Below are 57,671 nucleotides of genomic sequence, written 5' to 3' on the forward strand. Positions count from 1 at the left end.
TTCGTCGGAGGCCGCGGGTTGGCCGAACTCCTCGCGCAGATGGGCCTCCATCACCTCGGACATCAGGCCATTGACCGCGCCACGGATGGCGGCGATCTGCTGCAGCACCGGCCCGCAGTCGGCACCGGCTTCCAGGGCGCGGTCCAGCGCATCGCACTGGCCGCGGATGCGGCGCACACGGGCCAGGACCTTCTTCTTCTCTTCGGGGGAGTGCGGCATGGCGGGGCCACCTCGGAACTATACTGGGGGATAGTATACACACAGGGGCGAATGAAGCCATCTGGTGCTGCCGAGGCATGCCCCAGGGACAGATCAGCCCAGAATATGAATGAACAATAAATGGATTCATTTGTTACTTTTTCATGACGTAGGGTGCCTGCCTTCCGCCCGCGTTTACCCCCGAGTCACATTGGCGTGACCAGGGAGAAATCATGTACCGACCGTTGTTCGCCCGCAGTCGCTTGTCTGTCGCGCTGGGTTCGGCATTGGTGCTGGTGGCCGCCGCACCGGCCATGGCGCAGCAGGCCGCCACGCAGGAACAGAAGGCCGAGCCCGCCAGCAGCAAGACCCCCGTGCAGCTGGACCGGATGACCGTCACCGGCTCGCGCATCTACCGCGCCGGTTTCGACACGCTCGAGCCCGCCGCGGTGGTCAGCCGTGAATCGATCGAGAACTATGGCGACACCAACCTCATCGATGCCCTGACCCGGATTCCCGGGGTCAGTGCCGGCGTCAGTTCGCGCGGCGACCAGGCCGGCTTCGGTGCAGGCGTAAACTTCGCCAGCAAGTTCGGGCTGGGCAGCAATCGCCTGCTGACCCTGGTCAATGGACGCCGCTTCGTCACCTCTACGCCGCCCACCATCTTCGGAGCCGGCGGCGGCTCGGGCATCCAGGTCGACATGAACGCAATTCCCAGCGTCATGGTGCAACGCATTGAAAGCCTGAGCGTTGGCGGTGCCCCCACCTATGGCTCGGATGCGATCTCCGGCGTCAACAACATCATCCTGCGCGACCGGTTCGAGGGTGCCGAAGTCGAACTGGGCTACGGCAGGACCAGCAAGAACGACAACGAGCGCTACTCCTGGTCGGCCATCTTCGGTACCGACTTCGCTGATGGCCGTGGCCACATCGTGGTGGCGGCGGAACTGGACAATGCCGATGGGGTGAACGCGCTGCAACGCGATTTCTACCGCCAGGGCTACAGCCTGCAGGCCAATCCCACGGCGGCCAATGCCACTGCCCAGCCCCTGCGCCGGCCGACCAATGATGGCCGCATCGACGGCAGCATTCCGTTCAACACCGGGCCCCGCGATGGTATCCCCGACCAGGTCTGGATCCGCAACCGGCGCATTGCCAGCATGACCTTCGGTGGCCTGGTGATGCCGGCCACCGGCAGCTACACGCGCAACGGCCTGGGCGACATCCTTGGCTTCGGCCCGAACAAAGACAAACTGTGGCAGTTCAACAACGAGGGCAAGCTGGTCGAGTTCAATCCCGGCACCAGCTACGCGGGCGGCAACGCCTCCGGCGGTGACGGCCTGAACCTGTTCGAGACGGTGCCGCTGATCGCCGACCTCGAACGACGCTCGGTATTCTCCACCGGCAGCTTCGACTTCACCGACAACGTGCGCGGCTTCTTCGAACTTTCGCGATACGAAGCGACCGCCCGCGAAACCCTCGACCAGAACGTCTACAACGCGGTGTCCTTCGGCAATGCGCGCCTGGATGGCGGCGGTACCGCCAGCGGTGCACTGACCTTCAGCGCCAGCAATCCGTTCCTCAGTGCGGAAACCCGCAAGATCCTCGCCGACAACGGCATCACCTCGTTCCGCCTGTCGCGATCTTCGCGCGACCTGTCGATGAACAACGCCAGCACCGAGACCCGCCTGACCCGTGCGGTGCTCGGCCTGAACGGCTTCTTCGAGGTCGGAAAACGCAGCTTCAACTGGGAAGCCAGCGTCACCCACGGCCGCGGTGACTTCGACTACCTCGGCACCGGCCTGATCCAGCAGAACTTCATCAATGCGATCAACGTCACCACCGACGCCAGCGGGCGCATCATCTGTGATGCCACCCGCCCGGGCACCACGGCCGATGCGAACTGCCGCCCGCTGAATCTGTTCGGCGAGAACCAGGCGTCGCGCGAAGCCCTGGACTATGTCTCCACCCGGACCGTGGCCAAGGCGCAGACCCGCCAGACCGTCATCAATGCGTCGGTATCCGGCGGCCTGTTCGATCTTCCCGGCGGCGAGCTGTCCGCAGCGGCCGGCTTCGAACACCGCCGCGAAGAAGGCTCCTTCACCCCCAGCGAGTACCAGCGCCTAGGCCAGGGCCGTTCGGTGCCGACCCAGGCGGCCGAGGGCAAGTACCACACCAACGAAGTGTTCGCCGAAGTGCTGGCACCGCTGTTCAATCCCGACTGGGATATCCCGGGCCTGCATCGCCTGGATCTGACCGCCAAGTTCCGCCGCGTCGACAACTCCGTCGCCGGCGCGTTCAATGCGTTCACCTACGGCATCCAGTACGAACCGATCGCCGGCCTGCAGCTGCGCGGCAACAAGACCCAGTCACTGCGCGCGCCCTCCATCGCCGAGCTCTACACCACCCAGCAGCCGGCCTACTACAACATCCCGGAAGTGTGCTCGCTGGACAACATCAGCGGCGGCTCAAATCCGGCGGTGCGTCGCCGCAACTGCGAGGCGTTCTTCGCCGCCTACCCGGGTGCCGATCCGAACACCTTCCGCCAGCAGCCGACCAATACGCTGGGTTCGACCAACGGCAGCACCCGCCTGCAGAACGAAACGGCGAAGTCGTGGACGGCCGGCATCGTGTTCGCGCCGGAATGGATCCCGGGCCTGCGCGTCGCCGCCGACTGGTATGACATCAAGATCAACAACGTGATCACGTCGCTGAGCGCCAACGACATCATCACCGGTTGCTTCGACACTGCCGACTTCAACGCCGCCAACGTCCCCAACGCCAACCGCTTCTGCAGCCTGGTGACGCGTGATCCGAACACCGGCGTGGCTACCAGCATCAAGACCGAGTATGGCAACGGCCCGGTGCTGATGTTCCGTGGCTGGACCGCCGAAGTCGGCTACCGTTGGGACCTGTCGCGCTTCGGCGTACTGGACCTGGACTTCTACGGCTACATGCCGAAGAACCGTGGCCAGGCCGCGAACCGGGACGTGCCGTTCGTCGAACAGGCGGGCAGCTTCAACGAGCCCAAGCGCCAGTTCCGTTGGACGGCCCAGCATCGCATCGGCAACTGGAACTACGGCGTGGCCTCCAACTACACCAGCCGCGCCCAGTACACGATGACCGATACCCCGGAAAGCCGTCAGTACTTCTACCGCGACAGCTGGACCACCTGGGACGCCAACGTCACCTACCGCATCACCGACGCCGCGCGCGTGACGTTGTCGGTGATCAACGTGGGCGATGACATCGGGCCGTTCCCGTATGTACTGGATGCACTGGGCCGTCGCTACATGGCCAGCCTGCGCTACAACTTCAAGTAGGCCTGGCGCAGCGTTTCCACAGGCGGGGCCCGGTGTACGGGCCCCGCTCAATCAAACAGACCTTGTTCCGCCAACCGGGTCAGCTCATCCACCACGTAGCGCACCTTCGGCCGCAGGTGGCGCGTCGGTGGCCACAGCGCATGGATGTCGATGTGCCGCTGCATGTGTTCGTCCAGCACCGATTGCAGCACGCCGGAATCCAGATGGCGGCGCACCAGTGAAATGGGCATCTGGCAGATGCCGAGGCCGGCGATGGCCGCTTCGATCACCGCGTCGCCATCATTGAGTTGATAGGGCGCACTGGGAATGAACGTTCCCTCGTCCTCCTCGCTGCCGATCCGCCACCAGATCGGTTGCCCGTGGCGGAAGCCGACGATGCTGCGGTGCTGCGCCAGTTCCTGCACCGTGCGCGGCACGCCATGCGCCTGCAGGTACGCCGGCGATGCGCAGGTGACCAGGCGCTGGCGCCCCAGCCGGCGCGCGACCAGGTGCTCGGCCTGGTGCAGCCCACCGAAACGGATCAGCAGATCGATGCCCTCTTCGACCGGATCGACGAAGTGATCGGTGAAGGTCATCGTCAACTGCAGGTCCGGATACTGCCGGCACAACCGCAGCAGCACCGGCAGCACCACCAGCCGCCCGAACGAGGACGGCATGTCGATGCGCAGCCGCCCGCTGGGCAGGCCCGCCGAACCCAGACAGGCCTCGGCCGCGGAGATTTCTTCCAGCGCCGCCGCACAGGAGGCGTAGTACGCCTCGCCATCAGTGGTCAGTGCGATGCGCCGCGTAGTGCGATGGAACAGGCGCACCCCCAGCCGCGCTTCCAGACGGGCGATGGCCTTGCCCACCGCCGAGCGCGAGATGCCCAGCGCGTCTGCCGCCTCGGTGAAGCTGCCCGAGCGTGCGGTCGTGACGAACGTGACCAGGCCATTCAAGGATTCCAGCGGCAGCATCGTTCGCACCCCATTGGGGACAAATAGTCCCCCACCAAGGGAGATCGAAGCGCTTTATGCGCCCGCATGTCAACTCCATCCTGTGTGCATCGCGCCGCTGGCGCTCTTCCCCGCACCGAGATGACCAACATGACCACCGCCCTCTTTCGCCCGTTCGACCTGACAGGCATCGCCCTGCGCAACCGCATCGCGATGGCCCCGATGACCCGTGCCCGCAACCCCGGCTCGGTCGCCAATGAGCTCACCGCGCAGTACTACCGGCAGCGTGCCAGCGCCGGCCTGATCATCAGCGAAGGCACGCCGGTCTCGCCGCAGGGCCAGGGCTACATCGACGTGCCGGGTATCTGGTCGGCCGAGCAGGTGGCCGGGTGGAAGCTCGTCACCGAGGCGGTGCATGCCGCGCAGGGCACGATCTTCGCCCAGCTCTGGCACGTCGGCCGCATGTCGCATTCCTCGCTGCAGCCTGAGGGCGGACAACCGGTCAGCGCCGGTACCCGCCCGGTGGCCAGCGCACCGAAGAACACCTCGTTCGTCTATCTGGACGACGGCAGCCGCGGCCATGCCGATCCCACCCCGGCACGTGCACTGGAGACTGCGGAGATCCCCGGCATCATCGACGACTTCGTACGCGGGGCGGACAACGCCATTGCCGCCGGCTTCGACGGCATCGAACTGCATGCCGCCAACGGCTACCTGTTCGAGCAGTTCCTCAACCCGCTCATCAACGAACGCGAGGACCGCTACGGCGGCTCATTGCCGAACCGTGCGCGGTTGATCCTGGAGACGGTGGATGCGATGGCCCAGCGCATCGGCGCCCACCGCATCGGCGTGCGCCTGGCACCGAACAACCTCACCTTCGACATGCCGTACTACCCCGACAACGAGGCCACCTATCTGTACCTGGCCGAGGAACTGGGCAAGCGCGGGCTGGCCTATGTGCATCTCAACGACAACCTGCAGGCGGGGCAGTCGGTGCTGGGCGAGGCGTTCCTGCAGCAGTTCAAGCAGGTCTACGGTGGCACGTTGATCCTGGCCGGTGGCATGACCCGCGAACGCGCCCTGCAGCTGGTCGAGGCCGGCACCATCGACCTGGCCGCATTCGGCCAGCCGTTCATCGCCAACCCGGATCTGGTCGAACGCCTGCAGCACAACGTCGCGCTGGCCACGCCCGACCGCAATACCTATTACGGTGGCGGCGAGGCCGGCTACCTCGATTACCCGCGCGCGCAGTAGAGCCACGCGATGCGTGGATGCGGGCGTACACTGCCCACCCGCATCCACCGGATCTGGCCATGGATACGCCCACCGCATCGTTCATCGTCAACCTCGATGTCCCCGATCTTGCCGCTGCCGAGGACTTCTACATCCGAGTCTTCGGCCTGCGCATCGGGCGCCGTCTAGGCCCAGGCGCCGTGGAGCTGCTCGGTGGGCCAACGCCGCTGTACCTGCTGCAGAACGAGGCCGGCAGCGCCGCCACCGAAGACGGCGACGTGCGCGACTACGAGCGCCATTGGACGCCGCTGCACCTGGACTGGGTGGTGGATGACATCGAAGCCGCACTGGTCCGTGCGGTTGCGGCCGGGGCGACGCTTGAGCAGCCTGTGCGCGAGCGCCGCTGGGGCCGCATCGCCGTGCTGGCCGATCCGTTCGGGCATGGCTTCTGCCTGATCCAGTTCAGCGGCGAAGGCTACAACGCGCTGGTCGAATGACCGGTGCGCCGTTCACCACGGCAACGGCACTGCTTCACCGTTGGCGCGCTCACCGTAGTACAGCGACGGCAGCAGGCGCGAGAGGAAACTGAACTCCGTGTAGCAGTGCTTGAGCAGGCCCAGGCCGACCGCATCGCCGGCATCGCAGTGCGGATCGGTGCTGTTCAGGCCGAGCACGAAGCGGCTGCGCAGCACGCAGCCAAACGGCGTATCGCGCGCGACATGCAGCATCTGCCCGTCGCAGGGATCACCGTTTGCATCCAGGCGTACGTGATCTCCGAAGCCGATGCGCGCGGCGATCACCGCCGACACATCGCCTGCATCCTGTGCCACCTGCAGGCGCTCGGGCACCAGCAACGTGCGCGGGTCATGGAACTTCAAACGCGCCGCCACCGGCGGGATGTCGGCCAGCGATTCCACCGCGTGGATGCTGGCACCGTGGTAGCTGCGTCCGCGCTGCCAGGCCGCGTCCCAGCCGCGATGCTCGACATGATCGACCGGATGCCACCAGCGGATGTGCTGTGTGGTCTCAAAGAACGTAAACCACCAGTCCAGCATGCGGCCCTTGCAACCGTGCAGATCGGTACGCACCGCCACCAGCAGGGTGCCATCTTCGCGGCGCTGGATGCCGGTTTCCAAGCGCATCGGTGCGGGGTCGAGCAGATCGTGGTGGTCCAGCCAGGCGCGGGCGTTCACAGCGGTATCCATCGGGGTCTCCTGCATGTCGGGAGACCTGACAATACGGAAACGTTCTTCGTTTCGCAATTATCCGAATGCGGTAAGATGGGCGCAATGAACAGCACCACCCTGCCCGAGCCACCCTCACCAATCCGCCGCCGCGGCCGCCCTGCGCGGCCGGAAGCCGAAGTCCGCCACGCCGTGCTGCAGGCCACGCTGGAGCTGCTGCTGGCACAGGGTTACGAGGCCACTACCATCGAAGCGGTGGCGGCGCACGCCGGGGTAGCGAAGAAGACCGTGTACCGCCACGCCAGCAACCGCGAAGAACTGGTCGGGTTGGCCGTGCGCGAGTGGACCGACGGCTTCGCGCCGCAGTTGCAGCGCGATGCGCACGACGCCGACGAGGTGATGCCGTTGCTGCAGGCCATCCTGCACGCGGTGTGCGCGCAGGCACTGTCGGCGCAGGCAGTGCAGGTATTCCGCCTGCTGGCCACCGACTTTCCTGGTAAGGACGCGCTGCTGCAGGCCTATCTGGACAATGGCATCGAACGCGGCCGTGCGCTGCTGGCCGACTGGCTGGCGCGTCAGCAGCAGCGCGGGCTGCTGCGCGAGGGAGATGCCGCGTGCATGGCGCGGCTGATCCTGGCGATGGCCGTGGCCGAGCCGCTGCGCGAACGCGTGATCGGTGTGGTGGCCGAGGATGCGCCGGTAGAGGTGCATCTGCGTGATTGCCTGGAATTGTTGGCACCCGTACTGCAGGTGCCGTAGCCGGCCGCATCCACGCATGGCGAGGTTCTACCGGCAGCGCTTCGGATCAGGTCACGCCTGCACGTAGGGCATTTCGCTGTCGATACCGTCGAACGCGATCAGCTGCAGCAGCGGCTGCACGTCCTCGTCACTGATCTCACCCGCAGTGATGTCATCCACGCGTGCATACAACGCCTCCAGCGCCGCTACCTGGTCCCCTCGCAGCCAGCCACGATGGGTACCGAGCCAAGCCTGCAGATTGGTTCCGATATCGCCCTCCGAAAGCAGCGAATCCTCTTCCTCCAGCTCCACCACCGCTTCGGCCATCTTGCGGAACAGGAAGTCCTGGAAGTTCGCGGCCAGCAGATCGGCGCGATCATCGTCATGCCAGACCAGCAGCACCGGCGACTCGCTGGAACCCGGTGCATTGGTCCAGAAACAGTAGTGATCACCCGCGCCGGTGCGCGCGAACGGCAGCAGTTTCAGATCATCGCGCAGCGGGTTGTAATGATCTTCGGCAGTCAGATCTTCCCACGCTGCGCGCAGTTCGCTCGGCTCGATCGGTTCATAGTCGTTGGCATACAGCAGTACCGGCGGCTGCGGCTGCACCTGCGGGAACACCGTGCGGTACCAGTTCGGGCCCTGCTCGCCCCAGCTGAAACGGTTGCCTTCCACCAGCTGGCGGAACAACGGCGGGAAGGTCTGGCCGGAAGCCTGTTCGAGATCGGCGAGCATGCTCAATGGCGTCCTTTTGTTGAGAAGACTCACTCTAGCGGGTGAACGCCATCCACGCATGGCGTGGATCTACCCGGAAAGCTCTCGTTGGAGCCGGTCATTGGACGGCACTGCGCCATCCACCGCGATTCACTCGCGCAGCATATCCACGAACGCACGCAGCGCACCGGGCATCTGCCGCTGCTTCGGGTAGTACAGCGCGAAGCCGGCGAACGGTTCGCTCCAGTCTTCCAGCACCGCCACCATCTGCCCCGATTCGATGTAGGGCCGCGCGGTGTCTTCCAGCACGTAGGCCAGGCCGATGCCATCGAGTACCGCGCCGACCACGGTGCCCTGCTCGCCCAGCGTCAGCCGTCCGGGCACGTCGATCTCCAGCGCCTGCCCACCGCGCTCGAACTGCCACTTGTACAGATGCCCGCTGGCGAAGCGGAAGCGGATGCATTCGTGTGCAGCGAGATCGCGCGGATGCTGTGGCGCGGGATGCCGCCGCAGGTAGTCCGGCGATCCGACAATCAGCCCGCGCAGTGGTGGCCCCATCGGCACTGCCACCATGTCCTCGGGTACGAACTCGTGCAGGCGCACGCCGGCGTCGTAGCCCTCGGCGACGATGTCGACCAGGCCGTCGTTCTCGGTCAGCTCCACCCGCACGTCGGGATGGGCGTGCAGGAAGCGCGCCAGCCGTGGTCCCAGCTGTGTCGCCACCGCAGCACGGGTGGCGTTGATGCGCAGCAGGCCAGCCGGTGCGGCGCGGAACTGGTTCATCTCCTCCAACGCATCGTGCACCTGCCCCAAGGCCGGCTGCAGGCGCTCCAGGAGACGCTGCCCGGCCTCGGTCAGGGCCACGCTGCGGGTGGTGCGATGGAACAGGCCCACGCCCAACCGTTCTTCCAGCGCGCGGATCGCATAACTCACCGCCGAGGTCGACAGCGCCAGCTCGGCGCCGGCACGGCGGAAGCTGCGATGGCGGGCGACTGCGGCGAACGCGGCTAGGTGGGAGAGATTGTCAGTGGCCATGATTGTGCAGTTTCACTTGATGAATCATGCCGATATCCGGGCTTTCTGCCGCTGGGTACGGGGCGTATTGTAAAGCGCCTTTCGACAAACCCTGCCAAGGATTCCCCATGTCCCTCGCCCGTGGTTACGCCGCCCATTCACATACCGACCCGCTGATCCCCTACGAGTTCGAACGCCGCGCGGTCGGCCCGGACGATGTACGTATCGAGATCCTCTACAGCGGCATCTGCCACTCCGACCTGCACCAGGCCCGCGACGACTGGGGTGGCTCGATCTACCCGATGGTGCCGGGCCACGAGATCATTGGCCGCGTCACCGAGGTCGGCAGCAACGTCACCCGCTTCAAGGTGGGCGACCACGCCGGCGTGGGCTGCATGGTCGACTCATGCCGCCACTGCGACGCCTGCGAGCACGACCTGGAGCAGTACTGCGCCGAAGGCGCGACCTGGACCTACAACGGCCGTGAACGCGAAAGCGGCGCGCCGACCTACGGCGGCTATTCCGACCACGTGGTGGTCGAACAGCGATTCGTGGTGAAGGTGTCCGAAACGCTGGACCTGAAGGCCGCCGCCCCGCTGCTGTGCGCCGGCATCACCACCTGGTCGCCGCTGCGCCACTGGAAGGTCGGCCCGGGCCAGAAGGTCGGCGTGATCGGCCTCGGTGGCCTCGGCCACATGGGCGTGAAGTTCGCCAAGGCCCTCGGCGCGCACGTGGTGATGATCACCACCACGCCGGAAAAGGGTGCCGATGCCAAGCGCCTGGGCGCCGATGAAGTGCTGGTCTCGCGCGATGCCGCGCAGATGAAGGCGCACGCCGGCAGCTTCGACTTCCTGCTCAACACTATTCCGGTTGGCCATGACACCAACCCGTACATGGGCCTGCTCAAGCGCGAGGCCACCATGTGCCTGGTCGGCGTGCTGACCGAACTGGATCCGCCGCTGACCGGCGGCAGCGTGATCTTCGGCCGCAAGCACCTGACCGGCTCTGCGATCGGCGGCATGGCCGAAACCCAGGAAATGATGGATTTCTGCGCCGAGCACGGCATCGTCAGCGATGTCGAGATGATCGACATCAAGAACGTCAACGAAGCCTGGGAGCGCATGGCGAAGAACGATGTGCGCTACCGCTTCGTGATCGACATGGCGACGATGAAGAACGCCGCCTGATCGATCGGCGACTGTGAACGAAGAACCCCGGCACTGCCGGGGTTTCTTGTTTGCGTTGCACGGCCCGTCCGCCGGGCATGGCCCGGCGAGCGAAGCGGTTGCCTCCCTCCTTGGGCATGACGAAGATCAAGGACCCGGCCACCAGCCGGGCGCAGACTCGCTGCATGGCCCGCCTGCCCTCCCCTGCGATGCTGATGCGCGCGCCGCACCGGCTGCTGTTCTTCATCGGCGCCAGCAACCTGCTGCTGGCAATGCTGTGGTGGGCGTTGTGGCTGGGCGCATTGCGCGGGTTGTGGACGCCACAGCCACCATCGCTGCCACCAGCCTGGCTGCACGCGCTGCTGATGCAGTACATGGTGCTGCCCAGTTTCATCTTCGGCTTCCTGCTTACCGTGTTTCCGCGCTGGATGGCACAGCCGGAGCTGCCACGCAGCCGTTACGCGCCGGTCGGCATCGGGCTGTTTGGCGAGCAGGCGCTGCTGATTGCCGCCGCCTGCGGGTGGACACCCGGGCTGTGGCCCGGCCTGCTGCTGGCACTGGCCGGCTGGAGCGCCGGACTGATCGTGCTGGGACGCGTGCTCAAGGCCGCCGGTCCCAACCGCAACTGGCATGCACGCTCCTGCTATGCCGCACTGCTGCTGGGCTGGCTGGGGCTGCTGCTGTTCATGGCGGTGGGGCGCGGCCACGCCACGCTGATGCCGGTCACGGTGGCACTCGGCACCTTCGGCCTGCTGCTGCCGGTCTACCTCACCGTCGCGCACCGGATGATCCCGTTCTTCGCCAACAACGTGGTGGATGGCTATGTGGCGTGGCGCCCGCTGCGCTGGTTGGCTGCGATGTGGGCGCTGCTGATGCTGCGCCTGCTGTTGAGCGCGTTGCAGATCGACCACCTGCTGTGGCTGGCCGATGGGCCGCTGCTGATGTTGTCGCTGCAGGCGCTATGGCACTGGTGGCCACGCGGGCCGATGCCGGGCCTGCTTGCCGCCCTGTTCCTGGCACTGGCGTGGCTGCCGATCAGCTTCGCGTTGTATCTGCTGCAGGACATCGGCCAGATGCTGGGCCATCCGCAACTGCTCGGCCGCGCGCCGCTGCATGCCCTCGCCGTGGGCCTGTTCGGCAGCCTGCTGGTGGCGATTAAACGGGCAGCTATAGTGCTGCACTTTTACTCAACCTATGGTTGCGCAAGGGCTGAAAACCTTTGGTTGTAAGAGCCCACGGATAGGGCGGGCGTCACCGCTCACTGGCCCTAGCCATCGACCAATGGCAGAGAGCAGCGTCCTGATGCCGGTCCAAACTCGCCGATTCTTAGCAAACGAGCAGACCTCTTGAAGGGACGGAGGAGGAGGACGGCCCTGGAATGCGGACGAAGCATCCAGTTAGTCCTAGCGACTCAGGAGCAGCAGTGGCCGCGATCGCCAGAGTAACGTTCGCATTGTCTCTCAAGCTGCCGGCCAGCGGCAGACGGCCAGCACTACCGCGTAGTTGTTCAGAGCATCCCTGAGTCGGTAGATCCTGGTAACAAACAGCTGTTGCAAATTGCAAAAAGTGAAAGTAGTGTGCAGAACAGGCATAAGGAATGTGACTAAAGCTAATTGACATGCGTAAATTTAGAAAATCGCGGACTCAAGGAAGAATCACTGGTCACTCGGACGCAGTCATCCGCGGACTCCTCAGCCACGCACAGCCACTAGCGACCAAGCCCGCTGCGCGGCCTATTATCACCAATTCCGTGTACCGGGGACGCGTTGCCTGCCGGCGCGAACCCTCGTTTACAAATTGCTTTTCGGGTTCCAGCCCGAGCCTCGGCGCTAGGACTGCGCCAAATTAAAGAAGGAGTTTTAAATGTTCGAACTCGGAACAGCAATGCTGAAGCACGTTGCTGGTGGTCAACAAGCGCCATCGACCTCTACTTCAGGGAACACCACCACTCTCACCTGTCCCGCGGGAACCACTCCGATGGTGGTTGTGTTTGGGCCGACAGGCGACTCAGGCGGTGGAGTTACTGTGACCTGCATTCCTGATAGTCGTAGCCATTCCTAGTTGTCACTGGGGCTTTCATCTACGCGGGGAAGAGCCTGCCAATAAGGTGCCTTTTCTTGCGGGCATACATATCTATCAACAAACACAAACAAACGGAATCGACATGCGCACGATCAAATCAAGTGAAATGGAATTCATCAGCGGCGCTGCACAGGCACCAAATTGCGTGGTAGTTACCGCCAACATTACCGGCTCCAACGGCGTCTCCAGCCAGCAGGTCGCTGTCGTCTGCTCCTGCCCGGAGGGCACGACGATGTCAACCACGACCTCGGGCGGCACCACCACCGCCACATGTAATTGATGGAACCAGGGGACCTCCTGTGAGGTCCCCTGAACGAAGCGAACAGGAGTGAAAGTGGTGATCAACCGCTATTTCTGCCCTCTGGTTCTGTCTGGAATCATCCTGTCGACCTGCCCTAAGCAGGCTACAGCTGAACCAGTTTCCGAAATCAATATATCGTCAGCGTCATCAGCTTGGAACTCATGCCAAGTCTTGAAAAAGGGGGTGGTCTATGTCCAAGGGAGTAACGCTCTATGCGTAAAGGGATATATCGACTACGACCTAGCAGACCAGTTTATGACGCGAGTGAAGAATGCCGAGAGCATTGGACTCTCCATCGATCTTGTTTTAATTGAAAGCCAAGGTGGCGAGCTTCGTCCAGCCATACGGATTGCGAAGAAAATTGAAGAACTCCATGCCAGCGTGGCTGTTGGCGGGATGTGTGCTTCCTCCTGCGCGCAGTTCGTATTCATGGCAGGGAGACAGAAGCTCCTGTTGAGGCAAAGCCATCTGCTTTTCCATGGCGGCCCTGTTTCCGAGCAGCAGATCAAGAGAATGAACCTTTCCGCCTCCGCAGTCTCCAGCCTGAATCGCCAAAATCTGGAAATGACTGAGTTTTATCAGGAGCGCAACCTCGACTTGCGGATGCTCACGGAACCACCGGCCAAAGTGCAGGCGCGAATTGACGCCGGAGAGATTGTCATGTGGTCTTGGAGCAAGGCCGAACTTGAGTCCTTTGGCGTTACGGGACTGGCTCTTGAAGAGTGAATACAATTTTCTTGAATTGATTCCATCTCTGATCGCCTCAGATAAAGCCAAATATTGACGCCAAGACGTGTCCGCATTGGAGCCGAGTTCTACTGGCACTCGCGGTACCAGAGAGCCGTTCGGCATATCACCACAGGCCACCTCAAACAGTGCATTCTGCACGAATCGATTCACCCGTTTCATCGAAACCTGGATCAAGCTACATGGATGTCGTTCTCCAATCTGAAGCGGCTGAGTGCGGAATCGCTTGCTTGGCGATGATCGCCTCGCATCATGGTAATGCCATCGGCCTGCGCGAGATTCGTCGCCGGCACTCATTTTCACTTAAAGGCACCTCTCTCCCTCAGTTAATCGCTGTCGCAGGCAAGCTTGGCCTACAGTCGCGTGCGCTCCGGTTGGAGCTTGACGAGCTGGATCAACTGAAACTTCCCTGCATAGCTCACTGGGATCTCAATCACTTCGTGGTGGTACGCAAAGTTGAGCGGAACACGGTCACCGTCGTGGATCCGGCATTGGGAACGCGCAAGCTCGCAATGAGCGAGTTCTCGAAGCACTTCACCGGGGTTTCCCTTGAGCTACAGCCTGGGGGCGATTTCCGCCGAATCCGTCGCCCGGAACCAACGCCGTTACCTTGGCTTACCGGAAGAATTAGAGGCCTTGGCAGATCGTTGGCCCTGCTGATCGTCCTCTCTCTTTCTCTGCAGATCTTCGTGCTTTCGGCTCCATTTTTTATGCAATGGGTGGTCGACCAGGCACTCGTTGCATCCGATCACAACCTTCTCTCTGTGCTGGCCGCTGGCTTCGGCTTGGCGCTTCTCATTCAAGTTGGTATCGGTCAGATCCGCGGCAGGTCGGTCATCTATTTGTCCAGCCGTCTGGGCTCACAATGGTCGGCAAACGTATTTAGCCACTTGATCAAACTACGTCTGGATTTTTTCGAGAAGCGACATCTTGGCGATATAGTTTCGCGGATGGGCAGCGTCCAGGCAATCCAGAGGATCATTACAACCAGCTTCGTTGAAGCGATCATCGATGGGATGATGGCGATCGCGACCGTAATGATGATGATCCTGTACAGCTGGAAGCTCGCTATGATTTCACTAGCCTCAATCAGTGTGTATGCCGTCGCCCGCATGCTTTCTTTCAACGCCTTGAAGCTGGGGACCGAGCAGCAGCTTATTGCCTCCGCGCGCCAGCAATCTCACCTGCTTGAATCCATTAGGGGCATCCAGTCAATTAAGGTTGCAGGACGGGAGTCAACTAGAAGATCACGCTACCTCAACCTGATCAACGACACCGTCAATCAAGACGTCAAGCTCTCCACCTTTGCACTGACGTTCAATGGTTCCGGCCAACTGATCTTTGGAATTGAGCGCATTGTCGTAATCTGGATAGGTGCCACTTTGGCAATGCAAAGTGTCTTTTCGGTTGGGATGCTGATCGCTTATCTTGCATATAAGGAACAATTTTCCCAAAGAGTCGGATCACTCGTAGACAAATGGATCGAGTTCCGCATGCTTAGGCTTCACGGCGAGCGCCTATCGGAAATTGTTTTAGCTGAAACGGAGCCGGAACCTACCAGCAGGGGCCGACGGCTGGATCCATCGGCTCCTCTTAGAATCGATGTCAAAGACCTCGGTTTCCGCTACTCGGAATCCGAGCAATGGGTGATACGAAACTGCAGCTTCTCCATTGGTGAAGGTGAGTCAGTTGCTATCGTGGGAGGCTCCGGGTGTGGAAAGACAACCCTTCTGAAAATCCTGCTCGGTCTTCTTCAACCAAACGAGGGTGAGGTCGTAGTTGGCGGCGTGCCGCTGCGGAACCTAGCATCGGACGATTACAAGAGACTGGTGGGCGCTGTAATGCAGGATGATCAGCTATTTGCCGGAACCATTCGAGAGAACATCTCATTTGAAGACGAGATTGCTGACGATTCATGGATCCAGGAGGCTGCAAAACTGGCCGCAGTTCATGACGACATCATGGCGATGCCCATGGCGTATGAAAGCCTCATAGGAGACATGGGGACCTCACTTTCTGGCGGGCAAAAACAACGGATCGTACTTGCACGCGCTTTGTATCGGAAGCCTGGAATTCTATTTTTGGACGAAGCAACAAGCCATCTTGACGTCGAAAATGAGCGAGCGGTCAGCGAGGCCATCAACTCCATGGACTTAACAAGAGTCATTATCGCTCACCGCCCGGAAACCATCGCCAGCGCGGACCGAGTAATTCTGCTTCGCGACGGCAAGGTTATCAACGAGCTCGCGACACAGCAGCATAGCGCATTCGCCCAAGAAGTTCTTTCATGACACTACTCTTCCGCCAGGAAGCCGTTGATGCCAAGCGCGGCAACCAACTGGGTAGCATCTCATTGGTGCAGCCGGTCCGCGCATGGCTGCTCGCTGCATTCTGTCTACTATCAGCCTCCGCACTTGTTTGCTATCTGGTGATGGGTGAGTACACCCGTCGATCCCGCGTGTCTGGAGAGCTCGTTCCCGATCTGGGATTGTCCACGGTAATGGCTCCGTCAGCCGGGGTCATAGCCAGTCTGGCGACGGAGGAAGGCGATCACGCAAACAGGGGCGATGGTCTAGTCCTAGTTAATGTCCCTCGCATAACCGGGAGCGGGGATGATGCCTCGCAGGCGCTACTGAATGCTCAGCAGAGTCGAATAGCCAGCTCCGCCCGATTGATTGACTCCCAAAACCGTCAGATGGCGACGCAGTTAGTGGGAATCACCGAGCAGAGAAATACTTTGCTTCAAGAAATTTCCCAGATCGAGCTGGAGATAAGGACGCGGGGCGATCAGGTCCGCCTGGGGCGTGAAACCTTGCAGCGCTACCAACGGGTCGCCGATCAACGCTATGTGAGTCTTGTACAAGTAAATCAGCAGGAGCAATCATTGTTGGAGATGGTGAATGCCAGACAATTGCTTCAGCGACAGGCCACAACGCTACGCCGTAGCTTGGCTGAGCTTGATCAGCGCATAGCCGAGATCCCTCGACAGCGCGAAGCAGGTATCGCTGCATTTGCCCGTGATACTGCGGCGCTCGAGCAGGAGCGAATCAGAATGGAGACAGATGGCGCAATAATGCTGCGTGCGCCGGTGTCGGGAGTCATTGCAAACCGGATGGTGGAGCCTGGTCAGGCCGTCGAGGCTGGCCAGGCCGTCCTCAGCATTGTTCCGGACGGGTCGCTCCTGAGGGCGCAACTTTTGGCACCTAGCTCAGCCATAGGCTTCATTAAGGCTGGCGACCGCGTACTACTCCGCTACCAGGCATATCCATACCAGAAGTTCGGTACACACGAGGGAACGATACTCCGTGTATCTCGCAGTGCTTTGATTTCAGGAAGTACCAGCACGGATTCCACTGACTCTGTTTATCGCGTTCTCGTAGCACTGGACCAGCAAGCCGTTCTAGCATATGGCAGATCCGAGCCCCTCAGGCCAGGCATGAAACTTGAAGCCGACATTCTCGGTGAGAGGCGAAAATTGTACGAATGGCTTTTGGAGCCACTCTATTCACTAACTGGGAGCATCAGTGTGGCAGGTGTTTCTTCGCAAAGATCCGTCGAGGGCAACTGATTACTGCGGTCCACTCATGCAATGATGGGCAGCATCACCTTTGACTAAACCCGCATGCATTCGTAGCTTTATTGTGGTGTTATGAAGATGCATTTCCAAGGGAAATCCCAGCTTGACCGCATCTCACATCCGTAACTAGATTCGCCAAGTATCATCGGCGAATTCAATCTCCAATCTAAGGATGCTCTGAACAACTACTGCGGTAGTGCAGGCCGTCTGCCGTTGGCCTGCAGCTCTCGAGACAATGATGGCACACGCTGAGGAGCCGTCCATACAGTTGACCTTTGGTGATGCCGAGGGACTGGGCAAGCGCAAGCAACCCCGGCGCGAGCTATTCCTTGCCGAGATGAAGCGGGAGGTGCCGTGGGAAGCGCAGCTGGCACAGATCGAGCCGCACTAACCGCGCTCGGGCCGCGTGGGTCGGCCACCTGGTGCCTTGGGCACCGAGCGACGGCGAGATCCCCTCAGGGGCCCGGACTGGCCAAGCAGGGGAAGAGGGATGGAACGAGGTTCGGAGTGGCGTAGGTGGGACCGCATGTCCACATGCCGGGCTCCTCAACGATCAGTTCGGTTCAGGATCGTGGGATGGCTACTTGGATGCATTGGAGCCCCCCCCTCCGCTATTGACGCCCTGGGCATTACAAATTACTACTTGCTGGACACCTACGAGTCTGTCATTGCCGCAAAGGCGTAGGGAACGCTCGCCAATATCCCCTCGTCTTTCCGAACGTTGAAGTTCGGCTGGAAGCGCACGCCAAGTCAGGCTACGTCAACGCCCACCTTTTGATCAGCCCTACTGATCCAAACCATGTTCACGAAGCTTATCGATTTTTAGAGCAGCTCACTTTTTCTGCTTATGGCGAACGCTTTAGCTGCAACCGGCAGGATTTGATCCGCTTGGGCAGAAAGGCTGACCCAGGCGTACTGGATGACCTCACTGTGTTGCGCCACGGCGCCGCCCAGTTCCGGGTTAGCTTCCTTAAGCGGCAAGAAGTGCGTCCCAACGAGCCCAATCAGGCACCCCGTGTCACCCAGGGCCATTCCGGCCGACCGCTGGTGATGCCGGCAGTGGCCTGGTTTGCGTTCGTCGCGCTGCAGGCGGTGGCGATCATGCGCATCGCTGCCGAACTGATGCCCGACGCCTATGCGTGGCATTTCGCCGCAGCCATCGGCTGGTTGCTGGCCTTGGCACCGTGGGTGGCGCGGCTGGGCTGGATCTACCTGAGCCCACGGCGCGACGGCAAGCCGGGCTGACATCGACGCCGGGCATGGCACCATGGTGGGCATGTCCGATATCCCGTTCGATCCCACCGCAATCACCACCTTCGCCGATGGCGACCCTGAGGAGAATCCCTGGGTTCTCGGCGCGCCGCAGCCGGAAGCGCTGCAGGTGGTGCCCTGGTCCACGCTGTGGGCCGACCAGTTCGAGCAGCAGCGCACGCAGCTGCAGGCGACACTCGGCAACACCGCGCTGGGCATTGAACATGTCGGCTCCACCGCGGTGCCGGGCCTGCCGGTCAAACCGGTACTGGACATCGACCTGCTGGTTGCCGATCCCGCCGACGAAGCGGCCTGGCTGCCAGCGCTGCAGGCACTGGGCTACGTGCTTACCATCCGCGAACCCTCGTGGTACCAGCACCGCATGCTGCGACTGCACGTGCCGCGCGTGAACCTGCACGTGTTCGCACCTGGTTGCGCCGAGCACCTCCGCCACTGCTTGTTCCGCGATTGGCTGCGCAGCCATGAAGATGACCGCAGGCGCTATGCACAGGCCAAGCAGGCAGCACTGCAGGGCAATGCCAACGTGCAGGCCTACAACCGCAGCAAGCAGGATGTGGTTCGCGGCATCTACGCGCGCCTGTTCGCAGCGCGCGGGTGGTGACGCAACGGCAGGTGCCGGCCCCGGTTGGCACCCGCCGGAACAGTGTCAGTACGCGAACTCGCGGAACACCGGATCGACGTCGCCGTGCCAGCGGCCATGGAACAGCGCCAGCTTGCGTTCGGCCGGGGTCAGGCCGGACTCGACGATCTCCTGCAGCACGTCCAGGAACTTGCTCTCGTCCTGGCCGTCGGCATTGCGCGCCGCGCGGCGCTTGAGGCCTTCGACGGAAATCTTCACCGCTTCACGGGCCAGGTCGCGCACGCTGCCAGTGCGGAACGGCAGGTTCATCGCATGCTTCGGCACGCCGTCACGCAGTGCATGGCGCTCGGCCAGGGTGAAATCACGTACCAGGTCCCAGGCCGCATCCAGCGCGGTGTCGTCGTACAACAGGCCCACCCAGAATGCCGGCAGCGCACACAGGCGGCTCCACGGGCCACCGTCGGCACCGCGCATTTCCAGATACTTCTTCAGGCGCACTTCCGGGAACGCGGTGGTCATGTGGTCCGACCAGTCGCGCAGCGTCGGCAGCGCGCCCGGCAGCACCGGCAGCTTGGCCTGCATGAAATCGCGGAAGCTCTGCCCGCTGGCGTCGTGGTAGATGCCATCGCGGTAGGAGAAATACATCGGCACGTCGAGCAGGTAATCGACATAGCGCTCGTAACCGAAGCCATCCTCGAACACGAAGTCGAGCATGCCGGTGCGGTCGGCGTCGGTGTCGGTCCAGATGTGCGAGCGGTAGCTCAGGTAGCCGTTGGGCTTGCCTTCGGTGAACGGCGAATCGGCGAACAGCGCGGTGGCGATCGGCTGCAGCGCCAGCGACACGCGGAACTTCTTCACCATGTCCGCTTCGGTGGCGTAGTCCAGGTTCACCTGCACCGTGCAGGTGCGGGTCATCATGTCCAGGCCCAGCGAGCCGACCTTGGGCATGTAGGCGCGCATGATCTTGTAGCGGCCCTTCGGCATCCACGGCATTTCATCGCGCTTCCATTTCGGCTGGAAGCCCATGCCGAGGAAGCCGAGCTGCAGCTCACCGGCCACCTGTGCCACTTCGTTGAGATGGGTGCCGGTCTCCACGCAGGTCTGGTGGATGGTCTCCAGCGCCGCGCCGGACAGTTCCAACTGACCGGCAGGTTCCAGCGTCACCGAGGCGCCATCGCGCAGCAGGGCGATGGTGTTGCCGTTCTCCTGCACCGGCTCCCAGCCGAAGCGGACCAGGCCGTTGAGCAGTGCCTCAATGCCGCGCTCGCCCTCGAAGGTCGGCGGGCGCAGGTCATCCAGGCGGAACCCGAACTTCTCGTGCTCGGTGCCGATGCGCCACTGCGCGCGGGGTTTCTCGCCGGAGGCGATCACCTCCACCAGCTGCGAGCGGTCGGTAATGGGTGTATCGGCGACGTGGCTGGGGCTCGACAAGGGGAAGGCTCGCTGGACAGTGGCGGGGGATGTGGGGCCCGGGGCCTTCCATCGCAAGGGCGCACTATAGCGTGGCGACCCGTTGCGTCATGCGACGGAGACGGTTTTCAGCATCCTACCGACGCCCTCTTGACCCTCGTACACTCGGGGCCATGAGCCGCCATTCACGACACCCCGAACTGCACCGCTCCGAGCGCGTCGGCTGGCTGCGTGCCGCCGTGCTGGGGGCCAACGATGGCATCGTCTCGGTGGCCGGCCTGGTGGTCGGCGTGGCCGCCAGCGGCGCCTCCGCGGCGACCATTCTGGCCACCGGCGTGGCTGGCACCGTGGCCGGCGCGATGTCGATGGCTGCTGGAGAGTATGTCTCCGTGCAGACCCAGGCCGACACCGAAGACGCCGACCTGGCGATGGAAAAGCGCGAACTGCACGAAGACCCGCACAGCGAGCTGGAAGAGCTGGCCGCGATCTACCGCCACCGCGGCCTGGAGCCGGCGCTGGCGCGGCAGGTGGCCGAGCAGCTCACCGCCCACGACGCACTGGGCGCCCACGCCCGCGACGAGCTGGGCATCACCGATACCCTGCGCGCGCGCCCGCTGCAGGCAGCGCTGGCCTCGGCCGGCGCCTTCACCTGTGGTGCGGCACTGCCGGTGCTGACCGCGCTGCTCGCGCCGGTCGACAAGGTCGCGATGATGACCACCGCCAGCACCCTGCTCGGCCTGTGCCTGACCGGCGCGATGGCGGCCCAGGCCGGCGGCGCACCGCCGGTACGCGGCGCGATCCGGGTGATGTTCTGGGGCGCGTTGGCGATGGCCGCGGCCGCCGGCGTCGGTCGCCTGCTCGGCGCACACGTGACATGACCGCCATGCTGCCCCCGGCCACCGCACTGCTGGCCGAGATGGCCAGTCTGGCGGGCTGTGAGCGCGCCGAAGGCTATGCCTGCATCACCGCCCGTCGCGAGCATGGCGCCAGCTCGGTGGAGATTCCGCAACCGCAGTTCGCGATCCTGCTGGAAGGCCGCAAGCAGGTGCGCACCGCGCACCAGTCGCTGGAATTCATCCCCGGCGACATCCTGCTGCTGACCCAGCGCTGCCGGATCGATGTGGTCAACACGCCCGACCCGGGGACCGGCCGCTACCTCAGTGCCATCGTGCCGCTGTGTGCCGAAGTGCTGGCGGCCGCACGCACGCTGTGGAGCGAGGACCTTCCCGCGCCGGGCCAGGCGATGGCACGTCTGCCGTTGATCGACCATGGCACAGTGCTGCGCCAGTGGCGGCAATCGCTGCAGGACGGCCGCTACAGCGAGGCACGATTGGCGCTGGCCTCGCTGGTGCTGACCCTGTGCCGGCAGGGCCACGGCAACCTCTTGCTGCCACAGGCACCGAGCCTGGGCGAACAGATCCGCGACCGCATCGCCGCCGAACCGGCACGCGACTGGCAATCGCGTGATGTGGAAGAACAGTTCGCGCTGAGCGGTGCGACCCTGCGTCGTCGTCTCGCCGCCGAGGACACCAGCCTGCGCCAGCTGCTCACCGAGGCCCGGCTGGCGCATGGCATGCAGCTGCTCTACACCACGGACCTGCCATTGAAGACCGTCGCAGCACGCGCGGGCTACCGGTCTGCGGCGAGTTTCAGCAAGCGCTTCGCCGAGCAATACGGACTGGCTCCCACAGACATTTGAAGGGGTTCGGCAGGGCTGCGCCCTGCACCCGCAGAGGCAACGGCAACGGCAACGGCAACGGCAACGGCCGAGGCAACAGCAACGGCGGGCTATCCGTGGGATGGCGGGGCGGTGTCGGAGTGCGGGGACGCCGTGAACCCATCCATGAAGTGACCCCCGAGACTTGGACGGGGTCAGGCGGCCGATTGGGCCTGCTCCCGGTACTTTACCGGGCTCAGACCTTTCAGTTTCAGTTTGATGCGTTCTTCGTTGTAGTACTGGATGTATTCCACCAGCCCAGCCTCCAGACTCTCGAGGCTGTCAAAGCTGTTCAGGTAGAAGAATTCCGACTTCAGCGTTCCAAAGAAGCTCTCCATCGCCGCATTGTCCAGGCAGTTGCCGCGCCGGGACATGCTTTGCTTCAACGAGTGCTTTTCCAGCATGTGCCGGTAGTTTTCATGCTGGTACTGCCAGCCCTGGTCGGAGTGGATCATGGGGCGCTCATCCGGGGAAAGCTTCTTGATGGCCTCCTCCAGCATTTGACCCACCAGATCAAATACGGGCCGACGCTTGATCTGATAAGCCACGATTTCGCCGTTGTAGAGGTCCATGATCGGCGACAGGTATAGCTTCATGCCCTGCACCTTGAACTCGGTCACGTCAGTCACCCACTTCTGGTTGGGCCGCTCGGCATGGAACTGGCGATTGAGGTCATTGCCAACCACAACATTGGCCGCCCCCTTGAAGGCCTGGTAGCGCTTCACACGCACCCGCGATTTCAGCCCCATCTCCCCCATCAGGCGCTGAACCCGCTTGTGATTGGTCCGATGACCCTGATTGGCTAATTCCAGCGTCACCGTGCGATAGCCATAGCGCCCTTGGCTTTGATCGTAGATTGCACGGATGCGCTCGCACAGGGCTGCCTCATCCTGATCCGGATGGGCCAGGACATGGTTCTGGTAATAGAACGTACTGCGTGACAGCTCAGCTGCTTCGAGCAGAAGCGACAGCGTATGAACCTGCCTCAATCCTTGGACGGCTTGCGCTTTGCGTCCTGCGCCGCCTGCTCTTCCCGGATCAAGGCATCGAGTTTTTTTAGGTAGTCGGTCTCCGCACGCAGATAGGCGACTTCCTTGAGCAGCTCATCGCGGCTCATATCTTCAGGCGGCTTGGACGAACGGGTCTTCTTCATCGGCTTTCGGGGCGGCGGCGGAGGGGGTGCCAACGCTTGGGCACCGCCTTGAGCATACAGGCGCCGCCATCGCCCCACCGCGCCGGCATCGCCAATTTGAAAGTAGGTGGTGGCCTCGCGCCCGGACAGGCCGTCCTGGCTCATCTTCTCCAGGACAGCCAGCTTGAACGGGAGGTCATAGGACCGGGCCTGGCGATGAAATCCCCGCCAACCATGCAGCCGATAGGTCGCCACCCAGCGCCTGACCGTGGAGAACTCCAGGCCGTGGCGACGGGCAATGGCTTTGACCGATGTGGAGGTCTTGCAGGCCTCTTTGGCGACCTGCAGTTTGAAACGCGCGTCGTATTTGTTCATGTATCCCTCGGGGTTGGATCTAGCGTCCAACTCCCGGGGGTCACTTCACCATGGGGGCTTGGCAGCCGCATCCATGCGGCTGACACCCCGCACTCCGACACCGCCCCACCTCTGACAGATCTCCGCGGCTGTTGGTAGGTGTCGACCTTGGTCGACACATCTGTCAGATATCGAATGAATCATCCACGCATTGCGTGGATCTACTGTGTCGACCAAGGTCGACCCCCACCAGGGCAATACGTCGTTCCAACAGATCGCAGAAAACTGTCGAAGGCGGGGTGGGTCCGGTTGCGGGGGCGTGAGCCGCATGGGCCCGAGGCATGCCTCGGGCGGGTTGGGCAGGACGCCCAACCCCGGTCTTGCCGTGTGCGCAGGACTGCGCACACGAGCAAGCGGCGACCGAGCTTACATGGGTGAGGGCGCTTTGCTTGCGAAGCATTGCTTCGCAAGCGCCCGAACGCACAGCCGCCAGCGGCTGGGCCGGGCCCCGGAGGGGGACTTGCAGCGGCCCCCGCAACCGGACCCACCCCGCCATCCCACGGATAACCCGCTGTTGCTGTTGCTTCGGCCGTTGCTGTTGCCTCTGCGGGTGCAGGGCGCAGCCCTGCAGACAACACCCCTTCCCTGAGCATTCCGCGTAGTGGTTTGAGCGCCGCACACACGTCGACCACGGCACGCTATACGGCAACGGAACCGCCCGTCGTCCACCGAGAACCACCATGACCCTGCGTCCCCTGCCGCTGCACCGCGCCCTGCTGTTGGCCCTGTCATCCCTGCCACTGGCCGCGCTGGCCGAAACCACGTCGCCTGCCCCCACCCAGCAGGTCCCGGGCGTCTACCACCAGCGCGTCGGTGCGCTGCAGGTCACCGCTCTGTTCGATGGCGTGGTCGCGCTGGGCCGGCAGGAAGTCGTGGACGTGCCGCCGACGCTGGTCAGCCGCCTGCTGGAAGGCCGTTACGTGCCCGAAGACAAGAAGGGCCTGCAGACCGCGATCAACGCTTTCCTGGTGCGCCAGGGCAACCACCTGACCCTGGTCGATACCGGTACCGCGCAGTGCTTCGGCCCCGGCCTGGGCCAGGTGCTGGGCAACCTGCGCGCCTCCGGCGTGGACCCGGCCGAGGTGGATGAGGTGCTGCTGACCCACGCCCATCCGGACCATCTGTGCGGCGTGCTCGACGCGCAGGGCAAGCTGGCCTACCCGAATGCCACGGTGTGGCTGTCCAAGGCCGATGCCGACTACTGGCTCAACCCGGCCAGCGAGGCCACCGCGCCGAAGGGCGTGCGCTTTGCCTTCCCGCTGGCGCGCAACGCGGTAGCGCCCTATCAGGCCAGCGGCCACCTGCGCACCTTCAGTCCCGGCGATGCCCTGCCCGGTGGCGCGGTGGCGATGGACACCCATGGCCATACGCCCGGCCATGTCTCTTACCGGTTCGACAGCCAGGGCCAGTCACTGCTGGTGTGGGGCGATGTGCTGCACTTCCATGCGGTGCAGTTCGCCCACCCGGAAGCCGCGTTCGAGGCCGATTCGGACCGCAAGGCGGCCACCGCCAGCCGTCGCAGCCTGCTGCAGCAGGCCACCGCCCACGGTTGGTGGGTGGCCGGTGCACACCTGCCGTTCCCCGGCCTGGGCCATGTGCGCAGCGAAGGCCAGGCCTATGCCTGGGTGCCGGCGGAATATTCGCCGTTGTGAGGGTGTGCCGACCAAGGTCGGCACCCACCCGATCCGGTAGCGCCCGGCTGCCAGCCGGGCGACGGGGGAGCGCTTACTCCAACCCCAGCCAGCCGCCGATCACGCCGCGGGCTTCGTCCACGCCGGTGCGGTCTTCGCCGGAGAACACCTGCACGCTGACGCTGTCGCCGTAGGCCGAGTGCAGTTCCTTGCGCACTTTCTGCAGGGTCTGCATCTGCTGGCTGCGGCTCAGCTTGTCGGCCTTGGTCAGCAACGCATGCGCCGGCAGGCCACGCTGCACGGCATAGGCCAGCATCTGCCGGTCGTAGTCCTTCAGCGGGTGGCGGATATCCATCACCACCACCAGGCCCCTCAGCGCATTGCGGGTGCGGAAGTAGCGGTCGATGAAGGCCTGCCAGTGCGCCTGCAGGTCCAGCGGCACCTTGGCGTAACCGTAACCGGGCAGATCGACCAGATGGGCTTCCGGGGTCACCTGGAAGAACACCAGCTGCTGGGTGCGGCCGGGGGTCTTGGAGACACGGGCCAGGCTGTTCTGCCGGGTCAATGCGTTGAGGGCACTGGACTTGCCGGCGTTGGAGCGGCCCGCAAAGGCCACTTCGGCCCCCTCATCGGGCGGCAGCTGCCCCATGTTGTGGGCAGAGAGGTGGTATTGAGCGCGTTCGATGAGCAATGACATGTGCATAGGATCGCATGTTGCGGCACCGCGCGCCCGGCCCAGGGCCCTCTGCCGGGAAAATGCTGCACTGCTGCGTTGACCGTGCGCGGAAACGGCGTTGATAATCCGGGCGATGCCGGCGGCCACCGCCCGGCCCGGTCCATACGGAGCTTTAGCATGCGCCACGCTCGCGTTCTTGCCGTATCCGCCCTTGCCACTGCCGTAGTTGTTGCCGCTGCTGCGTTCGCGCAGACCACGTTGACCCCGCTGCCCGACAACGGGCCGATCAACACCGCCTCGCTGGAGGTCGATTTCAGCAAGACCCACTGGGGCGATGCCAAGGCCGGCCAGACCAAGGCCTCGGCCTGCGCGGCCTGCCATGGCGCCGACGGCAATTCCACGGTGGAGATGTACCCGTCCATCGCCGGCCAGAGCGAACGCTACGTCGCCCAGCAGATGGCCCTGATCGCCAATGGGCAGCGCAGCTCCGGCGCGGCGGTGGCGATGGTGCCGTTCGTGCAGAACCTCACCCCGCAGGACATGCGCGACATCGGCGCGTTCTTCGCCACGCAGAAGGCCACTGCCGGCATCGCCGATGACACGGCGGTCACCGACGGCCCCTACAAGGGCATGAAGTTCTACGAGATCGGCCAGCAGCTGTACCGTGGCGGCGATGCCAAGCGTGGCCTGCCGGCCTGCATGGCCTGCCACGGCCCCAGTGGCGCCGGTAATCCGGGGCCGGCCTATCCGCACATCGGTGGCCAGCATGCCAGCTATGTCGCGCGCCGCCTGCAGGAATACCAGGCCGGCCAGACCAACGAGACCGACAAGGCGCACTTCCAGATCATGGCTGCGGTTGCGCAGAAGCTGAGCGAGCAGGAGGTGCAGGCGCTGTCGAGCTACCTGCAGGGCCTGCACAACAAGGCCGACGACGTGGCCGTTGCCACCGCGCCGGCACAACCGGCTGCCGCCCCCTGACCACCACTGGTCGGCCCGGGTCGCCACGCCGGCCCGCGGCTGCGGTATGTTTCCTTCACGCCGGCGACCGCGCCGGCGTTGCTTTTTTCAACGGAGATGCGTGTCGATGAGGTTGATTTCCCGCCTGCTGTTGTCTGTGCTGGTGCTGCTGCCGCTGGTAGCCTGCGCCGCCACCCCCGCCAATGCCCCGCTGGTCGAAGGCAAGGACTACGAGCGCATCGCCCAGCCGGGCCCGTTCCAGCCGCTGGCCGGCAAGATCGAGGTGGTCGAGGTCTTCGGCTACACCTGCCCGCACTGCGCCCGTTTCGAACCGCAGCTGGAAGCCTGGGCAGCCAAGCTGCCGGCCGATGTGCGCTTCACTCCGGTTCCGGCAGCCTTCGGCGGCGCCTGGGATGCCTGGGCACTGGCCTACTACGCCGCCGACGAAGTCGGCGTGGCCAAGCGCAGCCATGGCGCCGTGTTCAAGGCCCTGCACCAGGACGGCTCGCTGCCGATGCAGAACGTCTCGGCCGATGAGCTCGCCACCTTCTACAAGGCCTACGGCGTGACCCCGGACCGTTACCTGCAGGCCCTGCGCGGCGATGCCGTACAGAAGAAGGTCGATGCCGCCCGCGCGTTCGCCCAGCGCACCAAGATCCCCGGGACCCCGGCGCTGATCATCAACGGCCAGTACCTGGTCCGTGGCGACAGCTTCGACGACCAGCTGCGCATCGCCTCGGCGCTGATCGCCCAGGCCCGCGCCGCCCGCGGCCGCTGAACCAACACCCACCACCGACACGGCGCTTTCGCCGCCGCGTGTCATCATTTCCCCCTGGCCGGCGCATGACGCCGGCCCCACCTTTCCAGATGCTGGAGACGTTTCCATGAAGATCCGTTACGCCCTCGCCCTCGCAGCGCTGCTGCCGATCCTGGCGGCCTGCAAGGCCGACGACGGCAGCACCAACACCACCGCGGCCCCGGCCGAACCGGCTGCAGCTCCGGCGACCACCGAACCGGCCGCTCCGGCCGCGGGTACCGAAGGCGCCGCCCCGGCCGCTGCCGAAGGCGAGAAGGACGCGGCTGAAGCCGCACCGGCCGCTGCACCGGCCCCGACCACCACCGCACTGACCGGCCCGGCCCCGGTGGAAGGCGCCGACTACCAGGTGATCCCGAACGGCCAGCCGTTCCAGCCGGCCGCCGGCAAGATCGAAGTGACCGAGATCTTCGGCTATGTCTGCCCGGCCTGCGCCGCGTTCCAGCCGCTGGTCGGCCCGTGGAAGGCCGGCCTGCCGAGCGACGTGAACTTCGTCTACGTGCCGGCCATGTTCGGCGGTACCTGGGACAACTACGCCCGTGCCTTCTACGCCGCGCAGACCCTGGGCGTGCAGGAGAAGACCCACGAAGCCCTGTACGCTGCCATCCATTCGCAGAAGACCCTGAAGGGCGAGCGCGGCACCGATTCGGTTGACGACATCGCCAAGTTCTACGGTGCCTACGGCGTGGATCCGAAGCAGTTCGCCGCCACCATGGGCAGCTTCGCGGTGAATGCCAAGACCAACTCGGCCAAGCAGTTCGCCCAGCGCAGCCAGATCAGCGGCACCCCGTCGATCATCGTCAACGGCAAGTACCTGGTGAAGGGCAAGAGCTTCCCGGACATGCTGCGCATTGCCGACCACCTGATCGCCCGCGAACGCGGTGCGGCCCAGGCTCACTGATCCAAGAGAAGCGTTTCCCGGCCGTGAATTCCCCCCGTACACGGACCCTGCGCTTGCTGACGGCCAACATCCAGGCCGGCTCAAGTACCCGCCGCTACAGCGACTATGTGACCCGCAGCTGGTCACATGCGCTGCCGGCGGGCCGCAAGCGCAGCAGCCTGGACGCGATCGCCACCCTGGCGCGCGAACATGACATCGTCGGCCTGCAGGAGGCCGACCCGGGCAGCCTGCGCTCGGGCTTCACCAACCAGACCCACTACCTGGCCCAGCGTGCCGGCTTCAACTACTGGAGCCACCAGCCGAACCGGCGCATGGGCGGGGTCGCCTCCAGCGCCAACGGCCTGCTGAGCAAGCTGGAACCGGTGGAAGTGCAGGATCACGCCCTGCCCGGCCGCATCGGCGGGCGCGGCGTGCTGCTGGCCAAGTTCGGCGACGGCGCCGATGGCCTGGCGGTAGCGGTGGCCCATCTGTCGCTGGGCGCGGGCTCGCGGATGTCGCAGCTGGGCTTCATTGCCGAGCTGCTGTCCGACCATCCCAATGCCGTCCTGATGGGCGACTTCAACTGCCTGGCCGAACGCCCGGAAATGCAGGTGCTGTACCAGAAGACCCGGCTGCAGCCCCCCGGCTGCATCGTGCCGACCTTCCCCAGCTGGCGCCCCGATCGCGCCATCGACCACATCCTGGTCAGCAGCGGCCTGCAGACCCGCACCGTGGAAGCCGTACCGGCCGCGTTCTCCGATCACCTCGCCCTGGCGATGCAGATCGACGTCCCGGACGACGCCCTGCGCTGACCGCTCCTGGTGGGGTGCCAACCTTGGTTGGCACGCTCTCCGCCGGGCATGGCCCGGCGCTACCCCGCCTGCACCACCGGCACCTTCAGCCGCCGCGCGGTCATCGTGCTGCCCACCGAGGCCAGCACCGTGCAGCCGATCGCCAGCCACTGCAATCCATGCAGGTGCTCGTGCAGCAGCAGCATCGCCCACAGCGCGGCCACTGCCGGCTCCATGCTGATCAGGATGCCGAAGGTCTCCTTGGGCAGGCGCTTGAGCGCCATCATCTCCAGCGACATCGGGATCGCGCTGGACACCAAAGCCACCAGCAGGCCAGCGGCCAGGATCTTCGGATCGAGCAGTGCGGCGCCGGCATGCACCACGCCCACCGGCACCACCACCAGCGACGCCGCCAGCAGCCCCAGCGACACCGAATGCCCGGCGTGCAGATGGCCGGCACGCTTTCCGAACACGATGTACAGGCCCCAGCACGCCGCCGCACCCATGGCATACAGCACGCCGGCCGGATCCAGCGCCGGGCCGCCACCGATCGGCAACAGCAACAGCAGCCCCACCGCCGCGCAGCCCACCCACAGGAAGTCGATCGGTCGCCGTGATGACAGCATCGCCACCGTCAGCGGCCCGGTGAACTCGATGGCCACCGCGATGCCGAAGGGAATCGTGCGCAGGGCCATGTAGAACAGCAGGTTCATCAGGCCCAGGGTGAGCCCGTAGCGCAGGATGGTGATCGCATCCACGCGGCTGGTCTTCCAGCGCCATGGCCGCCAGAACAGCAGCAGCAACAGCGCCGAAAAGCCCACGCGCAGCGCGCTGGTGCCCTGGGCACCGATCAGCGGGAACAGGTGTTTTGCGTAGGAGGTGCCGATGGCCAGCGAGGTGACCGAGCCGAGCACCGCCAGCGCCGGCAACATCGGCGCGAATCGTGAAGTCTGCATGCGCAAAGTCTATTGCGCCGGTGCCGAGCACTTGGCTCAATTGACGGCCCGTTCGTGCAACTTCTGCTCGCCATGGCCACCGCCCCCGTGCTCGACAGCTTCGACCGCGCCATCCTCGACCTGCTGCAGCGGGACAACACCCTGCCGCAGCGCGAAATCGCCGAGGCCGTGCACCTGTCCACCCCGGCCGTGCAGCGCCGGATCAAGCGCCTGCAGGACAGCGGTGTGATCGCGGCCAATGTGGCCGTGGTCGCTGCGGCGAAGGTCGGACGACCGCTGACCATCATCGTCGAGGTGCGCGTGGTCAGCGAGCAGCGCGAACGCGTGGCGCCGTTCAAGCGTCGCGTGCAGGACGACCCGGCCGTGCAGCAGTGCTACTCGATCACCGGCGATGGCGATTTCCTGCTGTTGCTTTCGGCGGCGTCGATGGAGGAGTACGAGGCGATCACCGAGCGCTTGTTCGGTGGCGATGACAACATCGAGCGCTTCCGTACCTCGGTGGCACTGGGCACCTTGAAGCGGAGTTTCGAGGTCCCGCTGGCACCGGTTCTGTAGCGTCGAGCCATGCTCGACTGCGTTTTTACCGCAAAGCAACAGCCGTCGAGCATGGCTCGACGCTACAGTCGGAGACCATGAGCACTCCGTCCTCTCCTGCCGGTCGCCTGCGCCGCTGGCTGCTGCGCGGTCTGTGGCTGGCCATTGCCGTCGTTGCCGCGATGGCGCTGTGGAACAGTCCCTGGGCCGCCGCACCAAAGATGCTGTGGACACTCGCGCAGATGCCGCCGGCCACCGAACTCCCGGTGCCGGTGGAGGGTGTGCGCCCCCGCCAGATCGCCGATACCTTCGGCGCGCCGCGCGGCCGCGACCGCTCCCACGCCGGCATCGATATCTTCGCCCAGCGCGGCACGCCGGTGCGCAGCGTCACTGCCGGCGTCATCGCGGATGTCAGCGAACGCGGCCTCGGTGGTCGCCAGGTCTGGGTGATCGGGCCCGGGCGGGAACGCTACTACTACGCGCATCTGGAAGGCTGGGCCGAGGGCCTGGCGCGCGGCCAGGTGGTGCAGGCCGGTGACCTGCTCGGCCACGTGGGCGACAGCGGCAATGCCAAGGGCACGCCGCCGCATCTGCACTGGGGCATCTACGGCACGAACGGCCCCCGCAACCCGTTGCCGTTGCTGCGCTGATCGCCACGGCGCACCCGCGCACCGAACCGTTCATGATTTGTAAATAGGAATAGTTCGTATTACCATTTCTTTCGTTTCCGGTGGTGCCAGGACGGCCTGCCCGCCCTTCCCCTACCCGTAGCGCCTCGCCTCCTGGATGCCGGCCGAACGCGCGTGCTCGTCCAGGACCCCCATGACCCGTCCCGCCTTCCGTACCCTGCAGCCGCAGCGGCTGTCCGTTGCCGTGCTTGCCGTTCTCTGCGCCGTGGCCCCGGCCGCCTTCGCCGACACCGCCGCCGATCCGACCACGCTGGACAAGGTGGTGGTCAAGGGCGAACGTGCCGAAGGCTATTCGGTGCGCCGCACCTCGGCCGGTACCCGCTTCGATCTGGCACCGCGCGAGATCCCGCAGTCGGTCAGCATCATCAGCCACCAGCGCATCGAAGATCAGAAGCTGGACGACATCATCGACGTGCTGGCCAACACCACCGGCGTGACCAGCACCCAGTCCGACAGCGAGCGCACCGAGTTCTACGCGCGTGGCTTCTACATCGATGCCTACCAGTTCGATGGCCTGCCGACGCAGATGGTGCAGAACTGGAGCTACGGCGATTCCGGCCTCGATCTTGCGCTGTACGACCGCGTGGAAGTGGTACGCGGCGCTACCGGCCTGCTCAGCGGTGCCGGCAATCCGTCCGCCTCGGTGAACCTCATCCGCAAACACGCCGACAGCGCAGAACTGACCGGCAGCGTCTCGGTGAACGTCGGCAGTTGGGGCCGCACACGCACCACCGTGGACGTGGGCACCGCGCTGAACGCCAGTGGCACGGTGCGCGGCCGGGTGATCGGCAGCTACCTGGACACCGATGGTCAGATGGACCGCTACAACCAGCGCAAGACGCTGGGTTATGCCGTCATCGACGCCGACCTGACCCCGGACACGCAGCTCAGCGTGGGCTACGACTACCAGCAGAAGCGCGCCAACGGCGCGACCTGGGGCGGCTTCCCGATGTGGTACGCCGATGGCAGCCCGACCAACTATCCGACCTCGTTCAATCCGTCGCCGGACTGGACCTACTGGGACACCACCAGCAAGCGTGCGTTCGCCACCCTGCAGCATGCCTTCAGCAACGGCTGGAAGTTCAAGATCGGCGCCACCCACGACCGCACCAAGGCCGACGACAAGCTGTTCTATCCGGCCTACACCGCGTTCAACAAGACCACGGGCGCCGGCATCACGCCGATGGCCGGCTTCTACAACACCGAGCGCAAGGTTGATGGCATCGATGGCTACATCGATGGGCCGTTCCAGCTGTTCGGCCGCGAGCACCAGTTCATGGCCGGCCTGAGCTACAACAAGCGTGAGTTCGCCAACTATGGTGATTTCCAGCCTGACTTCAACGATCCGAATGCACAGTACCTGCCGCTGGCCAGCTACTTCGGCTGGACCGGTGATTTCCCGCAGCCGAACTGGCGACCGCTGAAGCTTGCCAGCCAGGGCACCATCACACAGAAGGCCGGCTATGCCGCCGCACGCCTGTCGCTGGCCGATCCGCTGAAGCTGATCATCGGTGCGCGCTACACCGACTGGAAGAGCGAAGACGAAGGCAACGACCGCTCGCACAAAGTGACCACGCCGTATGCCGGCCTGGTCTACGACATCAACGATACCTACTCCGCTTACGCCAGCTATACCGAGATCTTCCAGCCGCAGACGCTGCGCAACAAGCAGGGCAGCTACCTCGATCCGGTCGATGGCAAGAGCTACGAAGTCGGCGTCAAGGGCGCGTGGTTCGACAACCGGTTGAATGCATCCGTGGCAGTGTTCCGCATCGAGCAGGACAACGTTGGCCAGGCAACCATGGACAAGGTTGACGGGCAGTTGAACGAAACCGCCTACATCGCTGCACGTGGCACCGTCAGCCGTGGCTTCGAGTTCGAAGTGAATGGCGAACTGGCACCGGGCTGGAACGCGACCTTCGGTGCTTCACGTTACGTGGCCAAGGACATCAACGGCGCCGACATCAACACCAACCTGCCGCAGACCGCGCTGAAGCTGTTCACCAGCTACACCCCGCAATCGCTGCAGGAACTGACCGTCGGCGGCGGTGCCAACTGGCAGAACCGCATCTACTACGCTGCGCCGGTAGTGGGCCGTTTCGAACAGGAAGGCTACGCGCTGGTCAGTGCCTTCGTGCGCTACCGCATCTCGCCGGAGTTCAGCGTGCAGGCCAACCTCAACAACCTGCTGGACAAGAAGTACTACTCGCAGATCACCGGTTACGGTGCCTACGGCGACGGCCGCAATGGCTCGCTGACGTTCACCTGGGCGTTCTGATCCAATCGGCCTTGTAGCGTCGAGCCATGCTCGACTCGATCACACGGGGTAGTCGAGCACGGCTCGACACCACAACGGCGCCGGGCTGAGCCCGGCGCCGTCCCTTCATCAGAAACGCAGGTCCGCGCGCAGGTACCAGTAGCGGCCACGCGGGATGTCATAGGTCGAAGCGTCGTAACCGTTCAACGAGCACGACAGGCAGATCGGCGGATCCTTGTCGAACACGTTGTTCAGGCCAGCGGTCAGCTGCAACCCCTTCATCCAGTCGATCTTGTAGCCCACCTGCATGTCATGGAAGGTGGTGGCCGACAGCGTATTGGTGCCTGCGGCCTGGTTGCTGCAGACCGGGAATACAGAGGCGTCACCGCAGTTCTCGGTCAATTCGGAGATATGCCGAACGGTCCAGTTGGCACTCCAGCGGTCCAGCGTCCAGCCGATGCTGGCATTGCTGGTCCATTCCGGAATCGAGCTGTCGGCCACTTCCACGCCCGGCTTCTGCGGCTGCTTCTGGCCCGCCGCACCGGTGGCCTCGTAGCGGCCGACGAACGTGTTCTTCCAGCCCAGCTTGAACTGGCCGATCGAGCTCTGCGGCAACGTCCAGAACAGGTCCACGTCCCAGCCGTCGGTCTTGATCGAGCCGAGGTTGGTCAGGCGGTTGTTGAAGCTGCTGACCGCACCGGTGCTGGCGCGGGTGATGCCATCGCAGTACACCGGATCGAGCGTGTCCACGCACAGGTCCAGCTGGGTCTGCGCGTTGATCGCCTGGATCGCACCATCGATGGCATGGCGGTAGAAGGTCACCTCCACATCGAAGCGCTCCGACCACGACGCATTGTTGCCGAACCACGGGCTCCACACGAAGCCGGCGCTGAAGCTGCGCGAGCGCTCAGGTTCCAGCTCGCGGTTGCCGCCGGTGGTCACCGAGATCTGCGAATTGGCCTGCTGGAAGCCAGCCGGCACACCCAGTGCGGCACAGTTGGCGGCGCTGCCACGCGGCGGCGTGCCGCCCAGGCCCACCGAGCACGGGTCGAACAGCTGCAGGTCGGCGCGCGCGGCCGAGCCGTACAGTTCACCGATCGACGGCGCACGGAAGCCTTCGGCATAGGTCGTGCGCAGCACGAAGTCGTCGGTCACCTGCCAGCGCAAGCCGTACTTGGGCGTGAACTCGCCGCCGAAGGTGGAGTAGTCCGAGTAGCGGCCGGCCAAGCTCAGGTCCAGCTTCTTGCCCAGCGGCGAGTCGGCGAAGATCGGAACGCTCAACTCCAGGTACGCTTCGTTGACGTCATACGAGCCCGAGGTCGGCTGCGACGGCACGCCGTTGTAGTGGCCGATCACCGTCAGCGGATCAGGCTGGTACCAGCCCCTGTACTTGCGGTACTCGTAGCCGCTGGCGAACGACACCGGACCGGCCGGCAGGGTGAACAGGTCGCTGGACAGGTTGGCGGTGAACAGGCTCAGCTCGTTCTGGCTGCGGTCGCGCACCACCGGCTGGATCCACTTCAGCATGTCCGGGGTGATCGAGCCGACGCCGCCGAAGATGTTCAGCGGCACGCAGCCCGGCGTTGCCGCGCACACCGCCGGATCGCCCAGCGCCATGTTGACGTTGTAGATGTTGTAGCTGCCGTAGTTGGTCTGTTCGGCCTTGTTCTTGCTGTACATGCCGTTGACGTCCCAGTACCAGCTGCGGTCAGCCGCCTGGAAGTTGCCGACGAAGCCGGTGGCGAAATACGTGGTGTCCACTTCCTGCTTGAACACGCGCGCGCCGCCTTCTACTGGACGGCGACCGATCAGGCTCAGGTTGTCACCCGAGACCAGGTCGAAGCCGAACGGGTTGTACGGGTTGAGCGCAGACACGGTGATGTTGTCGGCCAGCGGATTGCCGGTGGCGCCATCGGGACCGAAGAACAGCGGCTCCGGGCCGGCCTGGTTGGTCGACTCACGGCGGTTGCCCAGTGCCTTGACGTACCACTGAACGTTGTCGGTGATGTCGAAGCGGAACTGGCCGAACAGGCCCTTACGTTCCGAGGGTGTCAGCACCATGTTGTATTCGGCGAAGTTGAAGCGATCAGCACTGGTGAAGCAGTGATAGTCATCGGTGCGCGCGCAGCCGGCACTGCCGTCGTAGCGCGGGTTGCTCACGCCGGTATTGGGCACGATGTTCTGCACCGCACCGGTGTTCGGGTCGGTGAACATGAAACGGCCCTGCGGAATGCCACCGCTGCCGAAGGCCAGGCCGGTGCCGGGAATCGGGAAGCGCGACTGCTCGCGGTCCTTGGCGAACACCGGATCCTGCTTGGTCCAGCTGGCGCCGAGGAACAGGCTGAAGCGATCACCGCTCTTGCCCCAGGCCAGGTCCACGCCCTTCTGCGTACCGTCGCCCTTGCTGTACTCGCCGTAGTTCAGGGTCACCTGGCCGCCATCGAAGTCGCGGCGGGTGATGATGTTGACCACGCCGGCAATGGCATCGGAGCCGTACAGCGACGACGCGCCATCTTCCAGCACTTCGATGCGCTCGACGATGGCCAGCGGAATGGTGTTGAGGTCGGTGGCCGAGCCCACACCGGAGGCGGACGACTCATTGACCCAGCGGATGCCGTCAACCAGCACCAGCACGCGCTTGGCGCCCAGATGGCGCAGGTCCACCTGCGCCGAGCCAGCACCTACACCACTGCCATCGGGCGGGAAGCCGAAGTTGCCGGACGAATTGAACTTGGCATTGAGCGCGGAACCGGAACCGGTGAGCTGCTGCAGCACTTCGCCGATCGAGGTCAGGCCGGTGCGTTCGATATCACCGCGGGTCAGCGTCTGGATCGGCACCTGGCCTTCGACTTCAGCGCGCTTGATGCGGGTACCGGTGACTTCCACCGCATCGAGGTTGGTGGTGGATTGTGCAGCGGCACCCAACGGTGCCAGGGTCATCACGCACAGCGCGACGGCAACCGCCAAAGGGCGGTGGTGCAGGTGATTCATTCGCTCTCTCTCCAAAGGAATGTCGGGACATGGGCTGCCGCACTCCCTCCCTGCATGGCGGCGCCGTCTCCTTTGTAAACAAGTAGTAAAAATCGCGGCGTGATGATCGACACTCTTTCACGCGGAATTGACGCAATTGCAGGCCGATTGCGTCAGATGGCTGCAGGTTATGACCGGACGATATTGTTCACGACAGGCAGCCTTGATGCCGGCTGCGACAGCGCGCGCCGGGGGCTGCCACATTCATGGAAAAGGTCTTTGCCGGACCGTTTCAGGAATAGTTTGAAATTCCCTCTTTCAGAAGGCGCCGCTAGTCGATCCAGCGCAGACTCGCACCTCCAGCCATTCGCGGGAGGGTCGATCATGAAAGCGGTGAGTGCGGTGCTGGGTGTCACGACGGTGATGACGCTGCTTTTTTCCCTGGCGGGCGAATCGAGAGCAGGCGGCGTGATCGAGTGCAACAACTGCCCCTCTCCCAGCGATGCGGCCTTGGCCTCGGGAGAGGGATTGACGGTTGTGGTGGATTTCGAGAGAGCCGAGTTGACTGCTTTCGACGTTGAACGTGCCCCTGGGACCGGAAGGTGGCGAGCACATCCAACCCCGGTTCCAGCGCAGATTGAAATGGCCTTTCTGCGGATCCTGGATGCGACGCTGTCAGCAGGGGAAGCGCCGCCCATGCGGCAATCACCGCATGAGCGGCAGTGAGACATCGCACTACCGCACGAACGCAATGCGCTCCATGCCGGTCGCCTCGGCTGCGGCCAGAATCCTCGCCATGCCTTCGTATTCGGCCGCCGGATCGGTGGCGATACGCAGCTCCGGCAGGTTGCCGGCATGTTCGCCCGCCTGTGCCTGCAGGCGCGCCTGCAGCTCACTGATCACCATCGGCTGACCATTCCAGCTGAGCTGGTTGGCAGCGTCCAGGCGCAGCTCGATCGGCGGTGGCGGTTCGGGACGGTCGACCACGCGATCGGTGGCCTGTGGCAACTGCACGGCTATCGGCCGGGCCACGATCGGCGCGGTCACGATGAAGATGATCAACAGCACCAGCATCACATCCACCAGTGGCGTGACATTGATGTCCGCCAGCGGGCCGCTTCTTCCTGCGCTACTGAACGCCATGTGCCGCTCCCTGCAGCCGGGCCGATCGCCCAAGCTCGACACTACGTCGCCCGCAGGCTCGCGAGGCAGTGCCTGCAGCACGAGCATTCAGCTGCCGTTGCCGACCCATCGCGTGCACGCAATGCGAAACTGAATTCAGCCATTGCCCGCTATGCTGCCCGCCATGACCCGACGCTCTTCGACCGCCCTGTCCCTGCTGCCCTTGGCCACCACGCTGCTGATCGGCTGCGCCAATGCCCAGTCCCTCGACGCCCAGAACGCACAGCTGAAGGCCGCGATCGCTGCCGCCGAACGCGGCCAGTTCGATCCCGGCCAAGCCGCCGCACTCAGCCGCCATCCTGCATACGGCTGGCTGGAGTACGCCAACCTGCGCCGCAACATCGACACCGTCGATACCGCGCAGGCGCAGGCCTTCCTCAAGCGCTATGACGGCCAGGCCGTGGCCACCACGTTCCGCAGCGTATGGCTGCCCTCGGTCGCACGCCGCCAGGACTGGCCGACCCTGCTCGCCAACTGGGCGCCCACCGACAACGCCGGCCTGCGCTGTGCGCAGCTGACCGCGCGCCAGGTGACCGGTAAGGTCGATCCGCAGTGGATCAACGAAGCGCAGGACCTGTGGCGCAGGAACGGCAAGTCGCTGCCGGACGGCTGTGATGCCGTTTTTGCCGTGCTGCAGGCACAGGGAGGTCTGAGCGACGCCCTGCGCTGGGAACGCATCGACGCTGCCGCCGACGCCCAGCAACCCGCTGTGATGCGCAGCGCCGCACGGGGCCTGCCTGCCACCGACCTGGCGCTGGCCAACAATTACGCCGCCTTTGTCGACAAGCCCAACGCCAGCGCGTTGAACTGGCCGCGCAACGAGCGCAGCCGGCGCATCGCCACCGATGGCCTGGCCAAGCTGGCCAAGGCCGATCCCGGCGCCACCGAACAGCAGCTGCCGCAGTACGCGCAGGCACTGAGCCTGAGTGCCGACCAGCAGAGCCAGGTGCTGTACCAGATCGCACTGTGGACGGTGGCGTCCTACCTGCCCGATTCGGCGCGGCGCCTCAACGCGGTGCCGGAATCGGCGTACGACGAACGCCTGCACGAGTGGCGCGTGCGCGAAGCGATGTCGCGCGGTGACTGGCCGGCGGCGCTGACCGCGATCCGCAAGATGGGCAGCAAGCAGCGCAGCGACCCGCGCTGGCGCTACTTCGAAGGCCGCATGCTGGAGAAGACCGGCCAGGCCCAACAGGCGCAGCCGCTGTTCCGCGAGGCCGCGCGCGCACCGACCTTCCATGGTTTCCTCGCCGCCGACAAACTGCAGCAGGGCTACACGCTGTGCCCGTGGAAGCCGAACGACAGCACGCAGGCACAAGCGGTGATCGCGCGCGACCCAGCCATCCAGCGCGCGATGGCGCTGTACCAGATCGATCGCGCCGGCTGGGCCGTGGCCGAATGGAACAGTGCGCTGTCGCGCTTCGATGACACCCAGCGCCGCCTCGCCGTTCGCGTGGCGCAGGACAATGGCTGGTTCGACCGCGCCGTGTTCGCACTCGGCAAGCAGCCGCAGGAACAGCGCCTGTACGACCTGCGTTTCCCGCTGCACCACGACGCCACCATCCGCCGCGAATCGGCACGCAACGCGATCGATCCGGCCTGGGTGGCGGCAGAGATCCGCGCCGAGAGCACCTTCACCCCGCGCGCGCGCTCGCCTGCCAACGCCATGGGCCTGATGCAGGTGCTGCCGGCCACCGGTGCCGGCGTGGCCAAGTCGATCGGCCTGACCGGCTACGGCGGCGCCGACAGCCTGTACGACCCGGACACCAACATCGCCATCGGTACCGCCTATCTGCGCCAGCTGATGAACAAGTACGACGGTCTGCCGTACGTGACCATCGCCGCCTACAACGCCGGCCCGACCCCGACCGCGCGTTGGCAGGGCCAGCGCCCGGGTTATGACCCGGACCTGTGGATCGAGACCATCAGCTACAAGGAAACCCGCGAGTACGTCGCACGCGTGCTGGCCTTCAGCGTGATCTACGACTGGCGCCTCAATGGTGATGCGCTGCCTCTGAGCGACCGTCTGATGGGCCGCCTGGTGGACAAGCGCAAGAGCTTCAGCTGCGCCGCCAACGCTGACCAGGGCGGCGATTGATTGCAAAGCGGCCGGCACTACCCGGCATCCGTTTCCCGGGGAGGGGAAAGCGATGAGCCTGCTGGCCTGGATCGGGATATTCGCCGCCTGGAGCCTGTTCGCCACCTGGGTATTACGCTGGGGTGGCGCGGCTTGGATGGAAGGCTGGAAGTCGCTGGCCTTCATCGACAGCTGGGGCAGCCTGTGGGACGAATCGCAGATCAAGCTGTACTTCCTCTGCCTGTGGATCGTCTACGGGCTGTGGTTCCTGGCTGGCCTGTTCGTGCCGGAGTGGCGCGGCCTGCCGTGATTCCTCTTCATCGGTAGTGCCGGCCGCTGGCCGGCAACCGCCATTGTCCAAGGGTTGCCGGCCAGCGGCCGGCACTACCGATGCTCATGCACCTACCGTGCGATCATCCCCCCATGAAGATCTATCTTGTCGGCGGCGCCGTGCGCGACCGCCTGCTGCAGCGCCCGGCCGGCGACCGTGACTGGGTCGTCGTCGGCGCCACGCCCCCGCAGATGGAAGCGCAGGGCTTTACTGCGGTGGGCCGCGATTTCCCGGTGTTCCTGCACCCGAAGACCGGCGAGGAGTACGCGCTGGCGCGCACCGAGCGCAAATCCGGCCGTGGCTATCGCGGCTTCGTGGTCGATGCCGATCCGGCGGTCACCCTTGAAGAAGACCTGCAGCGCCGCGACTTCACCATCAATGCGATTGCCTGCGATGAGGAGACCGGCACACTGGTCGATCCTTACGGCGGCGTACGCGATGTTGAACAGCGTGTGCTGCGGCACGTCGGTCCGGCCTTTGTCGAAGATCCGCTGCGCGTGCTGCGTGCGGCGCGCTTCATGGCACGCTTCGCGCCACTGGGCTTCACCGTCGCCGAAGAGACCATGGCGCTGATGCGCGAGGTCGCCGCCAGTGGCGAGCTGGACGCGCTGGTGCCGGAACGCGTCTGGCAGGAACTGCGCAAGGCGCTGGTCAGTGAACGGCCCTCCGCCTTCCTGCGCACGCTGCACGCTGCGCAGGCACTGGGCCCGATCCTGCCCGAGCTGGAAGCGCTGTATGGCGTGCCGCAGCGTGCCGAATTCCATCCGGAAGTCGACACCGGCATCCACCAGGAAATGGTCAGCGACATGGCCGCGAAACTGGCACCGGGTGATGACCTGGTCGGCTTCGCTGCCCTCACCCACGACCTCGGCAAGGGCCTGACCCCGCCGGAGGAATGGCCGCGCCACATCATGCACGAGCAGCGTGGCATCAAGCCGTTGAAGGAACTGTGCGCACGGCTGAGGGTTCCCACCGAGCACCAGCAGCTGGCCGAGGCCGTCTGCCGCGAGCACTTGAACGTGCACCGCATCGACGAACTGCGCGATGCCACCGTGCTGGAACTGCTGGGCCGCTGCGATGCACTACGCCGGCCGGAACGCGTGGCCCGCATCGCGCTGTGCTGCGAGGCCGACAAGCGCGGCCGGCTCGGCTTCGAGGACGCCAACTACCCACAGGGCGAAACGCTCAAGCGCCTGCATCAGGCGGCGCTGTCAGTGCAGGCGCGGGATCTGGATACCACGCATCTGAAGGGCCCGGCCATCGGCGAAGCACTGGCCAAGGCGCGGGTGAAAGCCATCGCCGCCGCCCGCTGAAGCCCTGGTAGTGCCGGCCGCTGGCCGGCACCCAGACAATCCCTGGATTCAGTGCGCCATGCCGCGGGTGATCGCCGCCGCACGCTGCTTTAGCTGGGCCACGGCATCGGGAATCATCTCCATACCCACGTCCAGGCCCGGGTTCAGCACCAGGCCGACGCCGTCGCCGATACCGGCCAGCAGCGCGTGCACCGCGATCGGCATGGCATGCGCAAACTGCGGCAGCTGCTCGTGCCACAGGCCCGCGCGTTCGGGGGCGGTGAACACGGCGAACATCGGCTCGCCGCTCTCGCTGGTCAGCACCAGCGGCGAGATGCTCTCGTCCCAGGCGCCATCTTCGCCGATGGCCTTGTCCAGCAGCACGAACGCCGTCGAGGTCAGCAGGCCGTCGAGGAACTGCGCTGCGGTCAGCGTGCCGTCCTGGGCCTGCAGCAGGCGCACCTCGAGGTCGTTGAGGGGTTCGAACGGGGTGTCGTGGTCCATGGTCGGTTCCGGTACGTGATTGCAGGGCAGACTTTAACAGGCCCGCTCCTCAACCGAGGAATCCATGCCGCCACAGCCAGCCCAGCGCCGCCAGACCGGCCACCACCACCAGCATCAGCGGCAGGCCGAAGCGGTGCCGCCACGGGATCGGCACCCCTCCCAGCTGCTGGTCCATGGTGTCGGTGTCCAGCACCCAGCCGTGCTCGCACCGGGTGCAGGCCAGCTCGTAGCGGCGATGGTAGGTGAGGCCGAACAGCAGGTCGATGCGCGCCATCCTGTAGCGCAGTTGGGGGGCGAACTCGGTTTCCGTCTGGCAGCGCAGGCAGTGGTGGGCTTCGGTCGGGCCGACCACCACCACCCGCTCCTGCTGGCCGATCAGGATCATGGATCAGCGGCCCTGGCAGGCGGGTTGGGCCAGCAGCCAGGCTTGGGCGGCGGCAAGGGTGGCCGCATCGCCTGTCGTCAATTCATCCGGAGTAATCCTGGCACCGGCGCCAGCGCCAGTGCGGTCTTTCATCACCGCGGTCGTCACCGCCAACACACTGCCATCCACCAGGGGCCGCGTATCGTTGCTTGTCGAGAAGCCCGCAGTCGACTGCCCGAAACTCCGCGTCTGTGGGCGCCCCCTGAATGACAGCATCGTCGCTTCGCCAGAGCTGGCGGTATTCGACCCGACCAGAACGGCGACGGGCGCGCCGGGCTGCTTGAGGGAATACCCCGGTCGACCGAATCCCAGCCTGGGACGACCATCGACCTGCACCATGGTCGGCGTCAGACTCCAGCGCCGCGACCCGTGGGCGGTAGCAAACGACCCGACCTCTTCCACGCCTGTCGACGACGTGCGCAGCAACGGCGCAACACCCAGCAGCATCGGCCACATGTTGCCCCCATGGTTGCTGCGCAGATCGACAATCCAGCCACAGCGATCGCCGCTGTCCTTGCCACGGATGACATCCTGCCATTGCAGCGCGCGCTGGATGTCCTGATTGAATTCGTCCTGCCGCGCAGCCCCCGGCGTGGCGGCATAGCCTTCGATGACCACCCAGCCAATGCGTGCATCGACGGCACCAGTCACTTTCGCCTTGGCAACGGCCTCAGCGCCGACCTGCTTCGAGCGCTCCGTGGCTTCACGCTTGCGTGCAAGCGTCATCCAGACACCATGCCCCCCGGTGCTCTCCACGATGATCTCACGCAGGGCGGTATGCAACGCACCCGGGTACGCCTGCAACGACGCCAGTCGCTTACGAGCGGCAGGCCAGTCCACTTTATCGCGGTACAAGGCTTCATGCTCGAGCAGATCCAGGATCTGTACCTGCGCTTCCGGCGAAGGTACTTCGGTGGTGGACGCGATGGCGGCCGTTGCGTTGGCTGCCAGAAGGGTCAGTATCAGCGCGCCATTCCCAGGCACTCCCTTGCACATCTGCATGCGACGTTTCCTTGTCGTTGGGTCAGGTTCACAGCATAACCGTGGCGAATCATGCCGCGCCATTATGCGGATAGCCGTTGTAGAGCCGAGCCCATGCTCGGCTGCATGGGACACGATCAAAGCAGCCGAGCATGGCTCGGCTCTACAGGGTCATGGCGCCGGTGGAATCTGTGCCGACCAAGGTCGACACCTACCAGAGCGGGTCTCGTAGCGGCGATGGTAGGTGAGGCCGAACAGCAGGTCGATGCGCGCCATTTTGTAACGCAGCTGGGGGGCGAACTCGGTTTCCGTCTGGCAGCGCAGGCAGTGGTGGGCTTCGGTCGGGCCGACCACCATCACCCGTTCCTGCTGGCCGATCAGGATCATGGATCAGCGGCCCTGGCAGGCTGGTTGGGCCAGCAGCCAGGCTTGGGCGGCGGCAAGGGTGGCCGGTCCGCTGGGGGTAGCCTGATCCGGCTGCATCCTGCCACCGTCACCCTGGCCGTTACGGTCGGTCATGACGTTGTGGGTCAAGAGCAAGGTGGTACCGTCCACCAGCGTCGTCGGTCGATTGCCGGTAGAAAAGCCCGCGCTCGGCTGACCGAAACTACGACTCCCTGGTTGCCCTCGAAACGCGAGTGCCACTGCTTCGCCGGAGCTGGCAGTGCCTGCCCCCATCACCACCGCCACCGGTGCCGTGCCCGCACGCAGCCGATAGGCGCCCTGTCGTGAACGCAGCATCGATGCGTTGCCTTGCACGACTTCACCTTCCGCCTGCCGCCACCACAGCAATCCATTGGCACTACGGAAAGCACCGATCAACGCTCCCTGCGTATCCGGCGTTCCATGCAGCAATGGCAACAAACCAAACAACATCGGCCACATGTTGCCGCCGCCATTGCTGCTTACATCCACTACCCAGCCGCACCGCATGCCGTCATCCAGGCCAGCGATACGCTCCTGCAACGCCAGCGCGTAGACCTTGCGTGCTTCATAACGTTCCGATCCGCTGCGTTGCAGGTCTTCCACGAAGGGGCTCACCCGCAGCACGCCGATGCGGGGATTGGCGTGTCTGGGGGCAGCGAGGTCGGTCGCCTGAGCGGCATTCACGCGCTGAGCACGTTCGGAGCGCTGACGCTGCTCGCTTGGTGAAAACCAACGGCCGTGGCCTCCGCTGCTGCGTGCGGCGGCCTCATCCAGAACACGGCGCTGTTGCGCGCGGTCATCGCCTGCGGCGGTCAGGCGCGCGCGCACGTCGTTCCAATCGACGCGGCCACGGTACAAGGACTGTGTTTCCAACAATTGCAGCATCTGCTCACGCGCTTCGGGCGACGGCAGCTCCACTGTTTCCTCTGCAACAGCGGCCGCAGATGAAAGCAGCAGCGTGGCGAGCATGGCGGCACGAACATTCCTTGGGTCCAGCATCGACGACTCCTTGTCATGTATCGAAGCCATAGGATAGCCGTGGCGGGATCGATCTCGCCACGCACCGTTGTTCTATAGAGCCGAGCCCATGCTCGGCTCTGTGGGATTGGACCGAAGCAGCCGAGCATGGCTCGGCTCTACAGGGTCATGGCAGCGGAGAGAGTCGTGCCGACCAAGGTCGGCACCTACCAGAGCAAGGTCATGGCGCCGGTGGAATCCGTGCCGACCAAGGTCGGCACCTACCAGAGCAGGGTCATGGCGCCGGTGGAATCTGTGCCGACCAAGGTCGACACCCACCAGAGCGGGTCATGCCGCCGGGCATGGCCCGGCGCTACCAGTCCGCGCGCAGGCCGATGTTGCCTTCGATGATGCGGCGCTTCTCGTTGCGGTTGCCGCCCAGTTCGCGCGTGTAGTCGGCCACGGCATAGGCGCTGATGGTGCGGTTGAAGCGCCCGACCACACCTACGCCGGCTTCCAGTGCACGCGAGCGCTGCGAATTGATGATCGTGTCGTTGTCGAAGCTGACGCGGTCCTCGCCGGAACGGCCATGCCAGTAGTTGAGCTTGAAGTACGGTTGCCAGCCGTTGTCGGCCAACTGGTAGTCGCCGGCCAGGCGCAGGCCGATGCGGCCGGTCCAGGCATTGTCGTTGTCGAAACGCACGCTGGATACTTCATCGCGGCGGTCGTCCAGCGCGGTGCGCTGCCAGATCACCTGTACCTGCGGTTCCAGCCACCATACGGACTGACCGAGGTGCAGCAGCGGCTTGCCCGCCTCCACCGACACGCTGGTGCCATCGCCCTTGATCCCGAAGCCTAGCCCACGCGAGGAGCGTACGCGGCCGTCGTAACGGCTCTGCATCGCCACGGCGTCGATGTAGCCACCGCTGCTGTCGGTGAACGTCCAGTACAGGCCCACGTGCTTGTCGTCCAGGCGGTTCTGCCCCACGTGCACGTTCTCCCAGCCCAGTGCCAGGCCGGTGGTCTTGCCCTGCGCGCGGGTGCGGCCGACGAACACGCCGATCTGGTTGCGATGGTTGTCATTGGCCGTGGCCCACACATCGAGGCCGGCCTGTAGGCCCATCACATCGCCATCAAAGCCGGGCTTCGCATCACCCTTCCATTGGATCTCGCTGCTCTGCCCCACCAACCGGCCCCACGCGGTGCGGAATGCGCCCTGGTTGTACAGCAGGCGTTGTTCGCCCTGCCGCTCATGGAACGTGCCGAGGCTGGCCAGCGAGGTCTCGCGCAGCAGCGGCGGCACCACGGCGTAGGTGGCGGTTTCCACGCGGTACAGCGGCACCACTGCGCCCTCGGCGGGGCGTGCACCCGGCGTCGGCGGCGCACCGGTACCGGGCAGGCTGCCACCCGCCACCGGTACGTCCGGCACCGCCGGATCACTGGGCGGCGCCACCGGCACGGGTTCCGGCGGCGGTGGTGGCGGCGCGGTCTCGCCTGCGGTCAGATCCGGATCGGTGGCACCTTCGGGCGGCGGTGGCGGTGCCGGAGTGATCGGTGGTGGGGGTGCGACGGGTGGCGTCGGCGGCGGCGGTACGCCATTGATACCGCTTCCGTTGGGCGCCGGTGCCGGGCCGGCCACCACGGTCGAGCGCAGGTACCAGTTTTCGCTGGTACCGGCACTGACACCGCCCTTGAACAGGAAGTACTCGTAGGCACCGGCCGCAACCGGTGCGAACAGCGAAAACGCGCCCGGCGCGGTGCGACCACCATTCAGGGCCTGCACCACCAGGATGCCATCGGCCAACGTGGCCGCTCCACTGCCTCCAGCATTAATGACGCCGATGCCGGTCGTGCCGGTGGCGACACCGCCATCGATCACCAGTCGATCGCTGGCGGAATTGTCCGCACCCAGCACGGTACGCAGGTACAGGCCGCCACCGTCACCGCGGTAGTTGCCACGCACGGTGAACACGTCGCCAGCGCCGGTACCGGTCAGGTCGATGCGCCCGGCATTGACCATCTCCACCAGTGTGCCACTGTTGAACGGACGGACGGCATAGCCGCCACTGCCCGCGTAGACAGTGCTGGTGTCATCCACCGTGAGCGTGCCGGTGCCGGTTCCGCTGTCACCCAGCACCAGATCACCATCGAAGGTCAGCTCGGTGCTGTTGGCCAGGCTGATTGTCTCCCAGTTCTGGAAGCGTCCCACGCCCGCAGCCTTGACGTTGTTGAAGTTGAGCTGATCGATGCCACTGCCACCGTCGAACAGCGGCACTGCACCAAGGTTGCCCTGGTTGAGGTTGCTGAGGTTGGCCACGTCGTTGTCCGGCCCCATGTCGATCGCGCCGTAGACGATGCCGCCGCCGTTCCAGTTGAAAGTGTCGTTGCCGGTGCTGAGCAGTACCTGGCCGCGCACGGTGCCATCGGTGATGGTCACGCTGTCGGCACCACCACTGACACTGATGTTGCCGCCGATGTAGGCCGTACCCGAGATGATGATGGTGTCGGTGTCGAAGCCGGTGACCACGTTGCCCTCAACGATGCCGCCGGACTGATCCCACAGATTCTTGTCCAGCTTCATGTTGACGCGGCCGATGCGGCCAGCGGTCATCCAGGCCTGGTCGCCATCCTCGAACGCACCGACGATGCGGCCACCGCTCATGCGGAAGGTATCGATGTTGTCGCCCTGCTGCAGCGCGCCGATCGTGCCGCCACTCATGACGAAATCATCGCGGCCACTGCCCTGCACCACCACGCCGGTGACGGTGCCGCCGGTGACAGTCATCTGGTCATCGCCACCGCCCTGGTCGACGCTGTCGATCGTGCCGTCACTGAGCAGCAGCACATCGTTTCCATCGCCCTGCAGTACGCCTCCGGTGATGCTGCCGGCCTGCATCTCGAGGCGATCGTTGCCCGCATCGAACTGCACGCCGGTCTGACCACTGATCGTTCCCCGATTGACCAGCACGCTGTCGCCTGCGCCGATGAACTGCAGGGCAATGTTGTTGCCGGTGCTGATGCTGCCGCGGCTGTCGACGCGGCTGCCGCCCCCAAGCTGCACGGCCGCACCGCCCACCGAACTGATCGTGCCCTGGTTTGACAGCAGGTGACCACCGGCACCGACCAGCACGAGGGCCGATCCACCACCACTCTGCTGCAACTGGGCACCATTGCCGACGTTGACGGTGATTCCGGCCGCGCCACTGGCGGCAACGGGAACGGTCTGCGGATTCGGTGCGTTGGCATCACAGGTGACGGTCTGGCCGGCGGTCGGTGCCGGGTTGTTGCAGCCCGCCCAGGCGACGCTGGCGGTCGTCAGAAGCAGGGACGGAACGGCGAGGGCCTGCAACACGGAAACAGCAAGGCGGCGCGGGCGGAACGCACGCGGAACGGCACGGGACATGGGGCACTCCTGGACGGGAAATCAGGAACTGCGTATGTGCGGCACTGCGCTTGCAGTCTGCCGTGTGGTGAACCGTTTCGACAGGTAAACTTGCGTGCGGAGAATCACAGTTCAGATGTGAAATCGCCCGGCCCTCATGCCAATGTGATGTGGCTGAAATCGTTCATTTTTTCGGCAGGTGGGAATCAAGCGCAAAGCATCCACGCATGGCGTGGATCTACTGACCCTGCATCGCCAATCGATTCACTCATGGCACCTGGTAGATCCACGCCATGCGTGGATGCCGTTGGCGGATGGGGTCAGATCTTCAGATAGATCTTCCGCCGGTCCAGCCACCACGCCACGCCCCACCACAGTGCGACGAACACCAGCGCCTGCAGCATCGACGCCAGTTCAAGCGCCTGCGGCATCGCGGTGGCAAGCTGCTGCCAGATCCAGCCCCAGGCGCCGGTCGCCATCAACACCACCGACATCACCGATGCGCCCAGATAGACGGTGATTGCATTGACCCCGAAGCGCCGGCCCAGCGCGGGCCAGCCCTTCTGGTCGATCAGCACGTGGCCCAGCCACAGCGCCAGCGCCGCAAGACCGCCCGTCCACAGCACGTAACTGGGCGTCCACAGCTGTTTGTTCAGCGGCAACACGATGGCCAGCAACAGGCCGAGCACAGCGGTCGCCACGCCCAGCCCGGCCAATGCCGCCGAACGCCGGTTGCGCAGCAGGCCACCGGCCAACAGTCCGAGCACGGTACTGGCCAGCGCCCCCAGCGTGCTCAGCAATCCTTCCGGGTCATGGCCCAGCCCGGTATCGGCATGCCACTGGTAGATCCACGGTGCGAACAGCGTGGTATCCAGACGACTGGCCGGATTGGTCCACGGCGCCAGATCGCCGACGCCCAGCAGCAGTACGGTATACCCCACCAGCAGACTGACCAGTACGGCCGCCTGTGCGCGCGGACGCGCATACACCGCCAGTACGCCCACCAGCGCCGCGCATACCGCGATCCTCTGCAGTACGCCCCATATGCGGAAGTGATGGGTATCCAGCGCCCACCAGATCAGCAGGTGCAGCAGCGCACCGGCCACCAGGATGCGCAGTGCGCGCTCCAGAACGCCGCGCGCCAGCGCGGGTCGTAAGGCCACGTCCAGCGCGCGTGGCGCCACGCTGAAGGCCATCGACACGCCGACCAGGAACAGGAAGAACGGGAACACCAGGTCGGTGGGCGTGCAGCCATGCCATTCCGAATGACGCAGCGGCGCGAACACCGCGCTCCAGTCACCCGGGTTGTTGACCAGCAGCATTGCCGCCACGGTGATGCCGCGCAGGGCATCGATCGAGCCCAAGCGGCGCGGCGGCATACTGTTCATCAAGCGGCCTCGTATTGTCCGGCAATCCAGGTGCCACGCACCTGCAGGGCGTCATCCAGCAGGACCAGGTCGGCCTGGTAACCCTCGGCGATATGGCCCAGGCGGTCGTCGACATTGAGGAACTGTGCCGGATAGGTCGAGGCCATCCGCGCGGCTTCGGCCAGTGGCTGGCCGAGCAGCTGCACGGTGTTGCGCACCGCGGTGGCCATGTCCAGCGCCGAGCCCGCCAGCGAACCGGCGGCATTGCGCACCACGCCATCGATGGCGGTGATGGTTTCGCCGTACAGCACGTAACTGGGATCGTCGGCGCCAACCGGCGGCATCGCATCGGTGACCAGCAGCAGGCGACCACGCGGTTTGGCTGCCAGCGCCACGCGCAGGCTGGCCGGATGCACATGCACGCCATCGACGATGATGCCGATCCAGCTGTCGCGGTCTTCCAGCGCAGCGCCCACCGCGCCGGGCTCACGGCCCTGCAGCGGCGACATCGCGTTGTACAGGTGGGTGAAGCCACGCACGCCTGCATCCAGACCGGCGCGGATCTCTTCGTAGGTGCCTGCGGTATGCCCAGCGGCAACGACCACGCCGCGCTCGACCAGCGCGCGAATGGTCTCCAGCGGCACGCGTTCCGGTGCCAGCGTCAGCAGGGTCACGCCGTTGTCCAGCGATGCGGCCAGCGCGATCTCTGCTTCGTCGGGCACACGGAACTTGCTGGCATCGTGCGTACCCTTGCGGGCCGGCGCGATGTACGGTCCTTCCAGATGGATGCCGATCACGCCTGGCACACCCTGCGCGATCGCCTCGCGCATCGCATCGATGGCTTCACGCATCACGCCCACGTCGTCGCTGATCAGCGTCGGCAGCATCGCGGTGGTACCGAAGCGGCGGTGCGCCTGCGCGATGGTGCGCAGTGCCGCCACGTCCGGCGTGTTGTTGAACAGCGCGCCGCCGCCACCATTGACCTGCACATCGATGAAACCGGGCAGCAGCCAGCCACCGCCCAGATCAACCTGCTCGGCGGCCTGGCCCAGCTGCGGCGCTGCATCGGGCAGCAGCGCGCTGATGCGGCCGTGCTCGATCACCACCGCCAGATCATCGCGGAATTCGTCGCCTGCCAGGATGCGGGCATTGCGCAGGACCGTGGCCATCACACCGTCTCCGTGACCTTGTTCAGGTGCGGCGGCAGATCCGGGTTGAAGCCACGACGCAGCGCCAGCGCGTTGATGGCGCGGTAGAAGGTCTGCACGGTCAGCAGCGGTGCGCACAGCGGATGCGGCGCGGCCGCTACCGGCAGGTTGCCACCGGCACCGGCCATCCACACCTGTGCACCGCGCGCGGTGAATTCTTCGACGACGGCACGGGTGCCGGCGCCGGTTTCATCAGGCTGGGCAAAGGCCAGCACCGGGAAACCGCGGTCGACCAGCGCCATCGGGCCATGCTTGACCTCGGCCGAGCTGTAGGCTTCGGCATGCAGGCTGCAGGTTTCCTTGAACTTCAATGCAGCTTCCTGCGCAGCGCCGAGGCCCAACCCGCGCCCCAACACGAACAGATTGGTCGCCTCGACCAGGCCCTCGGTCACCGGCGTCCAGTCGCACTGCCAGGCCTCGCGCATCGCGTCCGGCAGCAGGTCCAGCGCCGCACGCAGGCTTGCGTCCTGCTTCCAGTAGGCAGCCAGCTGCAGCAGCGCAGCCAGCGACGCCAGGTAGCTCTTGGTCGCCGCCACACTCTTCTCGGCACCGGCGTGCAGCGGAATGACCGTATCGGCCAGCTGCGCCAGCGGCGAATCCTCGACGTTGACCAGTGCGATCACGCGCGCGCCGGCGGCCTTGGCAGCTTCCGCGTTGCGCAGCAGGTCCGGGCTCTTGCCCGACTGCGAGATGACGATGAACAGCGCGCCACGCAGCTGCAGCGGTGCGGCATAGACCGAACCCACCGACGGCGAAGCCGATGCGACCACCAGGCCCAGCTGGGTTTCCAGCAGGTACTTGCCATAGGTGGCGGCATGGTCGGAGCTGCCGCGTGCGCAGGTGACCACGAACGGCGGCGGCGCCGCACGCAGGCTGGCGGCCAGGGTTTCCATGGTGGCGTGGTTGCGCGAGAACTGGCGCGCGACCACGTCGGCCGCTTCAGCGGCTTCGGCGAACATCAGGGTGGACGTGGGGTCTGACAGCGACATGGCAGGCTCAGGCAGGATCGGAAGGAAGGGGGCGTGCGCCGGCCGGGCGCATCGGCGCGGTCGAACCGCGCACCACCAGCTGCGGCACGAAGCCCTGGTTGTGCAGCGGTGCCGGCGCATCGTCATAGGCGTCGCTGCGCAGCTGTGCGATCAGCAGGCGCGCGGCATGGCGGGCGATGTCTTCGGTGGCCTGCTTGGCGGTGGTCAGCGGCGGCCACGACTGGCGCGAGAACGGGCTGTCCTCGAAACCGGCGATGGACAGGTCATACGGCACGTTCATGCCCGCCGACTTCGCGGCGGCCAGCACACCGGCGGCGATTTCGTCGTTGGAACCGAAGATGGCCGTGGGCGGCTCGCGCAGCGCCAGCAGGCGGCGTGCGCCCCGGAAACCATCGTCGAAGGTGTAGTCGCCCTGCACCACCAGGTGCTTGTCCACGGTCATGCCGTAGTCCTTCAGTGCGGCTTCGTAACCGGCATAGCGCTCGCCCGATGAGCGGTGCGAGATGCCGCCCCAGAGGAAGCCGATGCGCTGGTGACCCAGCTGGATCAGGTGCTCGGTGATCTCGTAGGCGGCCTCGCGGTCGTCGACGAACACGCAGGCGCCGTCGGCCGGGTCTTCGGTGGCGGCAATGATGCGCACCAGCTTGATGCCGCGCGCGGTCAGTGCCTGGATCAGGTCGCGGCGCTCGGACATCGGTGCGGTCAGCACCAACCCGGCCAGGCGCGAACGCTGCACCCAGTCGGCCAGCTCATCGGCCAGCAGCGGCGAGCTGGAATCGCAGGGATGGATCTGCAGGCCGAAACCGGTCTCGCGGCACGCGGCCAGTACGCCGTTCTGCACGCCGATGATGTGGTACGGGTTCGGGTTGTCGTAGACCAGCCCGATCACGAAGGTGGTGCCGCTGCGCAGGTTGCGCGCGGATGGATCGGGTTCGTAATCGAGTTCAGCGATGGCACGCAGCACCCGCGCACGGGTGGCCTGCATCACCGAAGGCTCGTTGTTGATCACCCGCGAGACCGTCTTCAGCGAGACCTTGGCCTTTTCCGCAACGTCCTTGATGGTCGCTCTGCGCATGGGTTTTCCCTGGGGTTGGCTGCCGTCCATCATCGCCGATCAGGCCTTGTCCTGCGGCAGGCCGGCGCGGTGGCCGACCACCGAGTAGAACAGGATGTACAGGTAGCACGGCACCATCAGCAACACGAACACCAGCTGGAAGTCGATGTGCTGCTTGAGCACGGCGAACAGCTGCGGAATGATCGCGCCACCGGCAATGCCCATCACCAGCAGGGCCGAGCCGGTCTCGGTGAAACGGCCCAGGCCGCGGATCGCCAGCGGGAAGATCGCCGGCCACATCATGGCGTTGGCGAAGCCCAGCAGGGCCACGAAGGCCACCGATACATAGCCGTGGGTGGCCCAGGCGCCCAGGCAGAACACCACGCCCAGCACCGCCGAAATGGTCAAGTAGCGCGACTGCGAAACGACCTTGGGGATCAACAGCAGGCCGACCACATAGCCGACCAGCATCGCGCCAAGGGTAAGCGAGGTGAACATCTTGGTCTGGTCCAGCGGCAGGTCGAAACCATGGCCGTAGGTGCCGATCGCATCACCGGCCATCACCTCCACGCCCACGTAGACGAACAGGCACAGCACGCCCAGCCACAGATGCGGGAACTGGAAGATGCTGCGGCGCTCGGCGGCACCGGCAGCCGCCGGCGTGGCGTTGGCTTCGGACGACTTGATTTCCGGCAGCGGCGAGAACAGCACGGCCACCGCCAGCACCACCAGCAGCGCAGCCATCGCCAGGTACGGGGTGTGGATCTTGGCGGCAAACTCGTTCAGCAGCGCGGCCTTTGTGACCGCATCTGCGGCCTGCACCTGTGCATCGAGGTCACCGATGCCGTGCAGCACCAGCGTGCCGATCAGCACCGGCGCCAGCATGCCGGCGATCTTGTTGCAGATACCCATCAGCGCGATGCGGCGTGCCGCCGTCTCGATCGGGCCAAGGATGGAGATGTAGGGGTTGATCGCGGTCTGCAGCAGGGCCAGGCCGCTGCCGATCACGAACAGGCCGCCAAGCGCGCCCGGGTACCAGCGCTGGGTGGCGAACTCACCGAACAACGCAGCACCACCGGCCATCACCAGCAGGCTCAGGCTGAGGCCCTTCTTCATGCCGGTGCGGCGCAGGATCCAGGACGCCGGCAGGGCCAGGAAGAAGTAGGACAGGTAGAACACCATCAGCACCAGGAAGGCGCCGACCTCGCTGAGTTCAAAGGCGAGCTTGACGAAGGTGATCAGCGGGCCGTTGAGCCAGGTGAAGAAGCCGATCAGGAAGAACAACACGCCAACGATGGCGATGGAGGTGGCCACGTTCGGGCGCGCGCTTGCAGCGGGGACGGCGGACATCAGGAGGGCTCCTGCGGCGACGGCCGCAGAACACGGCGTCGGAGAGTGGCTGGGAACAACGTTGTCACATTCTTTCGATGGACAGCCGCGGTTTGTCAACTTCCACGCGCAGCCCTGTGAACCTCGTGCTGCACTGCGCAACCCGATCGCAACGCATCGTGCTGAATGCGCCGAAGGCCTTGGCCCATGTGCGGCAACGGTTCCCACGTGAAACCCGCACTCACGCCATGTAAACGTTTACTACATGTCGCATTCGTTGCGATGCAGCAACGAAAGTGTCACGAACTCGTTGACATCGTTGTCAGCGGGGTTACAGACTCCGCCCCAATCGCCGCCCCCGATCCCGGGGCCGGCCCCACCTGCAGCAGGAGCCCGCGTGACCGCCAGCCACCCCGCCCCGGCCCATGTCCTGTCCCGAGTCGCGCCGACGTTCCTGGCCGCCGACGTCGGTGGCACCCATGTGCGCGTGGCCCGGGTCCAGGCCAGCGGTGATGCCGCCCATCCGGTGCAGGTGCTGGAGTACCGCAAATACCGCAACGCCGACCATGCCGGCCTCAGCGCGATCCTGTCCGACTTCCTCGGCGAAGGCCCGCGGCCCACGCATTGCGTGGTCGCCAGTGCCGGCTACGCCCGCGAGGACGGCACGGTGATCACCGCCAACCTGCCGTGGCCGCTGTCGGCGCGCCAGGTGGAAGCCGACGTCGGCCTGCAGCGGGTCTACATCGTCAACGACTTCGAAGCCGTGGCCTACGCCGCCGCGCAGGTTGACGCCAGTGGCGTGCTGCACCTGTGCGGACCGGAAACCGCCGCCCGCGGCCCGACCCTGGTGGTCGGCCCCGGCACCGGCCTCGGCGCCGCGCTGTGGATCCCCACCGCGCACGGCCCGGTGGTGCTCCCGACCGAAGCCGGGCAACCGACCCTGGCCGCCAGCACCGAACTGGAAATGGCCATCGTCCGCCACATGCAGCGCGACCGCGCGCACGTGTCGATCGAACACGCGATCTCCGGCCCGGGCCTGATGAACCTGTACCGCGCGGTGTGCGCACTGCAGGGCCAGGCGCCGACCCTGGCCAGCCCCGACGCGGTTACCGCTGCGGCCATGGCCGACAGCGATGCACATGCGCGCCAGGCGCTGGATGTGTTCTGCGGCCTGCTCGGCAGCACCATCGGCGACATGGCGCTGTTCTACGGCGCCCACGGTGGCGTCTACCTGGCCGGCGGCATCCTGCCGCAGATCCGTGAATACCTGCACGCCAGCACTTTCGTCGAACGCTACCTGCAGAAGGGACCGATGGGCGAAGCGCTGGCACGCATCCCGGTGAAGGTCGTCGAGCACGGCCAGCTGGGCGTGGTCGGCGCTGCCAGCTGGTACCTGCAGCAGTCGGCCGCCTGACACCGCAACAGGCTTCAACGCAATCGCAGCACGCAGTACGTGGCACGCCAACGCACGGGACTTCGCCGCCGCCCCGCGCATGTCATCGCAACCGTAATCGAACACCGCCGCCGGCATCCAATCGAGTGATGAGGAGAGACATCATGAACACCCGCAAGACCCTGCTTTCGGCCGCCATCGTCAGCTGCCTCGCCTTCAGCGCGCACGCGCAGCAGGCCACCCAGACCGCCACCGACCTGGATACCGTGCAGGTCACCGGCATCCGTGGTTCGATGGAAAAATCGCTGGACACCAAGCGCGAAGCCAATGCGCGCGTGGAAGTGGTCACCGCCGAAGACGTGGGCAAGCTGCCCGCGCACAACGTCGCCGACACCCTGCAGCGCCTGCCGGGTGTGAACATCAGCTCGTCCAGCGCCGACGAAGGCGGCTTCGACGAAGCCGACCGTGTCAGCCTGCGCGGCACCAGCCCGAGCCTGACCCAGACCCTGATCAACGGCCATACCGTCGGCTCGGCCGACTGGTTCGTGCTCAGCCAGGGCAACAACGTCGGCCGCAGCGTCAGCTACTCGCTGCTGCCGTCGGAACTGGTCAGCTCGGTGGAAGTGAACAAGTCCTCGCAGGCCAAGCTGCAGGACGGCGGCACCACCGGTACCGTCAACATCATCACCCGCAAGCCGCTGGAATTCTCCAAGCAGTTCACCGCGGAAGGCTCGATCGGCGCGGTGCGCTCGGACCAGGCCAAGTCGAACGACCCGCAGCTGTCGGCGCTGTTCAACTACAAGAACGATGAAGGCACCTTCGGCGTGATGCTGCAGGCCTTCAGCCAGAAGCGCGAGCTGCGCCGCGAAGCGCAGGAAATTCCGGGTGGCTTCTTCACTATCGAAGCCAACGATCCGGTGGCCAAGACCAACCCGGATCTGCTCGGCGTACAGGTTCCGGGCCTGCTGGGCTCAACCCTGTTCGAGCAGACCCGCAAGCGTACGGGTGGCCTGGTCTCGCTGCAGTTCAAGCCGACCGATGATCTGAGCTTCGTACTCAGCGGCTTCAGCTCCAAGCTGGAAGCCAACAACTACAACCGCAACTTCATGATGTTCGGCAACAGCTTCGGCAAGTCGCAGGCGCCTGATCCGGGCTATGTGGTGAAGGATGGCGTACTGACCCAGGCCAGCTACAAGGGCATGCCGGACACCAACTACGCGGTGTACGACATGATCTACCGCGAGTCGACGGCCAAGACCAACTACATCACCCTGGATGCCGACTGGCAGGTCAGCGAAAACCTGACTGCGAAGTTCCAGGCCGGTACCACCAAGGGCACTGGCGAAACGCCGCGCCAGTACATCGCCGAGCTGTTGACTGCAAAGGGTGGCGGCGCCAGCTGGACCACCCATGGCAATGGCTCGCCGGTGGACTGGAATGTGGGGGGCGATATCAGTCCTGCCGGCGCCAGCTGGGGCGGCACCTGGGGCAACCAGCAGGTCACTGCGATCGACAAGGAAAAGTGGGCCAACGTCGATTTCAGCCAGTACTTCAACACAGGCGTGCTGAGCTCGATCGATTTCGGCGCGCGCTACGCCGACCACACGCGTGAAGCAAAGTCGCCGGAAGGCGCCACCCCAGGCAACATCTGGGACGCCCTGCGCGGCAGCCCCACCGCCAACTACCCGGGTGGCTTCGCCGGCGACATCGGCGGCAACTTCCCACGCAACATCTGGTACTACACCCCGGCAGCACTGCGTAATGCGGTGACCAACAACTCCGAATGGCTGTCGGGCAATGACGGTCCGGATGGCCGCCACAACTATGGCGCCGAATGGAAGGTGACCGAAAAGAACTTCGCCGCCTACGTGCAGGGCAACTTCAGC

The 57,671-nt window shown here is 65.0% G+C and carries 48 protein-coding genes and 3 pseudogenes (2 of these 51 cut by a window edge); 28 read left to right on the forward strand and 23 right to left on the reverse strand.

What is annotated here, in order from left to right; translation table 11 throughout:
• Positions 1–219, reverse strand: the 5' portion of a protein-coding gene (gene frmR, locus MG068_RS17530; protein WP_005411009.1) for a formaldehyde-responsive transcriptional repressor FrmR. The gene continues 57 nt to the left of window position 1, outside the view; 219 of the gene's 276 nt are visible here — the first part of the coding sequence; the start codon lies at positions 217–219; its stop codon lies off the left edge, out of view.
• Between the two features lie 212 nt (positions 220–431).
• On the opposite strand from frmR, the gene MG068_RS17535 reads away from it, so the two are divergent.
• Positions 432–3,521 carry a TonB-dependent receptor domain-containing protein gene (locus MG068_RS17535; protein ID WP_121504397.1) on the forward strand — a complete coding sequence of 1,030 codons (3,090 nt, stop codon included), beginning with the start codon at positions 432–434 and terminating at the stop codon, positions 3,519–3,521.
• A gap of 47 nt (positions 3,522–3,568) precedes the next feature.
• Here MG068_RS17535 and MG068_RS17540 read toward each other — a convergent pair whose 3' ends face one another.
• Positions 3,569–4,474, reverse strand: a complete 906-nt coding sequence (locus MG068_RS17540) for a LysR family transcriptional regulator (protein ID WP_049461842.1) — start codon at positions 4,472–4,474, stop codon at positions 3,569–3,571.
• Between the two features lie 129 nt (positions 4,475–4,603).
• Here MG068_RS17540 and MG068_RS17545 point away from each other — a divergent pair, with 129 nt between their 5' ends.
• On the forward strand, positions 4,604–5,707 hold the full coding sequence (locus MG068_RS17545; protein WP_132810772.1) for an alkene reductase: 1,104 nt from the start codon (positions 4,604–4,606) through the stop codon (positions 5,705–5,707).
• A gap of 59 nt (positions 5,708–5,766) precedes the next feature.
• Positions 5,767–6,183, forward strand: coding sequence for a VOC family protein (locus MG068_RS17550; RefSeq protein ID WP_132810773.1), 417 nt, complete (start codon positions 5,767–5,769; stop codon positions 6,181–6,183).
• Positions 6,184–6,195: 12 nt separating this feature from the next.
• On the opposite strand, the gene MG068_RS17555 is transcribed toward MG068_RS17550, so the two are convergent.
• A complete protein-coding gene (locus MG068_RS17555; protein WP_132810774.1) occupies positions 6,196–6,891 on the reverse strand; it encodes a DAPG hydrolase family protein in 696 nt (231 codons plus the stop codon).
• Positions 6,892–6,966: 75 nt separating this feature from the next.
• Here MG068_RS17555 and MG068_RS17560 point away from each other — a divergent pair, with 75 nt between their 5' ends.
• Positions 6,967–7,629: a TetR/AcrR family transcriptional regulator gene (locus MG068_RS17560; protein ID WP_049421841.1), complete on the forward strand. Its 663-nt coding sequence runs from the start codon at positions 6,967–6,969 to the stop codon at positions 7,627–7,629.
• A 51-nt stretch (positions 7,630–7,680) separates the two neighbouring features.
• On the opposite strand, the gene MG068_RS17565 is transcribed toward MG068_RS17560, so the two are convergent.
• Together MG068_RS17565 and MG068_RS17570 are read right to left on the reverse strand one after the other, a co-directional pair.
• Entirely contained in the window at positions 7,681–8,343 is a 663-nt protein-coding gene (locus MG068_RS17565) for an SMI1/KNR4 family protein (protein ID WP_236494380.1), read from the reverse strand.
• A 129-nt stretch (positions 8,344–8,472) separates the two neighbouring features.
• On the reverse strand, positions 8,473–9,357 hold the full coding sequence (locus tag MG068_RS17570; RefSeq protein ID WP_049400266.1) for a LysR family transcriptional regulator: 885 nt from the start codon (positions 9,355–9,357) through the stop codon (positions 8,473–8,475).
• Positions 9,358–9,464: 107 nt separating this feature from the next.
• Between MG068_RS17570 and MG068_RS17575 the strand changes: the two genes are divergently transcribed.
• Positions 9,465–10,523 carry an NAD(P)-dependent alcohol dehydrogenase gene (locus tag MG068_RS17575; RefSeq protein ID WP_032129891.1) on the forward strand — a complete coding sequence of 353 codons (1,059 nt, stop codon included), beginning with the start codon at positions 9,465–9,467 and terminating at the stop codon, positions 10,521–10,523.
• Positions 10,524–10,687: 164 nt separating this feature from the next.
• On the forward strand, positions 10,688–11,731 hold the full coding sequence (locus MG068_RS17580) for an NnrS family protein (RefSeq protein WP_240792087.1): 1,044 nt from the start codon (positions 10,688–10,690) through the stop codon (positions 11,729–11,731).
• Between the two features lie 907 nt (positions 11,732–12,638).
• Here the strand turns inward: MG068_RS17580 and MG068_RS17585 are convergent.
• Positions 12,639–12,929 carry a hypothetical protein gene (locus MG068_RS17585; RefSeq protein ID WP_132810775.1) on the reverse strand — a complete coding sequence of 97 codons (291 nt, stop codon included), beginning with the start codon at positions 12,927–12,929 and terminating at the stop codon, positions 12,639–12,641.
• On the opposite strand from MG068_RS17585, the gene MG068_RS17590 reads away from it, so the two are divergent.
• The 6 genes and pseudogenes from MG068_RS17590 to MG068_RS17615 all read left to right on the forward strand — a co-directional run bounded on the left by MG068_RS17590 (position 12,922) and on the right by MG068_RS17615 (position 19,082).
• Entirely contained in the window at positions 12,922–13,611 is a 690-nt protein-coding gene (locus tag MG068_RS17590; RefSeq protein WP_132810776.1) for an ATP-dependent Clp protease proteolytic subunit, read from the forward strand. The two genes, MG068_RS17585 and MG068_RS17590, sit on opposite strands and share 8 nt — an antisense overlap.
• Before the next feature lie 203 nt (positions 13,612–13,814).
• Positions 13,815–15,923: a peptidase domain-containing ABC transporter gene (locus tag MG068_RS17595; RefSeq protein WP_132810777.1), complete on the forward strand. Its 2,109-nt coding sequence runs from the start codon at positions 13,815–13,817 to the stop codon at positions 15,921–15,923.
• Positions 15,920–17,200, forward strand: a complete 1,281-nt coding sequence (locus MG068_RS17600) for an HlyD family secretion protein (RefSeq protein ID WP_132810778.1) — start codon at positions 15,920–15,922, stop codon at positions 17,198–17,200. Before MG068_RS17595 ends, MG068_RS17600 begins: the two co-directional genes overlap by 4 nt.
• Positions 17,201–17,471: 271 nt before the next feature.
• Positions 17,472–17,597: pseudogene (locus MG068_RS17605) on the forward strand (IS5/IS1182 family transposase); the annotation flags it as partial.
• A gap of 626 nt (positions 17,598–18,223) precedes the next feature.
• Positions 18,224–18,454 (forward strand): annotated as a pseudogene (locus MG068_RS17610) (NnrS family protein); the annotation flags it as partial.
• 31 nt (positions 18,455–18,485) lie between these two features.
• Positions 18,486–19,082 carry a GrpB family protein gene (locus MG068_RS17615; RefSeq protein ID WP_240792088.1) on the forward strand — a complete coding sequence of 199 codons (597 nt, stop codon included), beginning with the start codon at positions 18,486–18,488 and terminating at the stop codon, positions 19,080–19,082.
• Positions 19,083–19,127: 45 nt separating this feature from the next.
• Here the strand turns inward: MG068_RS17615 and MG068_RS17620 are convergent, their stop codons facing one another.
• Positions 19,128–20,492, reverse strand: a complete 1,365-nt coding sequence (locus MG068_RS17620) for a glutamate--cysteine ligase (RefSeq protein WP_032129893.1) — start codon at positions 20,490–20,492, stop codon at positions 19,128–19,130.
• Positions 20,493–20,644: 152 nt separating this feature from the next.
• Between MG068_RS17620 and MG068_RS17625 the strand changes: the two genes are divergently transcribed.
• Both MG068_RS17625 and MG068_RS17630 read left to right on the forward strand, forming a co-directional pair.
• The gene (locus tag MG068_RS17625; RefSeq protein WP_032129894.1) at positions 20,645–21,349 is read left to right on the forward strand and encodes a VIT1/CCC1 transporter family protein; all 705 of its coding nucleotides are present in this window, start codon (positions 20,645–20,647) and stop codon (positions 21,347–21,349) included.
• Entirely contained in the window at positions 21,346–22,170 is an 825-nt protein-coding gene (locus MG068_RS17630; protein WP_049461834.1) for a helix-turn-helix transcriptional regulator, read from the forward strand. Before MG068_RS17625 ends, MG068_RS17630 begins: the two co-directional genes overlap by 4 nt.
• 173 nt (positions 22,171–22,343) lie before the next feature.
• Here MG068_RS17630 and MG068_RS17635 read toward each other — a convergent pair.
• Positions 22,344–23,695 (reverse strand): IS3-like element ISStma2 family transposase gene (locus MG068_RS17635; protein ID WP_132809301.1). Its coding sequence is split into 2 segments (ribosomal slippage): positions 22,344–23,248 and positions 23,248–23,695, totalling 1,353 coding nucleotides; the frame shifts between segments, so codons are not numbered across the junction.
• Between the two features lie 719 nt (positions 23,696–24,414).
• On the opposite strand from MG068_RS17635, the gene MG068_RS17645 reads away from it, so the two are divergent.
• A complete protein-coding gene (locus tag MG068_RS17645; protein ID WP_132810781.1) occupies positions 24,415–25,386 on the forward strand; it encodes an MBL fold metallo-hydrolase in 972 nt (323 codons plus the stop codon).
• Between the two features lie 73 nt (positions 25,387–25,459).
• Here the strand turns inward: MG068_RS17645 and yihA are convergent, their stop codons facing one another.
• The gene (yihA, locus tag MG068_RS17650) at positions 25,460–26,062 is read right to left on the reverse strand and encodes a ribosome biogenesis GTP-binding protein YihA/YsxC (RefSeq protein WP_132810782.1); all 603 of its coding nucleotides are present in this window, start codon (positions 26,060–26,062) and stop codon (positions 25,460–25,462) included.
• Positions 26,063–26,218: 156 nt separating this feature from the next.
• Here yihA and MG068_RS17655 point away from each other — a divergent pair, with 156 nt between their 5' ends.
• The 4 genes from MG068_RS17655 (at position 26,219) to MG068_RS17670 (ending at position 29,504) form a co-directional block, all read left to right on the forward strand.
• Complete coding sequence (locus tag MG068_RS17655; protein ID WP_032128969.1) at positions 26,219–27,019, forward strand: c-type cytochrome; 801 nt, start codon at positions 26,219–26,221, stop codon at positions 27,017–27,019.
• Positions 27,020–27,125: 106 nt separating this feature from the next.
• A complete protein-coding gene (locus tag MG068_RS17660) occupies positions 27,126–27,776 on the forward strand; it encodes a thiol:disulfide interchange protein DsbA/DsbL (protein WP_049400466.1) in 651 nt (216 codons plus the stop codon).
• Between the two features lie 106 nt (positions 27,777–27,882).
• A complete protein-coding gene (locus MG068_RS17665) occupies positions 27,883–28,713 on the forward strand; it encodes a thiol:disulfide interchange protein DsbA/DsbL (RefSeq protein WP_132810783.1) in 831 nt (276 codons plus the stop codon).
• A 53-nt stretch (positions 28,714–28,766) separates the two neighbouring features.
• On the forward strand, positions 28,767–29,504 hold the full coding sequence (locus MG068_RS17670; RefSeq protein ID WP_206138664.1) for an endonuclease/exonuclease/phosphatase family protein: 738 nt from the start codon (positions 28,767–28,769) through the stop codon (positions 29,502–29,504).
• A gap of 59 nt (positions 29,505–29,563) precedes the next feature.
• On the opposite strand, the gene MG068_RS17675 is transcribed toward MG068_RS17670, so the two are convergent.
• On the reverse strand, positions 29,564–30,439 hold the full coding sequence (locus MG068_RS17675) for an EamA family transporter (RefSeq protein ID WP_012512098.1): 876 nt from the start codon (positions 30,437–30,439) through the stop codon (positions 29,564–29,566).
• A 72-nt stretch (positions 30,440–30,511) separates the two neighbouring features.
• Here MG068_RS17675 and MG068_RS17680 point away from each other — a divergent pair, with 72 nt between their 5' ends.
• The 3 genes from MG068_RS17680 to fhuE all read left to right on the forward strand — a co-directional run bounded on the left by MG068_RS17680 (position 30,512) and on the right by fhuE (position 33,940).
• Positions 30,512–30,994, forward strand: a complete 483-nt coding sequence (locus MG068_RS17680; RefSeq protein WP_049400468.1) for an Lrp/AsnC family transcriptional regulator — start codon at positions 30,512–30,514, stop codon at positions 30,992–30,994.
• Positions 30,995–31,071: 77 nt separating this feature from the next.
• Positions 31,072–31,623, forward strand: coding sequence for a M23 family metallopeptidase (locus MG068_RS17685; RefSeq protein ID WP_071229523.1), 552 nt, complete (start codon positions 31,072–31,074; stop codon positions 31,621–31,623).
• Between the two features lie 172 nt (positions 31,624–31,795).
• Complete coding sequence (gene fhuE / locus MG068_RS17690) at positions 31,796–33,940, forward strand: ferric-rhodotorulic acid/ferric-coprogen receptor FhuE (RefSeq protein WP_071229522.1); 2,145 nt, start codon at positions 31,796–31,798, stop codon at positions 33,938–33,940.
• Between the two features lie 108 nt (positions 33,941–34,048).
• On the opposite strand, the gene MG068_RS17695 is transcribed toward fhuE, so the two are convergent.
• Positions 34,049–36,910, reverse strand: coding sequence for a TonB-dependent receptor (locus tag MG068_RS17695; RefSeq protein WP_132810785.1), 2,862 nt, complete (start codon positions 36,908–36,910; stop codon positions 34,049–34,051).
• A 102-nt stretch (positions 36,911–37,012) separates the two neighbouring features.
• On the opposite strand from MG068_RS17695, the gene MG068_RS17700 reads away from it, so the two are divergent.
• Entirely contained in the window at positions 37,013–37,615 is a 603-nt protein-coding gene (locus tag MG068_RS17700; protein ID WP_132810786.1) for a hypothetical protein, read from the forward strand.
• A 9-nt stretch (positions 37,616–37,624) separates the two neighbouring features.
• Here the strand turns inward: MG068_RS17700 and MG068_RS17705 are convergent, their stop codons facing one another.
• The gene (locus MG068_RS17705) at positions 37,625–38,032 is read right to left on the reverse strand and encodes an ExbD/TolR family protein (protein WP_071229521.1); all 408 of its coding nucleotides are present in this window, start codon (positions 38,030–38,032) and stop codon (positions 37,625–37,627) included.
• 151 nt (positions 38,033–38,183) lie between these two features.
• Here MG068_RS17705 and MG068_RS17710 point away from each other — a divergent pair, with 151 nt between their 5' ends.
• From MG068_RS17710 to MG068_RS17720, 3 genes are all read left to right on the forward strand, one after another.
• Positions 38,184–40,169: a transglycosylase SLT domain-containing protein gene (locus tag MG068_RS17710; RefSeq protein ID WP_132811158.1), complete on the forward strand. Its 1,986-nt coding sequence runs from the start codon at positions 38,184–38,186 to the stop codon at positions 40,167–40,169.
• A 52-nt stretch (positions 40,170–40,221) separates the two neighbouring features.
• Positions 40,222–40,458 carry a hypothetical protein gene (locus tag MG068_RS17715; RefSeq protein WP_071229519.1) on the forward strand — a complete coding sequence of 79 codons (237 nt, stop codon included), beginning with the start codon at positions 40,222–40,224 and terminating at the stop codon, positions 40,456–40,458.
• A 113-nt stretch (positions 40,459–40,571) separates the two neighbouring features.
• Positions 40,572–41,792 (forward strand): multifunctional CCA addition/repair protein, encoded by a 1,221-nt coding sequence (locus MG068_RS17720; RefSeq protein WP_132810787.1) that lies wholly within the window; start codon positions 40,572–40,574, stop codon positions 41,790–41,792.
• Between the two features lie 48 nt (positions 41,793–41,840).
• Here the strand turns inward: MG068_RS17720 and MG068_RS17725 are convergent, their stop codons facing one another.
• The 11 genes and pseudogenes from MG068_RS17725 to MG068_RS17775 form a co-directional block, all read right to left on the reverse strand.
• Positions 41,841–42,275 carry an SseB family protein gene (locus MG068_RS17725; protein WP_005419309.1) on the reverse strand — a complete coding sequence of 145 codons (435 nt, stop codon included), beginning with the start codon at positions 42,273–42,275 and terminating at the stop codon, positions 41,841–41,843.
• Between the two features lie 49 nt (positions 42,276–42,324).
• Positions 42,325–42,660 (reverse strand): hypothetical protein, encoded by a 336-nt coding sequence (locus MG068_RS17730; RefSeq protein ID WP_049459009.1) that lies wholly within the window; start codon positions 42,658–42,660, stop codon positions 42,325–42,327.
• A 3-nt stretch (positions 42,661–42,663) separates the two neighbouring features.
• On the reverse strand, positions 42,664–43,701 hold the full coding sequence (locus MG068_RS17735) for a S41 family peptidase (protein ID WP_049400477.1): 1,038 nt from the start codon (positions 43,699–43,701) through the stop codon (positions 42,664–42,666).
• Positions 43,702–43,887: 186 nt separating this feature from the next.
• Positions 43,888–44,067, reverse strand: a pseudogene (locus MG068_RS17740) (hypothetical protein); the annotation flags it as partial.
• Positions 44,068–44,070: 3 nt separating this feature from the next.
• A complete protein-coding gene (locus tag MG068_RS17745; RefSeq protein WP_132810789.1) occupies positions 44,071–45,135 on the reverse strand; it encodes a S41 family peptidase in 1,065 nt (354 codons plus the stop codon).
• A gap of 301 nt (positions 45,136–45,436) precedes the next feature.
• Complete coding sequence (locus tag MG068_RS17750) at positions 45,437–48,466, reverse strand: autotransporter family protein (protein ID WP_132810790.1); 3,030 nt, start codon at positions 48,464–48,466, stop codon at positions 45,437–45,439.
• Positions 48,467–48,765: 299 nt separating this feature from the next.
• Positions 48,766–49,833 (reverse strand): acyltransferase family protein, encoded by a 1,068-nt coding sequence (locus MG068_RS17755; RefSeq protein ID WP_132810791.1) that lies wholly within the window; start codon positions 49,831–49,833, stop codon positions 48,766–48,768.
• Entirely contained in the window at positions 49,833–50,981 is a 1,149-nt protein-coding gene (gene nagA / locus MG068_RS17760; RefSeq protein ID WP_071229514.1) for an N-acetylglucosamine-6-phosphate deacetylase, read from the reverse strand. The genes MG068_RS17755 and nagA overlap by 1 nt, the downstream gene beginning before the upstream one ends.
• The gene (locus MG068_RS17765; RefSeq protein WP_107432983.1) at positions 50,981–52,009 is read right to left on the reverse strand and encodes an SIS domain-containing protein; all 1,029 of its coding nucleotides are present in this window, start codon (positions 52,007–52,009) and stop codon (positions 50,981–50,983) included. The genes nagA and MG068_RS17765 overlap by 1 nt, the downstream gene beginning before the upstream one ends.
• Positions 52,010–52,016: 7 nt before the next feature.
• On the reverse strand, positions 52,017–53,084 hold the full coding sequence (locus MG068_RS17770; protein ID WP_006391719.1) for a LacI family DNA-binding transcriptional regulator: 1,068 nt from the start codon (positions 53,082–53,084) through the stop codon (positions 52,017–52,019).
• 39 nt (positions 53,085–53,123) lie between these two features.
• Positions 53,124–54,413 (reverse strand): sugar MFS transporter, encoded by a 1,290-nt coding sequence (locus tag MG068_RS17775; protein WP_032128949.1) that lies wholly within the window; start codon positions 54,411–54,413, stop codon positions 53,124–53,126.
• A gap of 376 nt (positions 54,414–54,789) precedes the next feature.
• Here MG068_RS17775 and MG068_RS17780 point away from each other — a divergent pair, with 376 nt between their 5' ends.
• On the forward strand, positions 54,790–55,806 hold the full coding sequence (locus MG068_RS17780) for a glucokinase family protein (RefSeq protein ID WP_032130422.1): 1,017 nt from the start codon (positions 54,790–54,792) through the stop codon (positions 55,804–55,806).
• A 143-nt stretch (positions 55,807–55,949) separates the two neighbouring features.
• Positions 55,950–57,671, forward strand: the 5' portion of a protein-coding gene (locus MG068_RS17785) for a TonB-dependent receptor (protein ID WP_132810792.1). The gene runs 939 nt beyond the window's last position; 1,722 of the gene's 2,661 nt are visible here — the first part of the coding sequence; it begins with the start codon at positions 55,950–55,952; the stop codon falls past the right edge of the window.

The sequence above is a fragment of the Stenotrophomonas sp. ASS1 genome, assembly GCF_004346925.1.
GTDB classification, from domain to species: domain Bacteria; phylum Pseudomonadota; class Gammaproteobacteria; order Xanthomonadales; family Xanthomonadaceae; genus Stenotrophomonas; species Stenotrophomonas maltophilia_A.

Coding starts and splice junctions, on each gene's coding strand:
- MG068_RS17720 (WP_132810787.1), top strand. CDS start 40,572: ATGAAGATCTATCTTGTCGGCGGCGCCGTGCGCGACCGCCTGCTGCAG.
- nagA (WP_071229514.1), bottom strand. CDS start 50,981: ATGGCCACGGTCCTGCGCAATGCCCGCATCCTGGCAGGCGACGAATTC.
- MG068_RS17675 (WP_012512098.1), bottom strand. CDS start 30,439: ATGCAGACTTCACGATTCGCGCCGATGTTGCCGGCGCTGGCGGTGCTC.
- MG068_RS17745 (WP_132810789.1), bottom strand. CDS start 45,135: ATGGCTTCGATACATGACAAGGAGTCGTCGATGCTGGACCCAAGGAAT.
- MG068_RS17535 (WP_121504397.1), top strand. CDS start 432: ATGTACCGACCGTTGTTCGCCCGCAGTCGCTTGTCTGTCGCGCTGGGT.
- MG068_RS17725 (WP_005419309.1), bottom strand. CDS start 42,275: ATGGACCACGACACCCCGTTCGAACCCCTCAACGACCTCGAGGTGCGC.
- MG068_RS17615 (WP_240792088.1), top strand. CDS start 18,486: ATGTCCGATATCCCGTTCGATCCCACCGCAATCACCACCTTCGCCGAT.
- MG068_RS17630 (WP_049461834.1), top strand. CDS start 21,346: ATGACCGCCATGCTGCCCCCGGCCACCGCACTGCTGGCCGAGATGGCC.
- MG068_RS17645 (WP_132810781.1), top strand. CDS start 24,415: ATGACCCTGCGTCCCCTGCCGCTGCACCGCGCCCTGCTGTTGGCCCTG.
- MG068_RS17550 (WP_132810773.1), top strand. CDS start 5,767: ATGGATACGCCCACCGCATCGTTCATCGTCAACCTCGATGTCCCCGAT.
- MG068_RS17755 (WP_132810791.1), bottom strand. CDS start 49,833: ATGAACAGTATGCCGCCGCGCCGCTTGGGCTCGATCGATGCCCTGCGC.
- MG068_RS17545 (WP_132810772.1), top strand. CDS start 4,604: ATGACCACCGCCCTCTTTCGCCCGTTCGACCTGACAGGCATCGCCCTG.
- yihA (WP_132810782.1), bottom strand. CDS start 26,062: ATGTCATTGCTCATCGAACGCGCTCAATACCACCTCTCTGCCCACAAC.
- MG068_RS17570 (WP_049400266.1), bottom strand. CDS start 9,357: ATGGCCACTGACAATCTCTCCCACCTAGCCGCGTTCGCCGCAGTCGCC.
- MG068_RS17730 (WP_049459009.1), bottom strand. CDS start 42,660: ATGATCCTGATCGGCCAGCAGGAGCGGGTGGTGGTGGTCGGCCCGACC.
- MG068_RS17695 (WP_132810785.1), bottom strand. CDS start 36,910: ATGAATCACCTGCACCACCGCCCTTTGGCGGTTGCCGTCGCGCTGTGC.
- MG068_RS17660 (WP_049400466.1), top strand. CDS start 27,126: ATGAGGTTGATTTCCCGCCTGCTGTTGTCTGTGCTGGTGCTGCTGCCG.
- MG068_RS17710 (WP_132811158.1), top strand. CDS start 38,184: ATGCTGCCCGCCATGACCCGACGCTCTTCGACCGCCCTGTCCCTGCTG.
- MG068_RS17600 (WP_132810778.1), top strand. CDS start 15,920: ATGACACTACTCTTCCGCCAGGAAGCCGTTGATGCCAAGCGCGGCAAC.
- fhuE (WP_071229522.1), top strand. CDS start 31,796: ATGACCCGTCCCGCCTTCCGTACCCTGCAGCCGCAGCGGCTGTCCGTT.
- MG068_RS17575 (WP_032129891.1), top strand. CDS start 9,465: ATGTCCCTCGCCCGTGGTTACGCCGCCCATTCACATACCGACCCGCTG.
- MG068_RS17540 (WP_049461842.1), bottom strand. CDS start 4,474: ATGCTGCCGCTGGAATCCTTGAATGGCCTGGTCACGTTCGTCACGACC.
- MG068_RS17560 (WP_049421841.1), top strand. CDS start 6,967: ATGGGCGCAATGAACAGCACCACCCTGCCCGAGCCACCCTCACCAATC.
- MG068_RS17685 (WP_071229523.1), top strand. CDS start 31,072: ATGAGCACTCCGTCCTCTCCTGCCGGTCGCCTGCGCCGCTGGCTGCTG.
- MG068_RS17715 (WP_071229519.1), top strand. CDS start 40,222: ATGAGCCTGCTGGCCTGGATCGGGATATTCGCCGCCTGGAGCCTGTTC.
- MG068_RS17565 (WP_236494380.1), bottom strand. CDS start 8,343: ATGCTCGCCGATCTCGAACAGGCTTCCGGCCAGACCTTCCCGCCGTTG.
- MG068_RS17750 (WP_132810790.1), bottom strand. CDS start 48,466: ATGTCCCGTGCCGTTCCGCGTGCGTTCCGCCCGCGCCGCCTTGCTGTT.
- MG068_RS17765 (WP_107432983.1), bottom strand. CDS start 52,009: ATGTCGCTGTCAGACCCCACGTCCACCCTGATGTTCGCCGAAGCCGCT.
- MG068_RS17770 (WP_006391719.1), bottom strand. CDS start 53,084: ATGCGCAGAGCGACCATCAAGGACGTTGCGGAAAAGGCCAAGGTCTCG.
- MG068_RS17625 (WP_032129894.1), top strand. CDS start 20,645: ATGAGCCGCCATTCACGACACCCCGAACTGCACCGCTCCGAGCGCGTC.
- MG068_RS17595 (WP_132810777.1), top strand. CDS start 13,815: ATGGATGTCGTTCTCCAATCTGAAGCGGCTGAGTGCGGAATCGCTTGC.
- MG068_RS17665 (WP_132810783.1), top strand. CDS start 27,883: ATGAAGATCCGTTACGCCCTCGCCCTCGCAGCGCTGCTGCCGATCCTG.
- MG068_RS17775 (WP_032128949.1), bottom strand. CDS start 54,413: ATGTCCGCCGTCCCCGCTGCAAGCGCGCGCCCGAACGTGGCCACCTCC.
- MG068_RS17655 (WP_032128969.1), top strand. CDS start 26,219: ATGCGCCACGCTCGCGTTCTTGCCGTATCCGCCCTTGCCACTGCCGTA.
- MG068_RS17680 (WP_049400468.1), top strand. CDS start 30,512: ATGGCCACCGCCCCCGTGCTCGACAGCTTCGACCGCGCCATCCTCGAC.
- MG068_RS17735 (WP_049400477.1), bottom strand. CDS start 43,701: ATGCAGATGTGCAAGGGAGTGCCTGGGAATGGCGCGCTGATACTGACC.
- MG068_RS17705 (WP_071229521.1), bottom strand. CDS start 38,032: ATGGCGTTCAGTAGCGCAGGAAGAAGCGGCCCGCTGGCGGACATCAAT.
- MG068_RS17580 (WP_240792087.1), top strand. CDS start 10,688: ATGGCCCGCCTGCCCTCCCCTGCGATGCTGATGCGCGCGCCGCACCGG.
- MG068_RS17555 (WP_132810774.1), bottom strand. CDS start 6,891: ATGGATACCGCTGTGAACGCCCGCGCCTGGCTGGACCACCACGATCTG.
- MG068_RS17700 (WP_132810786.1), top strand. CDS start 37,013: ATGATCGACACTCTTTCACGCGGAATTGACGCAATTGCAGGCCGATTG.